Below are 56,687 nucleotides of genomic sequence, written 5' to 3' on the forward strand. Positions count from 1 at the left end.
GCGGCTTCGGCCACTTCCCGCTCATGCGCGGCGGCGTGGGTGGCGAGGCGGGCGATCCGGCTGCGGTACTGGTCACGGCTCTCGTAATCCATGGCGCTGTAGGCGCGCGCGGGATCCCCAGCGAGGATGGCGTCCACCGGATTGAGGCTTTCGAAGAACTCTTTCCAGGGTGTCTCGCCCAGCATCCGGATGGCGTCCAGGGTGCGTGCGAGCCAGGGGCAGGCTTCGCCCTGCACGGCGATTTCAGCCGCACCGGCGACGCGCTGCAGGTAGACCAGTTGCAGCGCCGGCTTGAGCGCCCACAGCTCGCCCATTTCCAGGTCGCATTCCTGCAACAGTGCGGAGGTGAAGGAGATGAGTTCCACCTCGTCAAAGACGCCGCGCTGGACGCTGTCGAATAGTTCGGCCGCCAGCAGGATGCGCGCTTCGCCGTTGACATGCGGCTGCTTGCGCATTCCGATGGCAGCGTCTCCGGCCTCCTGCAGGGCGGTGCGCAGCAGGTGGGCGCCGTCGCGCAGCACGGTTGCGTTGGCGTCGGTGCGCGCCAGTTCCTTTAGGGCGGTCCTGACGCGGCTCAAGATCGTTTCGGGGCGGTGACTGTGTCCGCGCGGGCTGGTTGTCCACAGCGCAACCTCGCGGCGGACCACCTCTTCCCATTCATTTGTCGTCTGGTTCTCAATGAGCATGGCTTCCCCTAGCGGTAACTTGCAGCCTGTAGTTCGAACATGGCGGAGTACCGGCCTCCCTCGGCCAGCAATCGTTCGTGGCACCCGTCTTCCACCACCCGGCCGCCTTCGAGGACCAGAATGCGGTCAGCCATGCGCACGGTGGAGAAGCGGTGCGAGATCAGCAATGCGGTCTTGCCTTGCGTCAACGAGGCAAAGCGTTGGAAGAGATCGTATTCAGAGCGGGCGTCGAGGGCTGCGGCAGGTTCGTCCAGGATCAGGAACTGGGCGTCGCGCATGTAGGCGCGCGCCAGGGCCACCTTCTGCCATTCGCCGCCGGAGAGATCCACTCCGCCTTCAAAGCGGCGGCCCAACTGCTGGTTGAGTCCCTGCGGCAGGCGATCGATAACATCGGCGGCGAGGCTCTTGCGGGCGGCTTCCTTCACGCGCCGTTCCCGCTCCGGGCCCTGCATTTCGATCTGGCCCACGGCGATATTGGCGCGCGCCGTCATCTCGTAGCGAACGAAGTCCTGGAAGATGACTCCTATCTGAGAGTGGAGGCTTTCGAGATCATAGTCGCGAAGGTCGACCCCGTCGAGCAGAATCCTGCCCTCGGTGGGGTCGTAGAGACGCGTCAGCAGTTTGACGAGGGTTGTTTTGCCTTGGCCGTTCTCGCCGACCAGTGCGACGCGTTCGCCCGCGGCGAGATGCAGGTCGAGCCCCTCGACGACGCGGCGCGGGTTGCCGGGATAGCTAAACGAGACGTGTTCCATGCGGAAGCCATCGCGGATGGCGCGCGGCGCGGGCAGCGCGTGCGGTTTGGAGGTGATCTTCGGTGTGACCGAGAAGAAAGCCAGAAGATCGGTGAGGAACAGCGCCTGGTCCGCGATGCTGGCGAAGGTGGAGAAGATCGACTGGATGTTGGAACTGGCGCCGGCGATCGCACCGGCGAGGAAGGTCATGGAGCCGGGGGTGATGGTGCCCGTGGCCGCGCGCCAGACGACGTACACGTAGGCGCCGTAGTAGCCGGAGGTCGTCAGGAGGGAGAGCGCTGCTCCGGCGAAGAGGCGGCGGCGGCCCAGTGACGTGTTCTGTTCGTAGATGCCGTTCGAGAGCTCCTCGAACTGCCGCGTGAAGTGGCCGGCGAGGCCGAAGAGCTTGAGTTCCTTGGCGGATTCGCGGCTGGCGCCGAGCACGCGCAGGTAGTCGATCTGGCGCCGTACCGGGGTCTGGCGAAGGCTCAGCGAATACCCGAGAAAGGCGAAGTGGCTTTCGCCGAGAAATGCCGGCACGATGCAGGCGATGAGCAGCACGAGCAGCCAGGGTGAAAACCAGAAGATGGTGGCGCAGAAACCGGCGGCCATGACGACCTGCTGCAGCAGCGTGCCGGTGGCGTGAACCATGCCGATGCGGTCGGTCGCCTGAACGCGGGCGCGTTCCAGTTTGTCGTAGAAAACAGGATCCTCGTAGCTGAGCAGGTCGAGGCGGGCGGCTTTCTCCATGATCCGTATGCTGAGATGGCGGCTGAACCGGTCGGCCAGCAGGCTGTCGAGGAAGCCGATAGTGCGTCCCGTGAGGCCGCCCAGCAGGGCAAGGCCGAACTCCGCCGCGACCCACGCCCAAAACCATTCGGGCAGCGGTTGATTCTTGGACACCTGTACGATGCCGTCGATGATCACCTTCGAGACCGCCAGCATGGCGATGGGGATCACGGCGCCGAGCAGCCGCAACGCGATATTGCCGCCCACCACCAACCGCCCCGACTGCCAGACGATTCGCAGTACCGGCGGGATGTTTCGCAGCGCGCGCGCGCGCTGCGCCCACTGGCTGGAATGAGTGCTGCCGGGTGGTCCTGATACACGACCGTTGGGATTCAATGAGGTCTCCAGTAATGAATTCGCCAGGACGGTAATTCTTACCGCCGCTCACGCTGGCATTCGCCCGAATCCGCGGAGAAACGTTCTGCAACGCGGTGTCGAGGCGGCACCTGCCATTTGAATGGCAAATACAAGTCCAAAGTGTGCGGTGAATGGGGAAGCGGCCGGGACGGGTGCGCGCTTAGGCGGGAAGGGTTGCGCGGCGCCGCGATGTGCAACATCGGAAACGCCGCGCGGAGAGGTGCTTAACGCGAAGAAAAATGCGCGAGATCAACCTTTCAAATCGGCGAAAGCAGCCTCGATTTCCTGGCGTGCTTCCGGTGAAACGGGGGTGAGCGGCAGGCGCACGGGCCCGCCGTAATAACCGTTCAAATCCATGGCGTGTTTCAGGCCGGGGATGCCGTATTTCGTGGTGACGAGGACGGAGGCCCGGGCAATGCGGCGCTGCCAGTCCATCGCGGCGTCGAACTCGCGCTGGCGGTGCGCTTCCCAAATGGCGATGGTCGAATAGGGAGCGGCATTGGCATAGGCCAGCACGGCGCCCACCGCGCCGACGGCGAAAGAAGGGGCAAGAGTGGGCGCCGAGCCCACAAGGACCTGGAACCCCGGCTTCGTTTCGCGCAGCATCTGCATCACCTTTTCAATGTTACCTGAACTTTCTTTAATGGCGATGATATTCGGATGGTGGCTCAAAGAATTCACTGCGTCGGCGGGGATGTCGACGCCGGTGGCCTGGGGCCAGTTGTAGATCATCAGCGGGATTTTGGCCTGGTCGGCCACGCTGCGGTAGTAAAGGGTCTGCGCGGCGGCGTTGTTGATCAGGTTCTTGTAGTAGTGCGGGGTGCGCACCATCACGGCTTTGTAGCCCATCTCGGCGGCGCGGTTGGTGAGCATCACGGTCTCACGGACGCTTTCTACGCCGGTACCGGCCATGAGGATCTTGTCCGAGGCCGCGTATTTGGCGACGAGTTCGAACATCTGGAGCTTCTCCTCGACCGTGAGGTGGACGCTCTCTCCGGTGGAGCCGCAGACCACATAGCCGGCCAGTCCCGTCTTGTTCCACTTGGTGACATTGTGTTCGACCTTGGCCGTGTAGATGTCGCCGTCGTAATTGAAGGGTGTGGCGATGGGGGGGAAGATGCCGTGGAGTTTCATTGCGTTCTCTCTTCAGGATAGAAAAAGGCCCGGCGCGAGGCCGGGCCTTTTTTCAAACCGCTTATGCGGAGACTACTTGCCGACGTTGATCAGGGTGAACAGCGCCAGGGATTCGATGAAGGCGAGACCGAGGATGAGCAGGATGCGGATGGCGCCGGCGGCCCCGGGGTTGCGGGCAATGCCTTCGACGGAAGCGGAGATCGCTTTGCCCTGCGCCAGGGCGCAGAGGCCGGAAGCGATCGCCATGGCGAAGGCGCCGGGCAGCACGAAGGTGCCGGTGGTTGAGCCCGTCTGGGCGAAGGTCGGGACGGCGATCATCATGAGCACCATCAGGATGAGAATGTTGCGAACGGTCATTGTTTGCTCCTTACGAACTGGCTGCCAGGAGGTGGTTGCCTGCCACGCGTTGGGACGCCGGGGCCTCACACTGACGGCCGATAAAATCGATTAGTGGTCCTCGTGCGCCACCGACTCGCCGACGTAGACCATGCTGAGCATCATGAAGATGAACGCCTGGACGAACGAGACGAAGAAGTGCAGCCCCATGAAGATCACCGGAATCACCCAGGGCACCATGCCAAGGAAGCCCATCGTCACCTGTTCACCGGCCAGCATGTTGGCGAAAAGACGAATGGTGAGCGAGACGGGCCGGATGCAATGGCTGATGATTTCCAGGGGGAACATGAACCAGGCCAGCCACCACAGCGGGCCGCAGAAGTGTTTCAGGTGGCCCAGGACGCCCTGTTCCTTGATGCCCTGGCCGTTGTAGTACAGAAAAGTGGCGATGGCCAGCCCGGCCGGCACGAAGTAGTACATCGTGGGCGACTCAAACGTCGGGACGATGCCCAGCAGGTTCGAGAGCAGCACGAACAGGAAGATCATGGAAAAGAAGGCGACTCGCGGTTTGGCCCCATGGCCGATGATCTCGTGCGCCTGATCGCCCACAAAGGTGTAGACGTTTTCCATCACCAGTTGCAGCTTGCCTGGGCGGTCCACTGAGAGGCTGGCGCGAACTACGACCGCCACCAGCATCAGCAGGCCGATGACCAGCAGCTCCATCGCCATGTAGTTGGACCACGGCTTGAGGGCGTCTTCGGTGTGAAAGCCAACCAGTTGGAAGAGTGCGTTGGCCGGCGCCGCCAAATAATGGTTCAGCAGCGCGGTAAACCAGAGTTCATGCTCGTGCATACAGAAGTTCGATGAGGACTTCGAGAGTCGCCGCCGTCACTGCTAGCGTCAGGCCGCAGGCTACAGCGGGGACAAAAGACCCGTAAGTCTTTACGATAGCATAGGCCGCTCCGCCCAGGATGATCATTCTAAAGGCGTGGACGAACAACGAGGCCTTGTGTACGGTCTCGCCTTCCACCACCCTGGTCACGTCGGTCACCATGCGGTGCAGCAGCCAGAAACTGAGGCTCGAGATGGCCGCTCCGCCCAGGAAGCTCAATGTCCCGGCCAAGCCCTTCACCAGGAAAAAGATAAGCGCGCCGGCGAAGGCCAGAGCCGCCATGAGTTGGACAATGCGGCGGGTGATGCGTGCGTAATCGAGGTCGGCGGTCACTTCTTCTTGTCGAGCCCCTCGATGCGGGTGGCTTGGCGGACGGTCTCATACATGCCCAGGCCGCAGCCGAGAATCAGGCCGGCGGTGTCGAGCATGGAGGTGTTCCAGGCGTGGTTCAGATACTCGCCGGCCTTGTAGCAGATCCACCCTGAGATGGGGGTGATCAGTGCCAGCCCGGAGTAGGCTCCGGCCTTCGCATAGGAACTCATGCCGGACCGGGGTTTTTCTTCGCTCACGGGGCCAGTATAGCGGCAATTCCGGATGGCGGCTCCGGTTGAGTTGGGGGCGGGGACAAAAGAAACCGGGAGAGGGAAGTTGTCCCTCTCCCGGAGTGAGCGTACTCGCGTACGCGGTTGAGAATCGGAGGAGGAGTTCTCAACCTTCTGACGTTTTGATGAAGATTTGGGGCGAATGGTTACGGGGTGGCTGTACCCAAAGTGAAGCCCAGCTCCTGTAAAAGCCGGTTAGCTTTGTAAACTTTTTGCAGGGCTTCGATGATCGCCTCACTGCAGACGTGCACGCTGCGCGACTGTTTGTCTGTGTAAACAAAGCGGTTAGGCAGGCTCTCGATGTTCCCGTCGAAGAGGATGCCGACGATCTCGCCCCGCGTGTTCAATGTGGCGCTGCCGCTGTTGCCGCCGTGTGTGTCGTTTGTAGTAACGAAGTCGAAGTGGGTCTTCAGGTCAAGCGCGGCCTTGGCTTTGACCCAGGCAGCCGGAATGACGAACGGATCCTGCGTGCTTCCTTTTGCGAAGAAGCCTGCAAAATCAGTGGCATACGGGATGGCCTTGCCGGCGTTGTCCTGGTAGCCGCGGACGTCGCCATAGGCCAGCCGCATGGTGAAGGTGGCATCGGGATACTCGCTGCCGCCAAAGGCGGAGAAGCGGGCCTGGGCGATTCGGGCGGAGGCGCGTGTGACCACGCTTTCCACCTGATCTTCGTAGCGCTTGCGGAGCTCGCGGGCGGGCTTATCCAGGATCAGCGCCAGTTGGATCATCCCGTCGCGGGAGCCGCGGACCTCTTCCATACTGGCGGCGAGGCGTTTCCGTTCGGCGACCAGCGGCAGCTTACTACTCTGTACGTAGTATTTGGCCGCTTCGGCCGGGGTTCTGCCCGCCAGGATGGCCTTGACCGTGGCATCCGATTCCCCCAACTCCTTTGCCAGGAAGGAGAAGTAGTTTTCCAGGACGACCTCTTCCATGGCGGGGTAAATGGGCGCGGTGGAGTACATAGCCTGCTCCAGCGAGGGCAAGGCAGCGTCGGTGAATTCGCGCAGGCGCTGGCTGTCGGGCTTGGGTTTCTCCTCGGCATAGCGGACCACGTCGCGGGCGATTGTCAGCAGTTCGGAGCCCCGTGTGGCGCCACGTTCCAGCAGCCAGAACGGCGCGTAGAAGGACCGGTAGTTCTGATAGGTGGTGGCCAGTTCATCCCAGAACTTGGCGAACTCCTCCGCCTTGGCCGGGTCCTTGGCGATTGCCGCCTTTAAAGCCTTCTCTTCCTTGCGCTTCACGTCCATGAGGCTCCTGTCGTTCAGCCCGGTGAGGAAGCCTGTATAAGCCTTGTAGCTGTTCTGATTGCCGAAGAGATTCTCGCCGGCGATACGCTTTTGTTCGGGCCCTTTGGCCATGTAGGTTTCCAGGGCTTCAATGAGGGACTTGAGGCGGCGTTGGATGAGCGGGTAGGAGGCCTGGCCGGAGAATTCCAATTCAGAAACGGTCATGAGGCGGCCGGTGGAGCCGGGATTCCCGGGTACGAAGGTGAGGTCGCCCTCCTTGACGCCCTGTTTGGCCCACTTGAAGTAGTTGTCCACGTGGACGGGTTTGCCATTCTCATAGGCGCGGAAGAAGGTGATGTCGAGGTTATAGCGGGGATAGGTGAAGTTCTCCTGGTCGCCGCCGAAGAAGGCCACTCCGAATTCGGGCGCCATCACGAGCCGGATGTCGGTGTACTTGCGGTACTGATAAAGATGATAAAGGCCGCCGGCGTAAAGGGTTACCACGTCACAGCGGTTGCCGGTGGCAGCGCCGCAGGCCTTCTCGATGGCCGACATGGCCGCCTTCTTCTTTGAATTGGCTTCCGAGGCGGGCGTTTTCGGTGTGATGCCGGCGGTGACCTTGGCGGTGACGTCCTCAATCTTGAGGAGCACGTTCACTTCGAGGTCGGGGCAGCTTCGTTCCTCGGCGGGCGTGCGCGCGACGAAGCCATCCTTGATGTAGTCGTTCTCTTTCGAGCTCAATTTCTGGATGCAATCGGCGCCAACGTGGTGATTTGTGAAGAGCAAACCGTCGGCTGAAACAAAGCTGCCGGTGCCGCCGCTGTTGAAACGGACGGCGCTGAGGCGCAGGTGATCGAGGAACTGGTCAGTGACTTGGAAGTGATACTTACTCTCGACGGCCTGTTTGGGAAAAGCGTTCAGCAGCCACATGCCCTCATCGGCGCGGCAGAGGCCGGCGGCGGACAGCAAGACGGCTGCCGCGACGCTAACTTGAATCTTGAATCTCATTTCTACAATTCCTTCTAACTAGCTATAAATGCGAAACTTATTGGTTTCTAATCGTGTAGTAGTCTTCACAAACACGACCCGTCTATGCGATACTGCAAGTTACCCTGTAGACAAAGCTATGACGCAGTTGGGCGAGGCAACAGCCCGCTATCATAAAATCCTGGAGCAGGACCCGGAGCGCAATGCGGCCTGGATGGCCCAGCTGCGCGAACAGTGGAAAGCCCGCCATCTGATGGTGAGTGGCCGCCCGGTTTCGCCCGTACTGCGTCCTCATTTTCTCAGCCGCCGCCAGTATATCAATTTGGTGAAGACGGCCGAATCGCTAAATGCCTCCATCGACAGGATCCGGAAGATGGCGGTTGTTCAGCCGCATCTGATGTCGCGCATGGAAATGCTGCCGGCGGAGAAGATGCTGGCTTCGGTGGATCCCGGGTATTCCAACTGGTCAGTGGCGTCGCTGATGGACACGCAGGTGAACAACGGTACGGTTCATTTCACCGCGCCGCAGGCCGATATGCCGCACGGCATGGTTTACGGCGATGCGCTGTCCGAGTTGTTCTACGACGCGCCTCCGGTGAAGGAATTCCGGAAGAAGAACAAGATTGCCAAGGTGGGCGGCGCGAAGCCCTTGCTGACGGCTACGCTGAAGGCCTGGAAGGAGTTCGGCGGCAAGACGCTGCCGAATGTGGCGATTCTCGAGTTCCGCCAACCTTTTGCGTCGATCGACTCACACGAATATACGCTGCTGGTGGAGTTGTTCCGCAAGAACGGATTGCAGGCGGAAGTAGTGTTCCCTGAGCAGCTCGAATATCGAAACGAGATCCTGCGCAAGGGCGATTTCACGATCGACCTGGTCTATCGCGGAGTGCGAGCCCACGAGTTCCTGATGAAGTACGACCTCACGCATCCGCTGGTGCGCGCCTACCGCGAGCGAAAGGTGTGCGTGGTGAATAGCTTCCGCACGGAACTGACCAGGAAGAAAGCGCTGCTGGCCCTGCTGACCGATGACACGCTCACGGAGAGTTTTCCTCCGGCTGAGCGGAAGGCGATCAAAGAGTCGATTCCCTGTACCCGCGTAGTGGCCGCCGGCCGCACGACGTGGAAAGGGCAGACCGTCGATCTGCTTGATTTCATTCAGAAGAACCGCGAGTCCCTGGTGCTGCGGCCCAACGAGGATTCCAGCGAACTGCACTCCACCGAAGGGTGGCAGGCTGACAGCGCGACCTGGGAGCGAGCCCTGCGTCAGGCGGTCAGGACCCCGTATGTTGTTCAGGAGCGGGTGGCTCCCGTGCCGATCAGCTTCCCGGTCGACTACTACGGTGACATGGTTTACCGCGACCTGAATGTCGACGTCAGCCCGCACGCTTTCATGGGCAAGATCCAGGGGTGTTCCTCCAAAGTATCGGCGGCGCAAGGCAACTTCTCCACGATCACCGGCTTAGCGCCGACGTTCATCCTCGAAACCAAGTAGCCGCCGGATGTGTGCCGGCGGCAGACTGTCCGGCCCGAAATCTACACAAATCGTACGATCGGACTCATTTGCGGAGTCTGGTCCGCAGGGGCAGAATTGCCGGAATGTGGCGGAAAGCGGCAGTGGCCGCACCCATTTTCTGGAGGTTTTCTCCCGAATCCAGTAGCGTATTGCGCGCGCGGCCCGACTCCGTTTGGTAAGGTGTTGATTTCAATGAGGAGTGAACCAGGTAAGAGTAGACTGGGATCATGGCACTCCGCGTGCAATAGAACGCCGTGGTGGAGTGTCGCTAAACGATCCGCCCAGGGAGCCGGGTTGCGGTGAAGGAGCTAAAGAGCCAGTTTGTCGGCGCGCTGCTGGTCATTCTGACCGTGACGGCCGTCATCTGCGCTGGTGTGAACTACCAGCAGCAGGCTCGCTTCCATTTGCCCGACGACGGCGCGACCTGGATGGACGTGCCCAATACCGCCGATAGCGAGCAGAGCCTGCGGGTAGTGGCGGCTCACGTGGAGCGCGATGAACCGGCGGATCTGGCCGGCATCCGCAAAGGCGACATTGTCCGCATGATTGCCCCGGTGGAGAACACGCCCGGGGTACCTGTCCGGCAAGCCAGCGACGTGGCCCAACTGCTCTTCCAGGCCGGAGTCTGGGGGAAGGCGACCTACACGCTCAACCGCAACGGCGTGGAGATCACGGCCAAGGTGATCGTGGCCGACGCCAACCGCGACCGGGCTCTTTATTTTCAGTATTTTGTCGGTGCCGCTTACCTCGCGATCGGCATCTTCCTGTTCTTCCGCAGAAACCAGGCGCCCAAGGCGCTGCACTTCTACTTCCTGTGCCTGGTCAGCTTCATCCTCCACACGTTCCACTACACCGGCAAACTCAACAGCTTCGACACCGGGATATATATCGCAAACGTCGTGGCGGGGTTGCTGGCGCCCGCGCTGTTCGTCCACTTCTGCCTGACGTTCCCCGAGCCGCGGCGGCACTGGAACAACTGGCAGGCCATCTCGGTCTACCTGCCGGCGCTCTCGCTGATCCTGCTGCACTTAGGTGTGGCGATGGGCGTGGTTCACACGGCCCTGCCGCTGATCGAGATGCGCTGGGTGCTCGACCGCGCCTGGATGCTGCTGTTCTGCGCGTCGTATGCCGCCGGAGCCGTACTGCTGCATTTCAGCTACCGGCGCACCGAGGACACGATTATCCGGCAGCAGTTGAAGTGGCTGCGCAATGGAACGCTGGCCGGAATTGTTCCCTTCGCGGCACTCTATGCAGTGCCGTTCCTGATCGGTTCGGTGCCGTCGCCCACCATGCGGCTGTCCGTGTTGTTCCTGGCCTTCATTCCGCTCACCTGGACCTACGCGATCCTGCGCTACCGGTTGATGGATGTCGACATCATCTTCCAGCAGGGCTACGTGTACATGCTGGCGACGCTATCCGTACTGGGTATCGTCTACCTGCTGGTTTTCGCCCTGCCGAAGCGGGACGAACTCAGCCCCACCTCGGTGGTGCTGCTGGTGCTGGTGGCGGCGTTTGTCTTTGAGCCCTTGCGAGGCTGGTTCCAGCAACAACTCGACCGGTACTTCTTCTATAAGGATCGCTACGACTATCGTCGTACTTTGATTGCGTTCGCACGCGAACTAAGTTCCGAGATGGATCTGGACCGTACGCTGATGAGCGTCGGAGAGCGTCTGCTGAGCACGCTATCTGTGGGCCATGTCGCGTTCTTCCTGTCGAAGGAGAACGAACCTGGATTCCAGCTGCACACCGCCCTGGACCGGGATGGCGGCCGGCGCAGGTTGAAGTCGGAGCGGTTGGACCTGAGCTTCCTGCTGGACTCCCCAGAAGATCCCTACCTCTTTTTCGAGAGCACGCGCCACGCCCTGGACATCGTGACGCACGGCAAGGCCCCGTCGGTCCGGGCGACCATCGCGGAACTGGACCTCACCTACTACCTGCCGTGCAATTTCCGAGGCAAGACGCTCGCCTGGCTGGGCGTAAGCCGTTCGAACAAAGGCGATTTTCTCAGTTCGGACGACATCGACCTGTTGGCGTCCTTGGCCGGCTACATCGCCATGGCGGTGGAGAACGCGCGGCTTTACCGGTCGCTGGCCGCCAAGGCGGAGCAGTACGAGCGGCTGAAGGAGTTCAGCGAGAACATCGTGGAGTCGATCAACGTCGGCATTCTGGCGGCCGATCTCGACGACAGGGTGGAAAGCTGGAACTCCCAGATCGAACGGCTGACGGGGATTCCGCGGATTGCGGCCCTGGGCCGAAAACTCAGCGACCTGTTCCCGGAGGAACTGGGCGCCCACTTCGACGCGCTGCGGGCCAACAACCAGGTGCACCAGTTGTACAAGATTCCGCTGAGGCGGGACACCCTGGCGCTACCCGCGCTGAACGGAAACGGCCACGCGAATGGAAACGGCAACGGGACGTCGAACGGCACCGCGAATGGCAAGTCGAAGGTTGAGCGCACGGAAGTGATCGTCAACCTGGCGATCGCCCCGCTCGTCACGAAGGATGGCGCACGCATCGGCCGCCTGATCATTTTCGACGACGTGACGGAGCGCGAAGACCTGGAGCGCCGCCTGGTGCAGGCTGACAAGTTGAGCTCCATCGGACTGCTGGCGGCCGGCGTGGCGCACGAGGTGAACACTCCGCTGGCCGTGATCTCCACCTATGCGCAAATGCTGGCCAAGCAGGTGCATGGCGACGAGCAGAAGTCTAAGTTGCTGGAAAAGATCGCGAAATCGACGTTCCGTGCCAGCGAGATCGTGAATTCGCTGCTGAACTTCTCGCGCACCTCTTCGTCGGAGTATGAGGCGCTGGACCTGAACAAAGTGATCAGCGAGACGCTCTCGCTGCTGGAGCACCAGTTCGATAAGCACGCCATTGCGATTGAAGTGGACCTGGAGGAGGGCGCTCCTCTGATCCGGGGTAACGCCGGCCGGCTGCAGCAGGTGTTCCTGAACCTATTCCTGAACGCCCGCGACGCGATGTCGAATCTGCCGCCGGGGCAGACGCGCCGCCTGTCGCTGCGGACGCACGGTGAGGAAGCCAGTGTCCGGGTGGAAGTGCGGGACAGCGGCGCAGGCATCCCGCGCGATCACCAGAGCCGGATCTTCGATCCGTTCTTCACGACCAAGGGCATGCAAAAGGGGACGGGTCTCGGCCTGAGCGTGACTTATGGCATTGTGGAAGAGCATGGCGGCATGATCGAAGTGGAGTCGAATCCCGGTGAGGGTGCTCTGTTCCGTCTTGAGTTTCCGGCCGCCAGCAGGAAACCGGTGAATGCCTGATCTTGATTCCGTTACCGCCACGGCCTCCGATGCATCCAGTTCTCGAGGCCGCATCCTGGTTATCGATGATGAAGCCGATATTCGAGAGAGCTTCGAAACCCTTTTAGAACTGGAAGGCTACACGGTCCATACCGCTGAGAATGCGACGGAGGGACTGAAGAAGTTCGAGGCCGGCGTCTACGACCTGATTCTGCTGGACCTGATGATGCCAGACAAGTCTGGTCTCGAAGTGCTGGATGACATCCGGCGGCGGGACAAAGAGACTCCGATCTTCCTGATCACGGCCTACGGCAGCATTGAGGTGGCGGTGGAGGCCCTGAAGTCGGGCGCCAACGACTACTTTTCCAAGCCCTGGGACAACGAGAAGCTGATCATCGAGATCGAGCGCCAGTTGGCGCGAACGCGGCTGGAGCAGGAGAACCGGGAACTGCGCCGGGCCCTGAAGCAGCGCTACTCGTTCCCGAACATCGTCGGCAAGAGCGAGCGGATGCTGCGCGTGCTGGACCTGGTGACGCAGGTTGCTCCGTCGAAGTCGAACATCCTGATCACGGGCGAGACCGGGACCGGCAAGGAGTTGATCGCCAAGGCGATCCACGCCAACTCACCGCGCGCGGACCAGCCATTTGTCGGCGTGAACTCCAGCTCGATGCCGCCCGATCTGATTGAATCCACACTGTTTGGGCACGTCAAGGGCGCATTCACGGGCGCCATAGCCAACCGCAAGGGTTACTTCGAGACGGCCAACCGGGGCACGATCTTCCTGGACGAGATCGGCACGCTCACACTGGACATGCAGGTGAAGCTGCTGCGCGTCCTGCAGGAGCGGGAGCTGATGCCGGTGGGTTCCACGGAGACCATCAAGGTGGATGTCCGGATCCTGGCCGCCACGAATGCCGACTTGGCCAAGATGGTGGAGGATGGCCGCTTCCGGCAGGACCTGTACTACCGGCTGAATGTCATTAACCTGGCCTTGCCGCCGATGCGCGACCGCAAGGAAGACATTCCGATCCTGATTGAGCACTTCTTCCAGGTCTACTGCAAGGACAACGATAAGTTCATGGATGCACAGGGCCGGTCGACGCTGAAGTTCGAGCCGGAAGCCATGCACATCCTGATGGATTACACCTGGCCGGGGAATGTGCGCGAGCTGGAAAATGCAGTGGAGCGGGCCGTGGTGCTGGCAGTCAGCGAGACCGTGCCGGTGAGCGTGCTGCCCGACTATATCCTGCATTCGACGGGTGTACGGATCCCACGCGAGGGCGGGGAAGCGCTGCCGGCGGACGCCTCCCTGTTCGAAATCATGGCCGATTTCGAGGCGCGCAAGATCACTGAAGTTCTGGATGCGGTCAACCACTCGCAGACCGATGCAGCGGCGCGCCTGAAGATCCCTCTTTCCACGCTGAACCAGAAGATCAAGCGCCTGGGTATCCAGGTGAAGCGTAAGCCATCCGGCGCCTAAGACGGCGCCGCGCAGCCGTTTCCCCAGGCCCTGGCACGAAGGAGCCTGGGTATCGAGTACTCCTACTTGTGTCGATGGATCCATGTTGGACGGATTCCACCAAGTAGGAGGGTGTTTTGGCTGCTCTCGAAACCAGGCCGGAGCCGGGCGCGGCAGTTGCATTGGCGACTGCGCTGCGAAAGATACGCAATCGGCGCAGGATGACCTGGGTGCTGGTTGGGCTGCTGGTGGCTTACCTGGGCCTCTGCCTCTCGCAGTTCCCATTTGCTTACGACGAAGGCTACTCCGTGCTGGAGACGGCGAAGACGGTAGCTTTCTATGAGAAGGCTTACTCCTCACCTGCCGCGGGCGTGCTGGCCGGGGAGAACGACATTTACGTCAAAACCGCGACGGAGGCGGCGCGAGCGGCGCAAATTCCGCGGCGCGTCGGCGAGTTTGTCGCGAGATACCATCTGGAAGGCAAGAAAGCCCTGGAGGTGGGTGCCGGCCGCGGATACCTGCAGGACCAGGTGACCGACTACACCGGGCTGGACATCTCGCCGACCGCCGGACGCTACTTCCACAAGCCCTTTGTAATGGGGTCGGCCACGGCGATGCCCTTTGCCGAGAATACGTTTGATGCCGGTTGGAGCATCTGGGTGCTGGAGCACGTGCCGAACCCGGAGCAGGCGCTGCGCGAGATCCGGCGGGTTTCCAAGGACGGTGCGGTCCTTTTTCTTCTGCCTTCCTGGGACGCCCCACCCTGGGCCGCGCAAGGCTACGACGTGCGTCCTTACTCTGACTTCGGGCCCGGCGGCAAAATCTACAAGGCACTTCTGCCCCTGCGGTGGAGCAATCTGTTCTGGCTGTTGACGCGGCCGCCCATTCGCGCCCTGCGAGAGGGGTCCACCGCCGCGACGGGGCAGATCAGCTGGTTGCGCTACACGCGGCTGGTGCCCAACTACAAACACTACTGGGAGGCCGATAGCGACGCCGTCAACCTGCTGGACCGTGGCGAGATGGCGCTTTGGTTCAGTAGCCGCGGCGACGAGTGTCTGAACTGCCGGGGCGGCCCGCTGAGTCCTTTACCGGACAATGGACTGGAACTGGTCATCCGGATCCATAAAAGGTGAGCGAGACCTTTCCCCGGTTTGCCGCGGCGCGATAGACTTGGGTCACGATGTCCGCTGTACCACTCACTCTCGTCGCCGAATTGATCGCCCAGCCCGGCAAGGAAGAAATGGTTCGCCAGGAACTGCTTTCCCTGATCGAACCGACGCGTGCGGAGGCCGGCAATGTTGATTATTTTCTGCATGAATCGATAGAGAGCCCGGGCCATTTCCTCTTCTATGAGAATTGGGTGTCGGAAGAGGCTCTGGCTGAACACGCGCAAACCCCCTATTTGCAGCGTCTTGGCAGTTTGGTGCCGGTAATGCTCACTGGCGCCCCGCGGCTCTTCAAGCTGCGCCGCCTCGCCTGACATCCTCCGAACCGCCACCTAAGGCGTTTCCCTCATAGCGGGCCTTTCCATCTCTGCCGATTAAACGAGAGAAATGGGAACCGTTATGTGTACACGCCTCCGTGGGTTGCTCCCGGCCGCTCTGCTGGCCCTGGTGATGGCTGCGCCGCTCGCGGCACAAACCAGCTCGAATACTGCCTCAATCCGTGTGGATGCCAGTATCAAAGGTGCGACGTTCTGGGCGGATGGGCAGGAGTATACATCTTCCGCGCAGTTCCTGTGGACGATCGGCAGCAAGCACACCCTCGAGATCCGGAATAAGCACCAGATGTTCCCGGATGGCCGCAGCCGCGTGAGTTTCCAGCAGTGGTCCGATGACACGGGATTGCTGTTGACTCCGGACAGCACGACGCAGGTCATCTCCGTCGATTCGTCCAACCGCTCATACCTGGCAACATTCCAGCTGGAATACATGGTGCTGTACTATGTGAACTCCGACCAACCGGTGAATCTGCTGGACCCGAGCGCCATCAACTATCCCCAGATTGGAGTGCCCAATCCATACGGCTTCCTGGCCACGTCGACACAAACCTGTATTCAGACGAGCACGTGGGAGTGGGTGGCGGCGGGGTCCGCCCTGACCCTGAATGCGTATCCCTATCCAGGGAAAGCATTTGTAGGGTTTGAGATCGCGGCCGGGCCAACGGAATCCATCTCCTCGCTGATCGTAGATGGGCCTAAGACCATCAAGGCCAAGTTCACCGATGCGCGGCGCGTTTACATCGACTCCTATCCGGTAAAGGGTCTCAAGGTGGTAGTCGACCGCACGGTGACGTACTCGAGAGGGGACAAGTGCTTCCCCGATTGGACATCCACCTACTCAGCGCTTACGGGAGCGGCTCCCCCCGTGCCGCCGGACTATCCTTATCCCATCAACATTCCGCCGTCCAGTTTCCCGGACGCGCCCGTTGGGCCGTACGCGTACTGCACACAGATTCCGCTCTGCAATGGTGAGTTGGACCTGCAGGCCGGCACGCCGCACATTTTTGCGGCTCCCGCGTCCCAGACGGACAGTATGGGTAATCTCTGGGTCTTCGATCACTGGGACTTCGGCAACGGCCAAACCGGCGGCCTGAACTCGACCGTGACGATCCCCGAGGACTGGAGCACGCAGACCTACACCGCACACTTCGTGAAGGGCATCCGGTCCAGTTTTGTCACCGTGCCCACGGGTCTGAAGCTGAAGATCGATGGCCGGGACAACTGGGCTTCCTACAACTTCGAGTGGGGGTTGGGCCACAAGCACACTGTTTCGGCGCCCGCTGACCAGGTGGACGCCAAGGGCCGCAGATACCGCTTTGTGAGCTGGTCGAACGGCGGCACGCCGGACCAGGAGATCACGATCGAGGATTCCGAAGGGACCGCCTCGTTCCGGATGATCGCGCAGTACGAACTACTGGGCCAGTTGAGCATCCAGAGCGATCCCGCTTCGCTGACTTTCAGCGTGAGCGGCGCCACCTGCACAACGCCGTGTGTTCTGGACCGCCCGGCGGGCACCAGCATTACGGTCACTCCACTGCCCGAAATGCCCTTCTCGCCCGACACTAAGGCACTGCTGACCGGTTGGGCCGACGGCACCGCCGCTGGACCGCGCAACTACATGTTCAGCCAGGAAGCGGCCGTGATGTCGGCGAAGTATACCTATTTGCAACGGCTTACTGCGATCTCTGATCCGGAGGGGGGAGCCACCTGGGTGTATGACCCGCTCCCGTCCGCCGGGAACTATTTCCCGGCCGGCGCCAAGGTGTCGGTAACAGCGGAGGCTGCGCCTGGCTATAAGTTCAAGAGATTCGAAGGCGCGTTGAGCGGCGCACTGAACTACGGCTGGCTGAACATGAACAGCCCGGCTACGGTGGTGGCGCGGCTGGACAAGGTTCCGGCGCTGGCGGACAACGCCGTGAAGAACGCGGCCGGAGACACGCCCACCGACGGTGTGGCGCCCGGTTCACTGATCGCGATCACCGGCTACAACATTGCCGCCGACTATGTGAAGGGTGCGGACAGCCCGCTCTCGCAGACCCTGCAGGGTGTCGTTGTCCAATTGCCCGGCAGCCGCTTCCTGCCCCTGGTTTCGGTGGCCCCGGACCGTATTCTCGGCCAACTGCCCTCTGACTTCACCGAAGGCGAATACACGCTTACTGTGCGCTCACCAGGCCAGAGTGTCTTGACGACCAAGTTCAAGGTGAAGACCTATGCGCCCGGACTGTTCCGGCGCGGCGATGCGACGGATGAGGTGCCGCTGGGGCTGGCGCTGCATGCGGATGGCACGGAAGTGACTCCGGCGAGTCCGGCGAAGGCCGGCGAAACGGTGTCCCTGTTCGGCACTGGTTTCGGTCCGCTGAATCCGGCTCCGCTGGACGGGTTTGCCGTGCCTGCGAATCCGCCCGTGCCATTGAAAGATGCCGCGGAACTGTTGATTGGCGGCGAGGTGAGGCCCTATGTGTGGTGCGGAGCCGCCGCGGGGCGCGTCGGGTACTGGGTGATGCAATTCAAGATTGACTCGACCATGGGCCAGGCGCAAAACGTCGCGGTGCAGGTGCGTGTCAATGGCCAGCCCTCGAACTCAGTTGTGCTTCCGCTGCAGTAGGTTTTCAATTCTCTAGCAACGGATTCGCCTTGACAGACGTCTGAGAGGCAGACCAAACTTGGTCCAGGGAGATTTCCCAATTATGCGTCTCGCCCAATCGCTAGTTATTGCCTCAGTTGCAGCTGTCTCGCTGGCTGGCGGCGTGTTCGCACAAAACGCCATCTCGGCGAAGGCAGGGATGATCAATGTTGCCGAGGGCGACATCTTTCTAGTGGATGCGAAGGGCGTCGAGAGCCAGGTTCAGCCGAAGCCTGCTGAATTCATCGACGTCAAAGAAGGGCAGACGCTGAAGGCGACCGAAGGCCGGGTCGAAGTTCTGCTGACCCCAGGCGCTTTCCTGCGGATGGCGGACAACAGCTCGTTCAAGTTGTTCTCCAACCGGCTCAGTGATGTACGGCTGGACGTGCAGTCCGGCGTTGTCATGATCGAGGCGGCCGAACTGCTGGAAGACAACCATCTGACGGTGCTCACGAAGGATGCGATTGTGACGGTGACGAAGGCGGGCCTGTATCGCTTTGAAGCGGAACCGGCGAGCATCCGGGTGTATATGGGTGAGCTGCTGGTGGAGCAGAACGGCCAGAAGACGACCCTGAAAGGTGGACGGGAACTGGTGGCTGCGGCGGGTGGCTGGACGCCTGGCAAGTTTGACGCCAAGGAGACCGATCCGTTGTTCCGTTGGTCCAAGCGGCGTTCCGGCTACATCGCCATGGCGAACGTTTCGGCGGCCCGGCAGTCGACGCCGAGGAACGGGTTCCTGGGCTCAGGTTCCTGGATGTACAACCCCTACTTCGGCTTCATGACGTTCATTCCGTACACGGACACGCTGCGTAGCCCGTTTGGTTTCAACTACTACACGCCCAGCACGGTGATGGCGGTGTACTACCCGCCGGTGTATGGCGGCGGAGGCGGAAGAGGCGGTTATGGCGCGCAGACCGGTAACGGTTTTGCCGCAAGCATGCCCGGCCGCAGTGCTTCGGGTTCTTCCTATTCGGCCGCGCCGATGGTTAGCTCCCCGGCTGCGGTGGCCTCCAGTTCCGGCATCAGCCGCGGTAGCGGTGGGATGGGTTCAGTCGGCGGCGGTGGTGGTGGCGGCGGAGCTGCCGTTGCCAGCCCGGCTGCCGCAGCAGGCGGCGGCGGCCGTGGCGGTTCCGGCGGCCGTGGCAACTAACTGAGATTCGAGTGACACAGATGGAAGAAGGGCGGCCACAGGGCCGCCCTTCTTCTGTTTGCAGTGGTTTACGAAGCGCTGAATCCGCCGAAAGGCGGAATTAGGGCTTCAGGCTCTCGACGAAGAAGCTGGTCTGCTTCTCCAGCATGTGCTGCCGGGCCTTGCCCATCACGCCATGGCTCTTGCCGGAGTAGATTGCCGTCTCGAAGTCTTTGCCGGCCAGCTGGAGCGCGTTCATCATCTGCAAGGCGTTGCCGAAGAGGACGTTGTCGTCCTCGATGTTGTGCATCAGCAGCAGCTTGCCCTGCAGTTTGGCGGCTGAATGCACCGGGGAACTGGACTTGTAGCCGTCTTCGTTCTCCTGGGGCCGGCCCAGGTACCTTTCCGTATAGATGGTGTCGTAGTTGCGCCAGTCCGTGACGGCCGCCCCGGCCGCGCCTGCCTTGAAGACTTCCGGTGCGTTCAGCAGGGCATAGAGGGTCATGTAGCCGCCGTAGCTCCAGCCGTAGATCCCCACCCTGCTGGTGTCGGCGAAGCCGAGTTTGGCGAGGTAGTTCACACCCTCCTTCTGGTCTTCCAGTTCCTGCTTGCCCAGGCGCCGGTTGATGGGGGCTTCGAACTTGTGGCCGCGGCCGTAGGAGCCGCGGTTGTCCATCTGCCAGATGACGAAGCCTTTGTGGGCCATCACCTGTTCCCAGCTCAACCCGCTATAGGAGTTGCGGACGGTCTGGGCGTGCGGGCCGCCGTAGACCGAGACGAGCACCGGGTACTTCTTTGCCGGGTCAAACCCGGCCGGTTTGATCAAGCGGCCGTAGAATAGCGTCCCGTCCGCACCCTTGAAGGTATGGATTTCGCTTTTGAGGATGTCATACTCCTCTTCCTGCTTGCGGTCGGCCTCGCGCCAGACCTTGACCTCGGAGCCGTCCTCGGCCTTGTTGAGGGTGGCGCGGGAGGGGTTTTCCAGGTTGGAGAACGTATCGAGGTAGTACTGGCAGCCGGTGCCCATGGAAATGCTGTGGGTTCCAGTGCCTTTGGTCAACTGGCGCTTGTCCTTGCCATTGAAGCCGATGACATAGAGCTGGCGCTCGAGCGGGCTGGTTTCCCCGCTGGTGTACCAGATCTTCTTTGTCTTCTCGTCCACGCAGGAGACCGCGGTGACCTCCCAGTCGCCTTTGGTGAGTTGTTTCTCGTGTTTGCCATCGGCGTTGTAGAGATAGAGATGCCGGAAGCCGTCGCGTTCCGATGACAGCAGGATGCGGCCGTCGCTGAGAAACCGGAAGTCGTCACTGATGTTGACCCAGGCCGGATCGGATTCTTCGATGAGGAGCTGCGATTTGCCGTTGCGGGCGTCGGCGGAGAGGATCCCGAGGTGGTTCTGGGTTCGATTCAGGCGGTGCACCACGACGCGGTCGGAGTCGGGCGTCCAGTAGACGCGGGCGAGCAGGTAGTCGCGATTCTCGCCGAAGTCCATCCAACGGGTGAGGCCGCCGGAGATGTCCACCACCCCGATGCGGACGTCGGCATTCGGGCTGCCGGCCTTTGGGTAGCGCTGGGGTTCAGCCACGGCCTCGATTTTGAGGTGGTCGGCCTGGGGGTAGAGGGTTTCGCCGCTGACATCGAACTGCATGTAAGCAATGGACTTGGAGTCGGGCGACCACCAGTGGGCGGTGCCCAGGTCGAGTTCTTCGGGGTAGACCCAGTCGAGAGTGGCGTTCCAGCGGGTGGCGGAGCTGTCGGTGGTCAACTGGGTAACTTTCTTAGTGGCGAGCTCCATCACGTAAAGCTCGTAGCCGCGGCGGAAGCTTACTTTCAGCCCGTCGGGCGACAGCTTGGGATCCCGCTCGGGCGTTTCGGTGGCCGTGAGCTGGTCGAGTTTGCCGGACTCTTCAGTCCAGAGGAACAGGTCGCCATTCACGATGACCAGCATTTTGTGTCCGTCATCGGACCACTGCAGGCGGGACTCGGAGACGCGGCGGTTCTCCCACTCCATTTCCTTAGGGCCAGGAGCCTGACGGGCGGTTTTGCTGAGCTCCGCGGTCGAGAAGAGTTCCTTCTCTGTCTGGGTGGCGATGTCGAAGAGCCCCACCTTGTCTCCGCGGCGGACGGCGAAGCGCTTGCCGTCCGGGGCCCAGAGGGGTGCGCCGCCGAACTGGGCCATCATGCGCATCATGCCTGCCGACAGGCTTTCGAGGGTCACGGGTTTCTTCTGCTGGGCGGGCGTCAGTTGGACGCTGAGGGCGAAGAGAGCCGCGGTTGCCTTCCAGGTCATTCTTTACTACTCCAATCGGTATTCAATAAATCTGGTCTTGCCTTCGCGCTCGATCTGGAGAACCACCTCTTCGCGCGATTTGATGGGGGCCATGAAGGACTTCAGTTCCTGCAATGTGGCGATGGGTTTGCCGTTCAAGGCGTGGATGATATCGCCGGGCAGCAGCCCTTCTTCCTGGATGAGGGCTCCGGGGACGAGGCCGGCGACGAGGATGCCGTAGTTTTTGCGGAGCGGCGGCATCTCCTTGAGGAGGGAATCATCCAGCGGGACTCCGAGGATTCTGAGGCGCCGGACGAGGTTTTCTTCCGAAAGGGCGAGGCGGCCGAAGTTGGGGCTCTTTTCGGTCTGGTCGACAACAATCGGTTGCAGCTTCAGGGTCTGCTCGCCGCGCAGGATTTCGACATTGATGAGCGAGGCTACGGGCTTGCGATAGATGAAGACGTGGAACTGGCGGGCCGTTTCCATGGGACGGCCGTCGACGCTGAGAATGATGTCGCCGGTCTGGAAGCCCGCGATGTCGCCAGTGCTTTTGGGCTCCACATCGGCGATGACGACTCCGCTCTCGCGCTTCAGGCCAAGTCCTTGCGCAATCCCGTAGGTGAGGGTCTGGGCGGTAACGCCGATGTCGCCACGGGTGACCTTGCCGTCCTTGCGGATCTGTTCGACGACGGGATTGGCGATACGGGCGGGTACGGCAAAGCCCAGGCCTTCGTTGCCGCCGGACTGCGACAGGATCATGGTGTTGATGCCGATGAGTTTGCCGTTAAGGTCGACCAGGGCTCCGCCGCTGTTGCCGGGATTGATGGCGGCGTCGGTCTGGATGTAGACCATGCGGTCGTCGGGTTTCATCTGGCGTTGGGTGGAGCTGATGATGCCCATGGTGACGGAGTTCTCGAGGCCCCGCGGGTTGCCCATGGCGAGCACCAGTTGGCCCTGCTGGAGCGCCTCGGAGTCGCCCCATTCGAGGAAGCGCAGGCCGTGGGCGTCCACCTTCACCAGGGCAATGTCGGCTTCGGTATCGCGGCCGAGGACGCGTCCCTCCAGCAGCCGGCTGCGCTCGGGCGAGGAGCGCGCTCCGATAGGTGGGGCGAGCAGGACTTCGACCGTCATGCTTTTGCCGACCACGTGGGCATTGGTGACGATGTAGCCGTCCTCGGAGAGAATCACGCCGGAGCCGGTGCCGGTTTGCCGGACGGCGAGTGATACTTCGCGGCTGACCGGTTCGAAGGATTCGCTGCGGATGAGAACGATGGCCGGATGCAGCTGTCCCGAAAGAGCGACGAGCTGGTCGTTCAGGCCGGTCAGGGGGCCGGCGGGTTTCTGGGCGAAAGCGAGGGTCTGCAACAACAGCAGAGCGGACAGCAGCCTCATTGGAGTTAGCATGGCACAATCAGGATGTGGCGAATGTAGACGGGCGAGTTCTGGCGCTGGATGTGGGGCGGAAGCGGATTGGGCTCGCAGTGAGCGATTCAATGGGGCTGGCACAGGGATTGGACACTCTCCTACGTAAAACGATGCGCGAGGATGTGGCGCGGCTCCGGCAGATCGCCATGGAGCGTAAGGTGTCGCTGTTTCTGGTCGGGCTGCCGCTGAATATGAGGGGCGACGAGGGCGAGATGGCCGAGTTCGTCCGGACGTTTGCGCGGAAGCTGGAAGACGGGACCGGCCTGCCGGTGAAGTTTCAGGATGAGCGGCTGACGTCGGTGGAAGCGGAGTCGAGACTGCAGGAGCGAGGGATGAGCCTGGAGCGGATGCTGAAGGAGAAACGGAAAGGCGCCGTCGACCGGCTGGCTGCGATGATCCTGCTGGAGGACTATCTTCGGGCGGGAGGCGAGGCGGAATAAATGCGCCGCGTGAAGAAGCTGATTTTGTGGCTGATCGTCCTGGATCTGCTGGCCGCGGCCGGGGCGGGTTACTACTTTGCCTGGGTGGAGAAATATCGGGGCTTTGAGCAGCCGGTGTTTGTGGAGATCCCGCGCGGCACATCGACAATGAAGATCGGCGAGTTGCTGGCGGAGGCTGGGGTGGTGCGGCAGCCTCTGCTGTTCGCCCTGGTGCGGGCGGCGCGGCAGAAGGCCCGGCCGCAAGCGGGAGAGTACGAGTTTTCGACAGCTGCTACTCCGGACGAGGTGTTCAGCCGGATCGCGCGCGGCGACATCTTCCAGATAGAGGTTCGAGTGCCGGAGGGGAGCAACGTCTTCGACATCGCCCGGATCGTGGAGCAGGCAGGATTCGGGAGCGCCGGAGAGTTTCTCAAGGTCGCGCTGCCGCAAGAGGGCTTTCTGTTCCCCTCGACTTACCGCTTCAAGCGCAAGACCACGGTGGATGGGGTGTGCCGCGCGATGCGCGCACAGTTCGACAAGGTGTGGGGTGAGTTGAAGGCGCCCGCGGAAGGGAAGCGCGAGACAGTGATCCTGGCTTCCCTGGTGGAGACCGAGGCGGTGCTGCAGGAAGAACGGGCGAAGATCGCAGGAGTCTACCGCAACCGCCTGGAGAAGGGTGTCCGGCTGGAGTGCGACCCTACCGTCGCCTATGCCGCGATGCTGGACGGCCAGTGGCGCGGGACGATCTACAAGAGCGACCTGGCGAATCGCAATAGCTACAATACCTATCAACATGCAGGCCTGCCGCCAGGTCCGGTAGCCAATCCGGGGGTGGCATCGCTCAAGGCAGCGCTGCATCCGGAAGAGACGGACGATCTATATTTCGTGGCCAAGGCGGACCACAGCGGCGGCCACGTGTTCAACAAAGATCTGGCAGGCCACCAGAAGGCTGTGGCCGCGTATCGTCATGGCGAGCACAAGTCCAGCGGGTCACAGGGCCAGGAAAAAGGAGCGGGTGCGAGCGTGGCTGCAAAGCCGAAGCCCCCGGTGCGTTGACGAAGACCTGGCGCGTGCGATGGCCCAGGAGATGCCCGAGGTCTCGACGAAGCTGCTGCGGCAGGCGCTGCTGGAATCGGGGCTCGTGTTGACGCCGATGGTGGAGGGCGTCCGGCAGGATTCCTTCAGGAACCTGGAGCGGACCCTGCTGGCCTTAGGCGCCGAGTATGAGGCGGGGGATCCGGCTCGACGCAAAGAGGTGCGCGGCCTGGTGATCACGGCCCGCCAGCACGCAGACTGGGCGATGCGGAATCCGAACAGCAGCGAAGCTCACAAGGCGGAAAAGACGGAAATGGTGCTGTGGCTGCGCACGTGGCTGGAGAATCCGCCACTGTTCCCGGCTTGGTTGCTGCTGCGGAACCGGGTGCGATTTGAGGACATTGGGCTTGATTGAACGCGCCGGATGCGATGTGATATCCGCATGACCATTTCCCGCCGTTCCCTGCTTGTCAGCCCCCTGGTGGTGGCGCCCGCCCTGTTGGCCGACCGCAACGATGCACTGCTGTACATTGGCGCCTACACGAGCGCGAAGAACAAGGGGATCACGGTCGCCCGCTTCGATAAGTCCACGGGCGCGATTGCGGAGATGAGCACGGCCGCCGAGACTCCGAATCCCACATTTCTTGAGTTGCATTCGAATGGCAAGTGGCTGTACGCGATCAACGAGGTGAACAACTTCGGCGGCAAGAAAGAAGGCTCGGTGGACGCCTATTCCATCGACCGGGCCAGCGGGAAGCTGACGTTGCTGAACCAGGTAAGCAGCAAAGGGGCGGGGCCGTGCCACGTGTCGGTGGACCGCAGCGGCCGGATGGTGATGATCGCCAATTACGGCAGCGGCAGCGTGGCTTCGTATAAGATTCTGGCCGACGGGCAGTTGAGCGAAGCGGTGTCGTTCTTCCAGCATGAAGGGAAGGGGCCGGTGGCGGGCCGGCAGGCCGGTCCGCACGCGCATTCGATCAATGCCTCGCCGGACAATCGCTATGCGGTGGCGTGCGACCTGGGGACGGACGAGATCCGGGTCTACAAGCTCGATCCGGGCAAGGGGTCGATGGAGAAGCACAAGGTGGCGAACTCCGCTCCTGGTGCAGGTCCGCGGCATTTTGCCTGGCACCCGAAGAAGATGTTCGGCTATGCGGTGAACGAACTGAACTCGACGGTGACCGTATATTTGTATGCGCCGGACGGGGTGCTGGAGGAGATCCAAAGCGTCTCGACGCTGCCCGAAGGGTACAGGAACGAGAACTCGCCGGCCGAGGTGCGCGTGCATCCTTCAGGCAAGTTCCTGTATGCGTCGAACCGGGGTGAGGATTCGATTGCGGTGTTTGCGATCGATGCGGCGACGGGCAAGCTGGCGCCGGTAGACCGCACGTTGACGCAAGGCGCGGTGCCGCGCAATTTCTACATTGAGCCTACGGGCCGGTGGATGCTGGCCGCGAATCAGAAGACCGATAACATCATTGTTTTCGGGATCGACCAGAAGACGGGCAAGTTGCAGAATACGGGCAAGGGCATCATCGTCGGGCAGCCGGTGTGCCTGCGGACTCTCGGGTAAGAAGACAGGGCCGGCAGTTTGAAGGCGCGGTGCCAGCGCCACCGTTGTGAACGCTGAGAGCGGGAGGAACAGGATGGCGGCTGGGACGATTCAACAGGCGACCGCGGCTGTGCAGGCGCCGTCTGCAGCCGAGCCGGGGCAGGGCGCACGGCTGGTGAGCCTTGACGCCTATCGGGGCTTCATCATGCTGATGCTGGTGTCAGGGGGCTTCGGCCTGGGCTCACTGCAGGCGTATCCGGGCTGGTCCTGGCTGGCGGAACAGGTGGAGCATGCGGCTTGGGAGGGCTGCACGTTCTGGGACCTGATCCAGCCGGCATTCACGTTCATGGTGGGCATGGCGATGCCTTTCTCGCTGGGACGGCGGATCGCGGCCGGCGCGAGTTCGTTCCAGGTGATGCGGCATGTGGCGTGGCGGGCGTTGATTCTGATCCTCCTCAGCAATATCTATTCGAACTGGGGCGCCAAACCGGGCCAGTTGCGGCTGCAGTTCATCAACGTGCTGTGCCAGATCGCCTTTGGCTACGTGCTGTGCGCGCTGCTCCTGCGACTGCCCTGGCGCGGGCAGGTGGCAGCGGCGGTGGCGATCCTCGCAGGATACTGGGGGCTTTTCGTGGTGTTCCCGGGTCCCCAAGGGCCGTGGTCGCAGACGGGCAATATCGGAGCAGTTCTGGACCTGTGGGCGCTGGGCTACAACTATTCGGGCTACTACACGACGATCAATTTCATTGGGAATGCGTTGACGATTCTGTTCGGCTGCTGGGCGGGGTTGCTCCTGCAGAGTGGCCGGTCGCACGCGAGCCGGCTGAAGGTCCTGGGCGGGTGCGCGGCGGCTTGCCTGGCCTTGGGACTGGCCTTGCAGCCGTTGATCCCGATGGTGAAGCGGCTTTGGACGGGCTCGTTCCTGCTGTTCAGCACTGGCTGGGTGTTGCTCATGCTGATGGCCTTCTATTGGGTTATCGAGGTGAAGCAGGTAAAGCGGTGGACCATGCCATTCCTGGTGCTGGGCATGAACTCGATATTTGTCTATTCGCTCGGGCAGATCGGGATCTCCGGCTGGCTCAATCGCGGCCTGGCGAGCTTTACCGGGAACTTCGGGTTTCTGGGCGAACCGGGTGCGATTCCGCAGAGGGTGTGCGTGCTGGCGGGCCTTTGGTATCTGTGTTACTGGTTGTACCAGAGGCGGATTTTCCTGAAGATCTGAGGGCGCATCCGACGGGCTGATGCGGGTCGCTTTTTTACATGGTTCCGGCCGGAAAGCGAGGGCGTCCAGCGCTCCAAGACATTGAGTGGCAAGGTGTCCGTGCGAGCATAGGAGGGTGAGTTCCCCGTCCACTCCGGCCAAGGGCGCACTTGGCGTCATCTTCCTGATCGTCTTCCTCGACCTGATGGGCGCGGGGATCCTGATCCCGGTGATTCCTTACATCGTCGAGCCCTACCGCGCGGATGCCCTGACTGTCGGCATCCTGGCGATGGCTTTCTCCGCGGCGCAGTTCCTGGCCAGTCCGCTGCTGGGCCTCCTGTCCGACCGTTTTGGACGGCGCCCAATCCTACTGCTGAGTGTGCTGGGCAGCGCGGGCGGCTATTTCCTGTTCGGCTATGGCGGGTCGCTGGCGGTTCTGTTTGCCGCTCGCATTATTGATGGCTTAACCGGCGGGAATATCTCCGCGGCGCAGGCCTATATCGCCGATATTTCCGAGCCAAAAGACAGGGCGAAGAACTTCGGCCTGATTGGGGCGGCCTTTGGGCTGGGCTTCATCCTGGGGCCGGCGCTGGGCGGCGCGCTGAGCAAGATCAGCCTGTCGGCTCCGGCGTACGCGGCAGGTGTCCTCTCGCTGGTGACTTTTGCAGTGGGCTCAGTGCTGCTGAAGGAGTCGTTGCCGGCCGCCAACCGGACCTCGAAAAAGACCCGCTGGCATGACGTGAATCCGTTCTCCCAGATCCGGGCTGCCTTTGCGCGGGTAGGATTCCGCGAACTCATGCTGGCTACCTTTGCGATGAACTTTGGGATGGCCGGGCTGCAGACGAACTTCGCGGTATTCACGCATGCGCGATTCGGGTTGGACGCGAGCCACAATGCGATGCTGTTTGCGTTCCTGGGCGTGATGGCGTCGCTGACGCAAGGCTTGCTGCTGAGGAAGCTGGCTCCATCGCTGGGAGAGGGCCGGCTGGCCGTGGGCGGGTCGCTGCTGTTGGGACTTGGCTTCGTGGTGCTGGCCATTTCCAGCGCGATCTGGATGCTCTATCTGTGCCTGGTGCTGACGGCCCTGGGTTTCGGGCTGGCGGGTCCGTCGCTCTCGGGCCTGGTGTCTCGCCGGGCCACGCCGCGGGAGCAGGGTGTGCTGCTGGGGACGATGCAGTCGCTGGCCAGCTTTACGCGTGTGATCGGCCCTGTGTGGGCGGGCGCCTCGTTTGATCACATCGGGCAGAGCGCTCCGTATTGGACCGGCGCGATCTGCGCGGGGCTCACCATGGTGTGGTCGCTGCACTCCACGCGCGAATCACTTTGATTTGTCCCTGGGGCCCTTGCCGGGCAGCCCGACGGGATTCTCATGCACGCGTTCAGCGTGATCCGCAGTGAGACCCGTGGCGAGCTTGACGCTCTTTTCTCCATACTTGTCGCGGATTCGGTCGACGGCGGCCAAGGCCTGACGGGCGCGCTGGTTCTTCTCGGAATCGAGGAGGCCCAATTGGCCCTCGTGCGCCTCGAAGCCGGAGACGCCGGTGCCGATGAGGCGGATGGGCGTCTTGCCATCCCAGGCTTGGCGGAAGAGATGGCGCGACTCGGCGATGAGCTCGTGATCGAGTTGCGTGGACTGGGGCAGGGTCTTGCTGCGCGTGAGTGTGGTGAAGTCCTTGTAGCGCAGTTTGAGGTGGACGATGTTGGCGTGGAACTCGTGCTCGCGCAGGCGGCGGGCGACCTTCTCCGCGAGGCGGGCGAGGGTGGCTTCGAGTTCCATCGGCTCCGCCGTGTCTGTGTCGAACGTGTGCTCGTGGCTGATGGACTTGGGGTCGTCGTTGTCGCCGATGTCGCCGTCGAACCAGGATCCGGCGTCCATGCCGTGCGATTTGCCGGCCAGGGCGAGGCCCCACTGTCCGAAGCGGCGGCGGAGGAAGGGCTCGTCCAGGCGGGCGAGGTCGCCTACCTTGCGGATGCCATAGTCTTTCAGCTTCTGCTCAGTCACTTTGCCGACGCCCGGTATGCGGCGAACGTCCAGGGGGGCCAGGAAATTGGCCTCCAGCCCGGGCTGAACCCAGAGGATGCCGTTGGGCTTGGCCTGATCGGAGGAGACCTTGGCCACGAGGCGCGAGGTGGCGATGCCGACGGAGCAGTTGAGGCCGGTGACCTGTTTCATGCGCAAGTGGAGACGGTGGGCCGCCTGGAGCGGCGGGCCGAGCAGGCGCTCAGTGCCCGTAAGGTCCATGTAAGCTTCGTCGACGGAGGCCATTTCGACTTTGGGCGAGAACTCGTTGAGGACGCCATGGACCTTGTGGGAGTAGTCGCGGTAGCGGTCCGGATGGCCGTTGAGGAAGATGGCGTGGGGGCACAGTTTGGCCGCGGTGCGCAGGGGCAAGGCGGAATGGACGCCGAACTTGCGGGCTTCGTAGGAGGCTGCCGAGACTACGCCGCGGGCGTCCTTGGGGCCTCCGACGACGACCGCCTTGCCTTTCAGTGAAGGATCGAAGAGTTCTTCCACTGAGACGAAGAAGGCGTCCATGTCGACGTGGAAGATGGTTTTCACTTCTGTTCCAGGATAGACCGAACGCGCGGCGGCTGGCCTTCCGGCGAGTGGGAGGTGCGTGGCACACTGGCAGGTAGAGGGCCTATGTCGATCTTTATCGTGCAACTGGGTACGCCACGCAGGGCAGGGGAAGGGCCGCGGCTGGGCACGGTCAGGCGGCCGCCGCGCGGGGTGGCCAAGGCGGATTTCGCCAGGCTTGACTACTACGATGTGTGGTTTCCGAATCTGGCTCCCAGCGCCGAACTGGTGCAGGAAGCACTGCATGCGAAAGACGAGCCGGCGTGGGCGAGGTTCGTGCGGCAGTTCCGCAAGGAGATGAACGCTCCGGACCGCAGCCGGGAGCTGGATGTACTGGCGACGCTGTCGCACCATACGAACCTGTCGCTCGGTTGCTATTGCGCGGAAGAAGCCCGCTGTCACCGGTCGGTGCTTCGAGCTTTGCTGGTGGAACGGGGCGGCAAGGTCGTCTAGCGGCACCCTACGGCGTGTAGCGTCCGCGCAGCACTCTTGGCAATCCGGCCAGATCGTGGATCAGGGTGATGTCCTGCCATGGGCCCTTTGCGAACGCCTCGCGGACTCCGGCTTCGCCCTGGTAGCCGATCTCAAAGATCAGCCACCCGCCGGGCTTTAGAAGCCGTTCCGCCTGCGGGACGATGCGGTGGTAGATCTCGGTGCCCAGTGCACCGCCGGCGAGGGCCAGGTGGGGTTCAAAGTCGCGCACTTCCGTCTGCAGGCCGGGTATTTCGGCATCCGGAATGTAGGGCGGATTGGAAACGATCAGGTCAAAGCGGGTCTGGATTCCGGCGGCCAAGTCGCATTGTACGAAGTCCACGCGGGCGGCCAGTTCGGCGGCATTGCCGCGGGCGACCTGGAGGGCATCGAAACTCAGATCAGTGGCCACAGCCCGGGCCTTGAGTTCCAAGGCCAGGGTGACCACCAGGGCGCCCGAGCCTGTACCGATATCCAGCAGGGTTTTCGCGCGCGGCGCCACCTGGAGTGCCTGCTCCACTGTGTGCTCGGTCTCGGGGCGGGGCACCAGCACGGCGGGCGAGACGCGGAAGGGCCGTCCGTAGAACTCCTGGAGCCGTGTGATGTACTGCGTGGGCTTGCCCTGCATCCGCTCGTGGAGGTAGCGGCCGTAATGGATCCACTCCACGGTGGAGAGCTCGTGTTCGGGATGTGAGAAGAGATAGATGCGCTCCTTGTGGAGCGCGTGCAGGAGCAGGACTTCGGCGGTCAGCCTGGGCTCGGAGATACCGGCGCCAGCAAGGAGATCACTTCCCTGCTGGACCGCGGTCTTTGCCGTCATCCTTTTTGTTCGAGTTGAGATCGGCCTGGGAAGAATCCGCCTGCTCCTTGAGCTTCTGCGCGTTGAAGTGGTTTACGCAGGCGGTGAGCAGTTCCTCGATCTCGCCTTCCATGACGCGGTCGAGCTGGTGGAGCGTGAGGCCGATGCGGTGATCGGTGACACGGTTCTCCTTGAAGTTGTAGGTGCGGATCTTTTCGGAACGGTCGCCCGTGCCAACCTGGCTGCGGCGGTCGGCTCCGATGGCCTGCTGCTGCTTCTCCATCTCGAGTTCATAAAGGCGCGAGCGGAGAACGCGTTCCGCTTTAGCGCGGTTCTTGATCTGCGACTTTTCGTCCTGGCAGCTCACAACCAACCCCGTGGGCAGGTGGGTGAGGCGGACGGCGGAGTAGGTCGTATTGACCGACTGGCCACCGGGGCCGGAGGAGCAGAACGTATCGACGCGGACGTCCTTGGGTTCCAGTTTGATCTCGACATCATCCGCTTCGGGCATGACGGCCACGGTGATGGTGGAGGTGTGGATGCGGCCCTGCTGTTCAGTGACGGGCACGCGCTGGACGCGGTGGACACCGCTTTCATACTTCAGCTTGGAGAAGACGCGGTCGCCGCCGACCATGGCGATGACTTCCTTGGAGCCGCCGGCTCCGGATTCGCTGGCGGAGATGACTTCCACCTTCCAGCGTTTGGAATCGGCATAGCGCGAGTAGAGCCGGAAGATTTCGGCCGCGAAGAGGCTGGCTTCGTCGCCGCCGGCCCCGGCGCGGATTTCCAGCAGGACGTTCTTCTCGTCGTTGGGATCCTTGGGCAGGAGGAGGATTTCGAGCTCCGCCGCGAGCCTGGCCGTTTCGGGCTCCAGGCGGGTGATCTCTTCCTGGGCCATGGCGCGCAGGTCAGGATCTTCATCCTCGATCATCTGGCGGGCCTGGGTGAGCTCTTCGACTGCCTTCTTGTACTCGCGATAGACGCCGACCGTCTCTTCCAGGTCGCGGTGCATTTTGGCAGTTTTCCGGTACTTCTCCGAATCGTTGATCACGTCCGGATCGGCCATCTGCGAGGACAGTGCGTTGTAGCGCTTTTCGACGTCGTCTAGTTGCTGCGTGAGATCCATTAGGCTATTACCAACTCGCCGCCCTGCTGCTTCTCAATCTCCATCGCACCATCAAGGGCTCGAATGGCTACAGCGGTCTGGTCATCGGCGGGCGGCTGCGTTGTGATGCGCTGCAGCCACAGGCCGGGGGCGGTCATCAGGGCCAGAAGTCCGCTGCGATGCTTCGCGGCGAAGCGGATGAGTTCGTAGCTGAGCCCGGCGATGACGGGCAGCGCCACGATGCGAAGGAGCATTTTCGCCCAGAACGTATCCACCGGGATCACCGCATACACGGCAATCGAAACCATCATCACGACCAGCAGGAAACTGGTGCCGCAACGGGGGTGGAAGGTGACGAAGCGCTGGGCGTTTGCCACGGTAACGGGCTTGCCCGACTCGAAGTTGAACACGACGCGGTGTTCGGCGCCATGGTATTCGAAGACGCGGTGGATATCTTTCCAGCGCGAGATGATCCACAGGAAGCCGAGGAAGATCACCAAACGGATCACGCCGTCCATCAGGTTGAACAGGATGCGGTTGCCGAGGCCCAATTGCGGGTACATGCGCTGCAGTTGGGTGGTGAGCACCAGGGGTACGAATTTGTAGAGGGCGATGAAGAAAGCGAAAGAGAAGAGCAGATTCAGGGTCATGACCCAGCCGGGGATTTCCGTGGGCTTCTTCTCGCCGGCCTGAGGTTCGGCTTTGCCTTCCTTTTCCGCTTCCGCCTGCATGGCGACGTCGGCCGAGAAGCGCAGGGCCTTCACTCCGAGCGACATTGCCTGGCCGAGGGTGCCGACACCGCGAAAGATCGGCAACTTGAAGATAGGGTACTTGTCGGAGACCTTCGCCAGCGGTTGTTCTTCCGTGACGATGATACCGTCGGGGCGGCGCACGGCCACACAGTAGCTGTGGGGAGCGCGCATCATGACGCCCTCCATCACAGCCTGGCCGCCCACCAGGGTCTCTTCGCCGCTCTCGAGAATTGGCAGCATTTGGGTATGTGCGGCCAAGCGAAGATAGCTCTTACAGTTCAAGGTTGTGTACGCCTCTCTTAAATACCAGTATAGCGGTAGCTGGTAAGTAGTCCATGGTCCTCTAACGGTGAGGGCCGGACGAGCGCAGTTGGTTGAGGACGCGGGCCGCGCTGGGGAAGAGGGTGGACGCCTCCTGGAGGGCGTGCACTGTTTCTTCGCCCTGGTTGCCCTGGCGCAGCATGGTGAGGCCGAACACGTAGTTCGCCTTTTTGTTGGCGGGGTCGAGGCGTAGAGCGGAGCGGGCGTATTGCAGTGCCTGGGCCGGCGATTGGGCTGCAAAGTGCCCGAAGGCGGCGTCGGCGAGGAAGTTCGGGTTCGATTCGTCAAGGGTCGCGGCGTGGCTCAGCAGGTTGCTCGCCAGTGCGAAGTCCTTTGCCTGCAACGCGTAGACGCCACGCAGGTGCAGGGCGTCGGCGAATTGTCCGTCGCTGGCGAGCGCTTTGTCCAACAACTCAGCGGACTCTTCGGAATGTCCAGCCTTGGCCGCTTTCACTGCTTTCTGCCAAAGCTTCAGCGCCTTCCCCGGCACCTGGTGAGAGAGCCGGTAGTAGCTGACTGGCCCCGTGCTTTTCGGGTTCACGCCGGTGAGGCTGGAGATGTCGAAGCGGACGGCGGTCATGGACGGGACGTTGACGATCTGTTTCGAGAAGACGTCGCCCTGCAGATTGGTGAGGCGCACCTCGTAGCTGCCGGCCGGCAGGGACCGGAATTCGAATGAGCCATCGCTGCTCACGAAGGTTGTGGTTTGTGAAAGAGGGGAAGTTAACTCGACCGCCGTGACCTGTAGGCGATCGGGTATTCCATTCTGTGAGATCAGGTTTCCAGTCAGTTCATACAGCATTTCCCGAGACTGAGCGTGAAGAGACACTGCCAGCAGGAGAGATAGCAAGAGTCGAGACACTAAGAGCGAATCCTCCAGAAGATGTGTGTATTGGGACACAGCACCTCCGCGTGGTATGCGGAGGTAGCTGTTCAGCCGACTTGGCTGGGGGATTTTACGGCAGCGGGATCAGGCCGCGGCGAGCGCTTTCCGGGCGCGGGCGTGGGTGTCAAGCAACCAGCGGAGTTGAGTGGGTTCAAACGGGGCGGCACAGTAGTCGGCGGCACCAGCTTCGAGTGCATCCAGCCATCCATCGACCTCTGGCAGACGGCTGACGACAACTACCGGGGTGTGCTTGAAGCGTTGCAGCACGGGCTTCAGCACTTCGGGCGAGGGCGAACAAAAGACGATGTCGGGCCGGGCGCGATCCCGGTCCAGATCCTGATTCTGGTTAAAAATCAAGCAGTTGCAGCGAGTGAGGGCGTCAGAAAGGGAGGTGGAGAGAACCTTCTCCAGTCCAAAGAATGTAGCTTTGTAGTTGTTGTGTGTGATGTTTGAGTCAAGCATTGAATCCCTCCAGCAAGACATTGTCCTCGCACAGGGAAGTACTCGACCTCAGCAGGGAGAAACGGAGCGCGTAACAACGTGAACGTTCCGTTCTGAAGCCAGGATACGCCCAATGTGGGGTGCGGGTCCAATTGAAAAAAGTTATGGTTGCGATCTCAGTCCAGTTTCCTGGGTGGGGGCTTGGTAAAATGAAATTTCCCGGAGGCAGAATGGCTATCATCGCGCGGCGTAAATCCGTAGTTGTGAACATAGGCGGAGTGAAGGTTGGCGGCAGCAATCCGGTTGTGGTCCAGTCGATGACCAACACGGACACGGCGGACGTGACCGGTACGGTGAACCAGGTGATGGCTCTGGCCAATGCGGGGTCTGAACTGGTACGCGTTACGGTGAACACGGAAGAGGCGGCGAAGGCCGTCCCTCGAATCGTCGACACGCTGAACCTGTTCGGCATGAAGGTCCCCATCATTGGAGACTTCCACTACAACGGCCACATACTTCTAAAGAAGTATCCGGAGTGTGCGAAAGCTCTCTCCAAATACAGGATTAACCCGGGTAACGTTAATATCGGCCGAAAGACCGATGACAATTACCGCACGATGATCGAATGTGCGATGGAGTACGGCAAGCCGGTCCGGATCGGGGTCAATTGGGGCTCGCTGGATGGCACGCTGCTCACCCGCATGATGGACGAGAACGCCAAAAGCGCGACTCCGCTGAACGCGGCGGACGTGACGAAGCGGGCGATTGTGGTGAGCGCGATCGAGTCGGCGGCCATGGCGGAGTCCTACGGGTTGCCGCACGACAAAATCATACTTAGCGCGAAAGTTTCCGCCGTCCAGGATCTGATCGACGTCTACCGGATGTTGGCCGCCGAATGCGATCTGCCGCTGCACCTGGGTCTCACCGAAGCCGGGATGGGCGCCAAGGGGATTGTTGCGACCACGGCGGCGCTGTCGATCCTGCTGCAGGAGGGAATCGGGGACACGATCCGGGCGTCCCTCACTCCGCTGCCGAACGGAGACCGGACCGAGGAAGTCCTGGTTTCCCAGCAGATTCTGCAGTCGCTGGGCATCCGCAGCTTCACCCCGCAGGTGACGGCCTGCCCCGGCTGCGGGCGCACGACGAGCACGTTCTTCCAGGAACTGGCCGACCAGATTCAGACCTACCTGCGCGAACAGATGCCCCTTTGGAAAGAGAAGTATACCGGTGTCGAGGAGATGAAGGTGGCGGTGATGGGCTGCATCGTGAACGGCCCCGGCGAGTCAAAGCACGCCAACATCGGCATTTCTTTGCCGGGCACGGCGGAGGATCCGAAGGCTCCGGTGTATGTCGACGGCAAGCTGGTGACGACGCTGAAGGGCGACGGGATTGTGGACGACTTCACAGGGATGGTGAATCAGTACGTCGAGCGTACCTATGGCGCCAACCAGCCGGCGGCCGTCAACTGAGCAGTCGACCGTTGATTGCGGTATCCTGAAAGTTGCGTGAAAACGCAAAGTTCAAGCCGGAAGGAGGTGAGTAGGAAATGGCGGAAGTTTACATCCAGGATGGTGAAACTCTGGAAAGCGCGTTGCGGCGGTTCAAGCGCAAGGTGCAGCAGGAAGACATCATCAAAGAGATCAAGAAACACTCCTACTACATGAAGCCCGGCGAGAAGAAGCGCGTGAAGGCGGCATTGGCGCGCAAGCGCAACCGTAAGAAGCGCAACAAGGACATGGACTAACGGTCCAGTCGCGGCTTTAGAAACAGAAAAGGGGCGTCCCACGCGGGACGCCCCTTTTCGCTTGTGTGCGTGAGTTACTTGTTCGACTCGCGAATCATCTTCTTCATGTCGCTCTCGACTTCCTTGAAGCCGGCCGGAACGCCGAAGTTAGTCGCGTCGACGGCTCCGGCGGAGAACGAGGTCCATTCCGTCGTGATCTCCATCAGCGCCTGCGAGCCCGCGGCCTGCGGCTGCGCCGCCGGTTTGGGCTGGTCCGAGGCCGGAGGGGGATCCGCCTGCTTCTTCTTCTTGCCGAAGCCACCCAGCATGCCGCCCGCGGCGGCGCCGGCAAGGCCACCGAAGCGTCCGCCGGTGGCGCGACCCGCGGCCGCGCCGGCCGCGTCGGTCTGAGCGGATTGAGCCACTTCTCCAGCCGTGGGCGGCGGCGGGCCTTCCTGCTGAGGAGGCATTCCGCCGGGGCCCCCAATGCCCTGCATCTTCATGACCTGATAGACAGCGATGCCGTCCAGCTTGGAAGCTTCCTTCGCCAGTTGCGCCATGCCCTGGCCCATGCCGGGCTGCATCGACATCTGTGAGTACTTCATCGAATCCAGGTTATAGGCGAGTTTCTGCGCCATCAGCGTGTGGAACCGCTTCACTTCCTGGTAGCCGGGGATGTCCTTTGCCATCCACATGTCAGAGTCGAAGTTCACGTCGGCGGTTTGGCCGGACTTCTTATCTTTCGTCTGCATCGTCAGTTTCAGGAGTGTCTCCTGGGCGTTCAGCCCGCTGACGACCTTCACCTGGCCGGTCTTCTGGACATCCATCTTGAAGCTCATTTCGGCGTCAGGAGCCTGCTGGCCCCGCCCGGCCATCCGTTTCTGCATGGCCTCCATCGCCTGGCCGAACTCGGCGAATGTCATGACCGAGTATGTCTTCTTGTCCAGATTGACATCCGTCATGGCCTCTTTGTCCAGATCGATGATGTGGATGTTGTGGGGGGACACCGTCGCCATGCGGTTGCCCTTCAGGTAGATGGTACTCGTCGTGGGTTCCAGGGCCTTGCCTCCGCCAGGAACCATTCTCATCATCCGGGTCAAGCTTCCGCCGGTGATCTGGGTCTTCTGCTCGTAGGTGAAATCCGCCCAGAGTGGACACAGCAGCAAACTACCGGACAGAACAAGGCTTGCGCCTGCAAATCGCATTCAATTCCTCCTCTGCACAGCGTAGAAGAATCCCCGCTGCTATACAATAGCGTTCACTGGAGCTTCACTTTGCCATCCGAACTAGTTGTCCGGCCCACCCTCAAGCGAGCTAAGTTCTCAGCCGCCGTTTGCGTTCTGTTCCTCATCCTCGTGATCTGGTTTTGGCGAAAGATGGTGCCCGATGCCGCACCCTGGATAGTGATAGTAGGCGTGCTTCCGTTTCTTGCGCCACTGTTCAGTTGGCTGGACTCCACGCGCACTGAACTGACCCTGGAAGGCGGTGTAGTGCGATACCGTCATGGGCTGATGAACCAGACGACCCGGGCGCTGGATTTGAAGAAGCTGCAGGATGTCCGCGTGGAACGCTCGCTGACGCAGCGTTTGTGGGGCGTGGGCACGCTCGTGCTGGAAACGGCCAACGAGTCGGGCCGCATCACTGTGAATGATATTGACGACGCGCAGCGCGTGGCCGATCGCATCATGACTGCCTGCCGAACAGAAGGAAACACGACACAGAATGTCTGAAAGTCTGAAGGGTAAGATCGCCCTGGTAACGGGCGCCTCCCGCGGCCTGGGCCGCGCCATGGCTATCGCGCTGGCGGGTGCGGGTGTCCGCGTCGCGCTGGTAGGCCGCGATGCGGCCAAGCTGGAAGAGACAGCGGCGGCCTGCGGTGAGGGTGCCTTGATTTTCCCGTGCGACGTCACGAAAGAGGACGAGATCGCGCAATTGGAGAAGGGCGTCTCCGAATCGTTGGGCAAGGTGCAGATCCTGATCAACAACGCCGGCGTGAATCTACGCAAGCCGGTGACGGAGTTCACCCTGCAGGAATGGAACTGGGTGATGGATACGAACCTCACCAGCGCCTTCCTGTGTGCGCGCGCCTTCGTGCCGCACATGAAGGGCACCGGCTACGGGCGCATCATCAACATGACTTCCATCATGAGTCATGTCTCGCTGCCGGGACGCTGCGCCTATTCCGCTTCGAAGACAGGACTGCTGGGCCTGACGCGGGCGCTGGCGATGGAGTTGGCCGGTGAAGGCGTCACGGTGAACGGCATCAGTCCGGGGCCGTTCGCGACGGAGATGAACACGCCACTGATGAGCAATCCCGAGGCGAACGCGCAGTTCCTGTCGAAGATTCCGGTGGGCCAATGGGGCGAGCCGGCCGATATCGGAACCCTGGCGGTCTATCTGTGCTCTCCGGAAGCGCGGTTCATCACCGGGACGGACATCGTTATCGATGGAGGCTGGCTGGCGCAATGAAGCGGCGCGTATTCCTGGCGGCCGGCGCGGCTGGACTGGCCGCCGCATGCAGGCGCAGCGGGAAACGCCGGATTGCCGTGATCCCCAAAGGGACGTCCCATCTTTTCTGGGTTTCAGTCCAGGCGGGGGCACTGGCCGCAGGGAAGCAGTTCAACGTCGAGATCCTGTGGAACGGGCCGGCGACCGAGACCGATTTCAATCGCCAGATCCAGATCATCGATGCGATGATCGCCCAGCGAGTGGACGGCATCGCCGTGGCGGTGAGCGAGCGGCAAGCGCTGGCGGGACCGATCGACCGCGCCGTGGCCGCGGGCATCCCGGTGACCGTCTTCGATTCCGGCGTCGACACGCAGAGCTACATGTCCTATGTCGGAACGGACAATGTGCTGGCTGGGCGGATGGCGGCCCGAAAACTGGCCGAGATCCTGGGCGGCAAGGGCAAAGTAGCCGTGGTTCTGCACATGCCGGGCAGCTTGTCCACGATGGATCGTGAGACGGGCTTCAAGGATGAAGTCGAGAGGAAGTTTCCGGGGCTCAAGATTGTGGCCGAGCAGTTCGGCATGTCGGACCGGGCCAAGTCACGGGCGGCGGCCGAGAACATCCTGGCGGCCCACCCGGATCTAGACGCCTTCTTCACGTCGACGGAGCCCAGCGCGACTGGTACGATTCTGGCGTTGAAGAGCCGGGATCTGCAGAAGAAGGTGAAACTGGTGACGGTGGATTCCAGTGATAACCTCGTGGAGGAGATGCGGGCCGGGGTATTGAGCGCCATGATTGCGCAGGATCCCTTCGGGATGGCATTTCAAACGGTGAAGACCCTGGTGGATAAGCTGGACGGCAAACAACCGCCCAAGCGCATCGACCTGGAACCGATTGTGATCACAGCGCCGGATCTGGATAAGCCGGAAGTGCAACAATTGCTGAAACCGGACATCCGGAAATACCTGTAGAGAAGGCGCATGAATCAGGACACCCGCTTCTTTGGCCACCCGGCCGGCTTGTCGACGCTGTTTTTCACTGAGCTATGGGAGCGGTTTGGCTACTATGGCATGCGTGCGCTGCTGGTCTTGTTCATGACCGCAGCCGCCTCGGCCGGCGGCATGGGCATGAGCACGACAACGGCGTTCGCCATCTACGGTCTATACACTGCAAGCGTGTACGGATTCAGCCTGCCTGGAGGCTGGCTGGCCGACCGCATTCTGGGCCAGCGCCGCGCCGTGATGTACGGCGGGCTGATTATCTCGGCCGGGTATTTCATGCTTGCAGTGCCGAATGAGTCCGTCTTCTTCCTGGGCCTGCCCTTGATCGTGCTTGGTACCGGCCTGCTGAAACCGAATATCTCGACGATTGTCGGACAGATCTACCGGCCGGGCGACCCACGCACGGACGCCGGATTTTCGATCTTCTACATGGGGATCAATATCGGCGCTACGGTGTCGCCATTGATCTGCGGATATGTGGGTGAACGGATCAACTGGCATTACGGCTTCGGCCTGGCCGGTGTCGGCATGCTCTGCGGAGTACTGACTTTCTGGATGGGCCGGCACCGTCTGGGTGAGGCAGGCATACATCCCGTGGCTCCGCCGACGCCGGAGATCGGACAGCAGTGGCGCCGGCAATTTCAGTATTCCGTGGCCGGGCTGGTGGTCGCGGCCGCCGTGCTCGCATTTCTGCACTTGAGCGGCACGATGCCCCTGGATGCGGAACGGCTGGTGAATGCGGCCGGAGTTCTACTGGCCATCATCACGCTTGGGCTGTTCGGTTGGATGTTCTTCGGCGGAGACTGGACCCCTGCGGAGCGCAAGCGGCTGATGGTGATCATCGTCTTGTTCTGCGGCTCGTCACTCTATTGGGCGGCCTTTGAACAGGCGGGTTCGTCGTTCAATGTCTTCGCGAAGCAGAATACGGAAAGAGTGCTCTTCGGGTTTGACTTCCCGGCGAGTTGGTTTCAGTCGTTGAACGCGGGTTTCATCATCTGTTTTGCGGCGGCGTTCGCGTGGCTCTGGCTGAAGATGGGTGACCGGCAGCCCTCCTCTGTCATGAAGTTCGCACTTTCGCTATTCTTCGCCACAGGCACTTTTGTCGTGATGATGCTGGCCGCCCAGCGGGCCGGCGCCGGCGGACGGGTCAGCCCCATGTGGTTGGTGGTGACCTATTTGCTGCAGACCCTGGGCGAGCTTCTGCTCAGTCCGGTGGGCCTGGGTGCGATGACCCGGTTGGCGCCCAAACGGGTAGCCGGCCTGATGATGGGTGTCTGGTTTCTCTCGATCTCGATGGGCAACTATCTGGCCGGCAAGACGGCCTCAATTTACGGCAGCCTGCCGCCCTTCGACCTGTTCCGTACCCTCGGCATCATCATGCTGGTGGCGGCCGTGATCCTCGCATTCATCGCCCGCCCTGTTTCGAAGCTGATCGACGACGTAAAATAAAACGATGGCCGACAAAAAGCCGAAGGCGGCGGAGAAGCTGCCGTCCGCCGACGCGCAACCGTTCGAACAATCCATCAGTGAACTCGAAGCGGTGGTGCGCCAACTGGAGAGCGCGGAACTGCCTTTGGAGCAGGCCCTGGAACTCTTTGAAAAGGGGATGCTTCTCAGTGATTCCTGCCGTAAGCAACTGACGGCGGCCGAGACGCGGGTAGAGATCCTCATGAAGAAGGGCGAGGACTTTGAGGCCGTGCCTTTCGATCCGGAAGAAGAATGACGCTTGCTGAACTGAGTCTGAAGGAATATCTGGTCGAGCAGACGAAGCTGATCGACCAGGAGTTGGACCGGCTGGTGCCGGCCGAAGATGTGGCCCCCTCGACCATCCACAAGGCGATGCGATACTCGCTGTTCGCCGGCGGGAAGAGGATCCGGCCGATCCTGTGCCTGGAAGCCGCGAGGAGCATCGCGGGCCACGATGTGGAGGGGGCGGTGACCGTGGCGTGTCCCCTGGAACTGATCCACACCTATTCACTGATCCACGACGACCTGCCAGCCCTGGACAATGACGACTTACGCCGCGGCCGGCCCACTTCCCACAAGGTATTTGGGGAGGCGATGGCGATTCTGGCCGGGGATTCGCTGCTGACGTTTGCGTTTGAGGTCCTGGGGCGGCTTGGCAATGCGCGCCTGGTGGCCGAACTGGCTTCGGCTTCCGGTACCGTGCGGGGCATGATCGCCGGCCAGGTGCACGACATTGAAGGCGAGAATCAGGCACCCACGGCGGAACTGCTGGACCAGATTCATCGGGCGAAGACCGGGGCGCTGCTGCGCTGCTCGCTGCGGCTGGGCGCCATCCATGCGGGCGCGACGGAGGATCAACTGGCGTCGATCTCGGCTTATGGAGAGCATATCGGACTCGCCTTCCAGATCGTCGACGACATACTGGACGTGACCCAGACGAGCGAGGAACTGGGGAAGACGGCCGGCAAGGATGCCGAGCAGCACAAGATCACCTTTCCAGCCGTATACGGCCTGGACGCTTCCCAGCACATGGCGGAGGAGCAGCGGGGCTTGGCGCACGCCGCGCTGGAGCAGTTCGGCGGCAGCGCCCGGCGGCTGCACGAACTGGCCGATCTCATCGTCGACCGCAACTCATGAAGCAGCCCAGGCAGCGCATCGACCAGTTGTTATGCGATCGCGGCCTGGTCGAATCCAAGGACAGGGCGCACGCCATGCTGCTGGCCGGCGCAGTGATGGTGAACGGGCAGCGCGTGGACAAGGCCGGAGCGCTGGTCTCCACCGGCGCAGTGATCGAGCTGATTGCGCGGATGCCCTGGGTAAGCCGAGGCGCCTACAAACTGCTGGGTGCATTGGATCACTGGAAGATCGATGTGACGGGCCGTGTGTGCCTGGATGTCGGGTCCTCCACCGGCGGATTCACCGACGTATTGCTGAATCGAGGCGCGGCCCGGGTACACTGCATCGACGTCGGGACCGGCCAGTTGGATTGGAAGCTGCGCAACGACCCGCGGGTGGTGGTCCACGAGGGAGTGAACGCCCGGTTCCTGGAGCCCTCGGTCACAGGCGAACTCGCGGAATTGGCGGTCTGCGACGTCAGCTTCATATCGGTTACACTCATCCTTCCGGCCCTGAAGCCGATGCTCACCGCGCCGCGTGAGTTCGTTATCCTAGTCAAACCACAGTTCGAGGTGGGCCGTGACCAGGTAGGACGGGGTGGGATCGTGCGCGATCCGGCCCTGCACCAGGCCTCAGTGGAGCGGGTCCGTTCCGCTGCCGCGATGCTGGACTTTGAGACGGAAGTAATTGAAAGTCCCGTACTGGGCGCTGAGGGAAATAAGGAGTTCCTGCTGCATGGAACCGATTCGCACGGTCGGCATCATCTCGAAGCCTGAGGTCAAACAGGCCGAGCAGCTTGTGCCCGCCCTGCTGGCGTGGCTCGACTCGCACGGCGTTGGCTATCGGGTGGATCTGGCGACCCAGCAGTATTCCTCGAAAGATCTGCCGACAGTTTCGCGTGAAGAGGTTCCGGATGGCTGCCAACTGGTGATCGTCCTGGGCGGCGACGGCACGCTGCTTTCGGCGGCGCGGGCGATCGCAGGACGGGAAATCCCCCTCTTTGCCGTGAACCTGGGCGGGCTCGGTTTCCTCACTGCCATCTCGACCGAGGAGCTTTTCCCCGAACTGGAGCGCGCGCTCCGCAATGAACACCGGATTGCCAAGCGCCGCATGCTGTCCTGCGAAGTGCAGCGCCACGGCGACGTGGTCGCGCATTACGAAGCCCTGAACGACGTCGTGATCACCAAGGTGAACATCGCCCGCATGATCGACCTGGTGTGCAATGTGGATGCCCACTTTGTCTGCCGCTACAAGGCCGACGGGCTGATTCTGTCGACCCCCACCGGTTCCACCGCCTACTCGCTCAGCGCCGGCGGTCCCATCGTTTTCCCCTCAGTGGGCGCGTTGTGCATTACGCCCATCTGCCCTCACACGCTGACCAACCGGCCCGTCCTGGTGTCGGATGCGAGCGTAATCCAGATATTGAACCTGGCTTCCGACGACGTGGCTTACCTCACGATCGACGGCCAAGTAGGAGAGCCGCTTAAAGAACAGGACCGAGTGATCTGCCGTAGCAGCCAACATGCCCTGTCGCTGATCAGGCCGCCGCGGATGCTATTTTTTGATGTACTGCGACAGAAACTCAAGTGGGGTGAACGTTGAAAAAGCTCTCTCTGACCAGCTGGATCTTTATCGCCATGGCGCTGGGCATCGCCGTGGGACACTTCTTTCCGGATGTCGGGAAACAGCTCACGCCTGTTTCCAACATCTTCATCCGCATGATCAAGTCGATCATTGCGCCGCTGCTGTTCGCCACCCTAGTGGTGGGCATTGCCGGGTCTGGTTCCGCCAAGGCGATGGGCCGCATCGGAGCCAAGGCGATTATCTACTTCGAGATTGTGACCACCATGGCGCTGGTGGTGGGGCTGATGTTCGTGAACCTGCTGAAGCCGGGTGTGGGCGTGGCGCTGCAGGCCGGCGCGCCGGATCCGAATCTGCCCACGACGCACCTGACGTTCGCCTCGATTCTGGAGCACACCTTCCCGAACTCCATCTTCGATTCGATGGCCAAGGGGGAAGTGCTGCAGATGGTGGTGTTCTGCTTCCTGTTCGGCACCGCATGCACGGCCCTGGGGGCACGGGCGGAGCCGGTTGTGAAGTTCCTGCAGTCGCTGGCCGAGATCATGTTCGAGTACACGAAGTACGTGATGTACCTGGCGCCCTTCGGCGTGGGCGCGGCCATGGCGGCGACCATCGGCAACAAGGGCATCAATGTCCTGGGCAACCTGGGCAAGCTGGTGCTGACGCTCTACGGGGCGCTGGCCTTCTTCGTGATCGTTGTCCTGGGCCTGGTGATCGTGATCACACGCATCCCGGCGCGGCGGTTCTGGCATTGGGTGAAGGAGCCGTACATCCTGGCTTTCTCGACGGCATCGAGCGAAGCTGCCCTGCCCATGGCTCTGGAGAACATGCAGCGCTTCGGAGTGCCGAAGCACATCGTGGCGTTTGTGCTGCCCACAGGGTATAGCTTCAACCTGGATGGCTCGACACTTTACCTGTCGCTGGCCTCTGTGTTTGTGGCCCAGGCGGCGGGTGTCGACATGCCTCTGTCGCAGCAGATCATGATGATGCTGACGCTGATGCTGACTTCGAAGGGTGTGGCTGCCGTGCCGCGCGCCTCCCTGATTGTGCTGGCCGGCACGCTGGCCACGTTCAAGCTGCCGGTGGAGGGCATCGCGATCATCCTCGGCGTCGATACGCTGATGGACATGGCACGCACCTCGGTAAACCTGCTGGGCAATTGCCTGGCGAGCGCCGTGGTGGCGCGCTGGGAAGGCTACGACCTGTCGCAGCCGCCCGCTGAACTGGAAGTGGAACCGGCTGTTCACTAGGCCGGTAGGGAGGCTGGAGCCATGATGCTCGGAGCGGTGACGTACAACGTCCTGAAGGATTGGGATCTCGAAACCGTCATTACGCGGTTGGAGGAGGCCGGCTTCGAAGCTGTCGAACTCCGCACCACGCACAAGCATGGTGTGGAGCCCACCCTGACAGTGGATGAGCGGGCCAAGGTGCGGGCCCGCTTCGAGCGCAGCAAGGTGAGGCTGCTGAGCTTCGGCACGACCTGCGAATTCCACTCCGCCGACGAGGCGGTCCGCCGAAAGAATGTAGCGGACGGCAAGGCCTTCGTCGACCTGGCCCACGACACCGGAGCCTGGGGCGTGAAGGTGCGGCCCAACGGCTTTCCCAAGGAAGTGACCCGCGAGCAGACCATCCAGAACATCGGCGGCTGCCTGCGCGAGTTGGGCGAGTATGGGGCAGGAAAGGGCGTGGAGATCTGGCTGGAAGTGCATGGGTCCCAAACGCAGGTTCCGCCGGTGTGCGCGGCGATCATGCGCGCCACGAAGCACGACAGCGTGGGGCTGTGTTGGAACTCGAATCCAACGGATGTGATCGACGGCAGCGTGAAGCAGTCCTTTGAGCTGCTGAAACCCTGGATCAAGAGCTGCCACATCAATGACCTGGTCAACGAGCAGTACCCCTGGCGCGAGTTGTTCACGCTGCTGCGGCAGGCTAAGTTCGAGCGCTACACCCTGATGGAAGTAGCCGAAAGTAAAGAGCCCGAGCGGTTCCTCCGCTATTACCGGGCGTTGTGGAAGGAGTTGAATCGCGGATGAGGATTTGGGCGCGTTTGTGGTGGGTGACAGTTCTACTGGCTTCCACCCTGCTGGCTGAGCCGCCTTCGCCGGAGACCTTCTTCGGGCACAAGATGGGCGCGGACCGTACCGTTCTCGACTGGTCGAAGGTGGTGGATTACTTCCAGGCCCTGGAAAAGGGCAGCGACCGCGTCAGGTTCCGGGAGTACGGGCGAAGCACGGAAGGCCGCCCCATGGTGATGGCCGTTATCAGCGCTCCTGAGACCCTGAAACGCCTCGACCGCTACCGGGAAATCCAGAACAAGCTGTCGGATCCCCGCGCTACTTCGGCTGAGGAAATGCGCAAGCTCGCGGGCGAAGGTAAGGTGGTGGTGCTCATCACCTGCAGCGTCCATGCCACTGAGATCGCCTCCACTCACGCCGCTGTCGAGTTCGCCCACCGGATGGCCACCTCCGACGACGCCAGGATCCAGGGAATCCTGAATAACGTCATCCTGTTGCTGGCGCCCTCGATCAACCCGGACGGCCTGGACATCGTCACCAACTGGTACCGGAAGACGCTGAATACGCCGTTCGAAGGCACGAGCCCGCCGGAGCTCTACCAGAAGTATGTCGGCCATGACAACAACCGCGACTGGTACATCTTTTCGCAGTCCGAGACGCGCGCGGTGGTGAGCCAGCTTCACAACGTCTGGCATCCGCAGATTGTTTACGACGTGCACCAGATGGGACCCACCGGGGCCAGGATGTTCGTTCCGCCGTGGCTGGATCCAATTGAGCCCAATATCGATCCGCTCATCGCACAGCAGTGCAACATGGTGGGGATGGTCATGGCGGCCGACCTGACCGCCGCGGGGCGCAAAGGTGTGGCTGTGAACGCGGTCTACGATTTCTGGACTCCGGCACGGCACTACCAGAGCTACCACGGCGGGCTGCGGATCCTGAGCGAATCGGCGAGTGTGAGAATCGCATCGCCCGTCAACATCAAGGCGGAGCAGATCTCCAATCTAGCCCTGGGGTTCAATCCGCGGGAGAAGTCGTGGAACTACCTGGAGCCCTGGATGGGCGGGGACTGGAAGCTGCGCGACATCATCGACGACCAGTTGATCGCCATGGAGAGCCTGCTGAATACAGCCGCGCTCAGGCGCGAGGATTTCCTGAAGAACTTCTACGCGATCAACCAGCGGGCGGCGCAGCGGCGGGCTCCGTATTCGTTTGTGCTGCCGCCTACACAGGCGGATCCGGGTGCGGCCAGGAAGCTGCTTGAGACCTTGGAGTTCGGCGGAGTGGAGATAGAGAAGGCGGCCGAGGCGTTCCAGGTGGGTTCGAAGTCCTATCCGGCGGGGACGTTTGTGGTGAAGATGCAGCAGCCTTGGTCTGGGTTTGCGAAGGCGCTGCTGGAGCGCCAGAAGTATCCGGATCTGCGGGTATACCCGGGAGGCCCTCCACGGCGTCCCTACGACGTCACGGCGCAGACTTTGCCGCTGTTGATGGGTGTGCAGGTGGACACCATAGACGATCAGTTCCAGGCCAACCTGGCGGCTGTGAAGGATTTCCGATTCCCTGCGCAGGGGCTGAGCGGAAGCGATAGCGATTCCTGGAAGAAAGTGAACCAGGCGTGGAAGGCGGGTACTCCGGTGTGGCGCAATATGCAGACCGGGGAGTTCTCCCTGGGTGCCCGGCGCGCCGGGTTTACTCCCCTGAAGCGGCCAAAGGTCGGGCTCTACAAGTCGTATGTGCCGTCCATGGACGAAGGCTGGACGCGCTGGCTGGTGGAGCAATTCGGCTGGGAGTACTCGAGTGTCAGCAATTCAGAGATAAAGGGCGGCAAGCTGAACGACAGGTACGACGTCATCCTGTTTGCCGACCAGTCGCCGGGCTCGATCCAGAGCGGCTACCGGCAGGGCTCGATGCCGGAAGAGTACACCGGCGGGCTGGGTGCCGAAGGCGCCGAGTCATTGAAGCAGTTCGTGGAGGCGGGCGGCCGGCTGGTGTTCCTGAACGACTCCACAGAGTACGCCGTGGAGCAGTTGGGCGTCAAAGCGAAGAATGCCTTGAAGGGCGTCTCGAACCGCGATTTCTATTGTCCCGGTTCGTTGCTGAATGTGAAGCTGGAGCCCGGTTCGCCGCTGGGTTTGGGCCTCCCCCCGGAGTTCACGATTTGGAACGAGCAGAGCCCGGTGTGGGAGCCAGAGGAGGCTTCCGCAAAGGCTGTTGTGAAGTATGCTTCCGCTCCGGTGTTGGCCTCGGGCTGGCTGCTGGGGGAGAAGTATCTGGCCGGGAAGCCCGCGTTGCTGGACGTGGCGCAGGGCAAGGGCCACATCTTCCTGTTTGGCATGCGGCCTCAATACCGGGCGCAGAGCTGGCTCACCCTGAAGCTGCTGTTCAACGCGATGGCTTACTGAAGACGGAGAACGCGTTGAGGAACGTATTGGCGTGGGCTTCGGCCGTGCGCTCCAAGGGGTTCGAGTAGCCACCGCCCAGGGTGATCACGAAGGGGATGCCGGCCGCGTGGACGGCCCGCATCACTATCCCGTCGCGTGCCGAGAGGCCGGCGAGGGAGAGGTTCAGACGGCCCAGCGTGTCGGTGTCCAGGGCGTCGACACCCGACTGGTAGAAAATGATCTCCGGACGGAATTCCAGCACCCTCGGCAGGACCTCATCAAGGGTTCTGAGGTACTCTTCATCTCCGGTGCCATCCGGCAGTGCAAGGTCGATCCGGCTGCGCTGCTTGCGGAACGGGAAGTTCTTTTCGCCGTGAATCGAGAGCGTGAACACATCCTCGTCGCCTTCGAAGATGAGGGCGGTGCCGTCTCCTTGATGGACGTCGAGATCGACGATGGCGGCGCGGCGGAGGCGGCCTTCCTTGCGCAGAGACTGGATCGCCACGGCCATGTCGTTGAAGACGCAGTAGCCCGAGCCCTCTGCGCGGAACGCATGGTGGGTGCCCCCGGCCAGGTTGCCGCCCCAGCCGCGTTCCAGGGCGTCGTTGGATGCACTAAGCGTGCCTCCAACGCTGGCGAGGGAGCGCAGAACGAGGGCAGGGGACCAGGGGAAACCGATACGCCGGATGGCGGCAGGGGGCAGGGAACCGTCGACGATCTGCTGAACGTAGGCTGCATCGTGGGCGAGCGCCACGACTTCGGCCGTGGCCGGCTCAGCGCACTGGAAGGTGAAGACCCCGGTACGCTCGAGCCGGTCCCGGACCATACGGTACTTGGGCATCGGGAACTTGTGTCCCCGCGGCAGTTCAATGGCGTAATGATCGCAATAGAAGAGCCGAGGCAAGCAGCTATTTCTTCGTCAAGTCTCGAACCCAGATGTCCTTGAACTGCATGTGGCCATCGCCGCCGGAGTGCAACTGGAGAGCAATGGTGCCCTGGATAAACGGGGCGCGCGGATCAGTGAAGTCGACCATCTGGACGCCGTTCAAACGCGACGTGTAGTGGTTGCCTTCCACTGTGACCAGCATTTCATTCCAGTCGGTCTGGCGAACGACGGTTTCGTTCTGGGGGGAGGGCCAAACGATCCAGGCGCGGCCAAAGCCGTACACGCCGGCTGTGTGTTGACCGATGCGGCAGTCGATCTCAAACTGGGCGCCCTGGCTGACATCGGCGGTGCCAGGTTTGAACTTGGTGTGGAAATAGACGCCGGAATTGCCGGAGCCCACGCACTTGAAGCGCAGGGAAAGCTGGAAGTCCTTGTAGTCGCGGAGCGTCTCGAGGTAGCCGTAGCTCTTGTTCACGGCTTTACCGGTCAGGATGCCGTCCTCCGAGGTCCACTGCTGCCCGCCTACACTATTCCAGTTGGCGACATCTTTGCCGTTGTAAAGCTGAATCCAGTCCTCGCCAGGGGGCTTTGTACCGGCGGGTAGCTGCGCGAACACAGTGGTCGCGGAGAAGGCTAACAGGAGAAGCGCACTCTTCATAGAAGACAGGATAGCGTTGATGCCACCGTGCCGGGAATCGGTTTTATGAAAGTGCTGCCTCAATCGCGTTGGCAATGGTGTGGGCGCGGTGCGAGACGCGCTCCAGCGTGGGGCCTTCGACCATTACGCGGGCCAGGGGCTCAGTTCCGGAAAAGCGAACGAGCACCCGGCCGGCATCGCCGAACTCCGCCTCGGTGGATTGGATCTCGGCCTGTACGGAAGGTAGCTCCTCCAGCGGGCGCTTGTGCTTGAAGCGCACATTGACGAGCTTCTGCGGGTAAACCGTGAAGCCTTCGGCGAGTTCGTCGAGCCCGCGCTGTTGCTGGGCCGCAATCTCGAAGATGCGCAGCGCTGTGAGCAAACCGTCTCCCGTAGTGGCGTAGTCGCGGAAGATCACGTGGCCGCTCTGTTCTCCACCCAGGTTGAGGCCGCTGCGCAGCATCTCTTCGATCACATAACGGTCGCCGACCGCGGTACGCACCAGTTTTAGGCCATCTTTCTCGAGAGCGCGTTCCAGGCCCAGGTTGGACATGACCGTAGCCACTACGGCCGCCGGACGCATCTGCCGGGCGGCGATGAGCAGGGCATGGTCGCCATCAATGACCCGGCCGGTGCCGGAGACCAGCATGCAGCGGTCCGCATCGCCGTCGAAGGCTGCTCCGAAGTGTGCGCCTTCCGACAGAACGCGATCGCGCAGGGCATCTACATGCAGCGCGCCGCAGTCCTTGTTGATGTTTTTCCCGTCGGGTGTGCAGCCGGTGGCGACCACGTCGGCGCCCAACATCCGGAACAATTCGGGACCGATGTAGCTCGCCGCTCCATTGGCGCAGTCGAGCACGATCCTGTAGCCCTTCAGGGACGCGTGGAAGGTGGAGGCGAGGTAATCGAGATAGTGCCGGTCGTAAGCGGGGTCGACGGTCTGGACCAGTCGCTTTGGTTCAGGATTCTGGGCGAGGATCGCGAAGATGCGCTCTTCCATCTGGCGCTCTTCCTGGTCGGGCAGCTTGAAGCCGGAGTGATCGAAGGCCTTCAGCCCGTTGTCCTCATATGGGTTGTGCGAGGCGGAGATCATGACACCGGCCACGAAATCCTCGGTCCGGGTGAGGTAGGCAACGCCGGGGGTCGTAGTCAGGCCTGCGAAGCAGACCTGGGCTCCGGCATGGGCCAGGCCGCCGGCCAATGTTTCGGCCAGCCACGGACCCGATTCTCTTGTATCCATACCGATGACCACGCGAGGAGTCGCGTGGTGGGCCACCCACTCGCCCAAGGCGGCTCCGAATGCGAACACGGTGGGTTCATCAAGCGGCGGTTTGCCGGCTACGCCGCGGATTCCGTCCGTGCCAAACAGTTTTCTGGACATTTCTTATCCCTTGCTCCGATTATTTTGGTGCCAGCGTGACGTGGATGGTGACGGCGGGCGAGGTGGTGAAGTTCACCTGTGCGTCGCCGGAGTATGCGGTGCTGGCGGCGTTGCCCTTGGCGTCCAGCATGCGCAGATCCACCGCGTCTGTGAGTACTTCCTGGATGTGCCGGACCCTGCTTTGGGGGCCGATCACGGTTAGTTTCGCCGGACTCACCTCGGCGGATTTCACCTGCATCCCCTCGGGGATGTTCTCAAATTGAGGTTTGACGGGGACGTCGCGCGAACTGCGCGTCTCCATTCGGATTTGCAGTTGTGCCGGCACCGCCCGCTCCAGGGTCACGCCCGCCGGAAGGTTGACGTTGCGGCGGTCGAGCGTAAACGTCCGCTGGCCCGGAGTGCGCACCTCGCTCAGGTCCACGATCAAAGGCATTGCAGACGGCGAGAGCCGCGAGAGCAGGGGGGACGGGCCACGCAGGACCAGATGGACCTGCTCCATGATGTCGGAGCTGATTTCCAGATTCTTCGGAATGTTCCGGTACTGGACAGGCACGGTGATCGACGTAGTGAGCTCCCGTGCGCCTGTGACTACGAGCCAAATCACAAATGCAGCACCCAGTGACGCGAGCTTCCAGCCCAGGTTTCTCGTAATCGGCTTCATCAATGTCTGGTGACCTCGCGGGAGGAGCCTGCTGCCGTGGTCGCCACGAAACGCGGGGAGGCGCCCGTGGCCCGGCCCAGGCGCTGGGCCACGCGTTCAATGGGGATGTCCATCTCGAGGTCGCCGAGGGCGGCAATGGAAACCGTGCCGCGCTCCTCGCTGACGACGATGGCCAGGCAGTCGGCCTCTTCGGTCACGCCGATAGCCGCGCGATGGCGAGTGCCCAGCTTGCGTGAAAGTTCAGGGTTCATCGTGAGCGGCAGGAAGCAGGCTCCAGCCGCCAGGCGGCCACCCTGCACGATCACAGCACCGTCGTGCATCGCCCCGCCGGGCTGGAAGATGGCGAGAAGCAAGTCCCTCGTGACGCGGGCGTCGACAGGCACACCGCTTTCAATAAACGTCCGCAGGCCGATGTCGCGTTCGACCACGATGAGTGCCCCGATTTTGTGGGCCGCGAGGTGCGCAATGGCCAGCAGGATCTCATCCGTGACCTCGCGAGTCTCCAGCCTCGACCCGAAGCCGACCCAACGGCGCTCACCGATGCGGGCGAGCAGCCGGCGAATCTCACTCTGAAACATGACGATCACCGCGAAGGCGGTATAGGGGGCAAGGGTTTCAAGAATTGAGCGGAGAACCGTCAAACCCGCAAAAACTGAAACGACGTAGATGAGGAGGACGACGCCTATCCCCGATAGGATGTGCGCGGCGCGGCGGCCGCGAATCAGCATCACGGCCTGGTATAGCAGCAACGCAACCAGCAGGATGTCCAACGCAGCCGCCGGCGTGAGCCGTGGCATCGTGTCCATGAACTGGTCGAGCATGGCCCGCAAAATAGTGGTCCTCCGTGAAACCGCGCCTGCAGTCAGCGCTTACTCTTCAGTCTACCTGATCGCTTTCCAGATCGATTTTACAAACCTCGGCTCGATCTCGGCCGTCCTATCGTCAAGAATGGTCCACGGACTGGCAACTGTAGTGATCTTTATGTTCGCCGTTGCTTGCCTGCGGGCGCAGCAGGATCCATCCCCTCGTCCGTTGATCCGGTCCGTCGTGGAGCAGTATGCGCGCAATACCGGCAGCCTGCAGGACTTCCGGTTTGTGCGCCGCGTGGCGCGAGCAGAACTGGACCCCAGCGGCAACCAGAAAGCCTGGACGGCCTCCACCAGCAAGGCCGATTTTGAGGAAGGTGTCCGCGCCACCTGGTTGATTGCCCGCGACGACCGTCCCCTGACGGCGAATGAACAGCGGAAGGAGGAGTGGGAGGCACGCCGCGCGGCCCGCGAATGGCGTGGGAAAACTCTTGCTCAGCGCAAGGAGATCGAAGAGAAACGCAGCCGGAAGGCGCGCACCGAGCGCGAGTTTCTGCTGGAGCTGCCGGAAGCCCTGGAGTTCCGCAGCCGGCCGGTGGAGATTCGCAACGGCAGGGCAACTCTCGTCTTTGATTTCGAGCCGCGGCCCGGCTACGCACCCAAGTCGCGAGAGGCGCACGTTTTCGAAGGTACCCGCGGCACCATGTGGGTAGACCGGGAAGACAGGCAGTTGGTAAGCCTGCACGCGGAGACGTTTCGCGAAGTGACCATGGGCCTGTTTCTGGCCAGCGTGGACCGGGGGTCCCGGATCGACCTGAATCAGGTCCGGCTCGAGTCCGGCGCCTGGGTGCCGCTGAACCAGACGGTCCGTTACGCGGCCCGGATTCTCTTCAGGAATCTGAAACGCCAGGTGGAGACCCAGTATCGCGACTTCGAACCTTACTCCGGTCCGGTCTGGCGCGGCGACTAGCCGGTTTTAGGCGGACTTCAACTCCGTCCAGAGGCGATCTCTCATCCGCTGGGCCTGCGAGGCCAAAGGCGCAAACCATTCGCCCCTGGCCAGCGTTTCCGCATCGGGATAGAGAGTATTCAGGCCGCTGATCGCACTGGGAATCCGCGCCCTCGCCGCGGCGTTGGCTGTCGCCGTCCGGGAGTAGGTCACAATGCCGGCCGCGACGTCCGCGCGCAGCAGATAGTCCAGAAACTGGTGTGCGAGGTCGGCGCGGCTGGACTCACGCAGAAGGGCAGCGCAGTCGGCGTACAAAGCATAGCCCTCGGCGGGGTAGACATACCGGAGGTGCGGCGCCGCATCGATGGCCTGCTGAGCCGTGGTGGCCCAAATCTGGCAAGCCGCGACGTCACCTGCCACGATCTGGTCCCGCACCTCGGCGTTCAGATAGGCGCGGAGCAATGGTTTCTGGTGGAGCGCTTCCTGCAGGGCGGAACGCAGGTCCTCGTCCGAGCTGGAGTTCAACGATCGTCCCAGCTTCTTCAGGGCCGCCCCGAAGACCTCAGCCGGATCGTCGAGCATCGTCATTCGCCCCTGAAACCGGGTAGTCCAGAGCTCCGCCCACTTCTGCGGAGCCGGCCCTGAGTGCGTGTTGAAGAGGATGCCGCTGGAGCCCCACATGTACGGCATGCTCCAGCGTAGGTCCGGGTCCCATTCCGGTTTTTGAAAGATCTTGTCCAGGTTTTCCAGATGCTTGAGCCGGGAATGATCCAGCGGAGCCAGCAGCGCCATCTCCCGCATGGGGCCGATGAAGTAGTTGGAGGGAAAGACTAGATCCCAGCCGGAGTTGCCGGTCATGACCCGTGCCAGCATCTCCTCGTTGCTCTCGTAAATGGCGTAGCGGACCTGGATGCCCGTCTCGGCTTCAAACGCAGGAAGTGTCTTCTCGCCGACGTAGTTCGACCAGTTGAAGACGTTGAGCCGCAGTCGGTTGCCGCGGCTGCAGCCCGCCGCTCCCGCCAGGCCAAGGAAGAACAGGGTCCTGCGGCGGGAAATCATGACTCTTTCAGCCGCTCCGAGGCGAGAATCATCGCGCCCAGCGCCAGTACGATGATGGTGGAGATTGCGTTCACAACCGGGTTGGCTCCGCGCCGCGCGATGGCGTAAAGGACCATGGGCAGCGTCTCGGAATCCACTCCGGCCACCATCGATGTGATGACGTAGTCGTCGAAGGAAATCGTGAAGGCCAGCAGCGCCGCGGAGACTATGGCCGGCATCAGATTGGGTAGGGTGACATGGCAGAACGCCTGCCACTCTGTCGCGCCCAGGTCAACGGCCGCTTCTTCCAGTGAGTTGTCGAAGGTGCGCAGCCGTGCCAGGACGACAATCACCACGAAGGAGATACAGAACGAAACGTGGGCCAGGATCACCGTATGTAGCCCCAGGTGGATGTTGAGGAAACGGAAGATCCATTGAAAGAGGGCCAGCAGCGAGATGCCCGCCACGATCTCGGGCGTCACCAGGGACAGCGACAGGCTCATCGTGATGATGGGGGCGTCCTTCTTCCACAAGGCATGCGCGCAGAGGGTTCCGATGACAGCCGCCGCCGCCGTTGCTACCGCGGCGATGAGCAGGCTGTTGGCTGTCGCTTCGATGAGTTGCTGGTCCTCAAACGCTGCGCGGTACCAGCGGAGAGAGAAGCCCTCCCACAGGGTGAACCGCGAGCTGTTGACGCTGAACACCGCCAGCACCAGTAGAGGCAAATGCAGGAACGCGTAGATCGCCGTAGCCGCCAAGGGGAGCATTCGTTTCAAAGCAGGGGCTCTCCCTTTCGCCGCACCTGAATCCACAGCAGCAGCATCACCAGCGCCATCAGGGCCAGCGAAATGGCGGAGCCGAAAGGCCAATCCCGCGAGTTGGAAAACTGGTTCTGGATCAGCGTGCCAATCAGGATGGTGCGGCCGCCGCCCAGCAGGTCCGGCGTGAGGTAGGCCCCCAGGCAGGGGATGAAAACCAGGATCGCACCGGCGCGAATGCCTGGTGCCGAAAGCGGCAGCATCACGCGGAGCATCCCCTGAGATGGACGGGCTCCCAGGTCGGCCGCGGCTTCGAGCAGCGATGGGTCCAGTCTCTCCAGGGTCGAGAACAAAGGCAGGACCATGAACGGCAGGTATCCATAAACCAGCCCCAGAATCACCGCCCACCAGTTGTACAGCAGGGGCAATGGTTCATGGATCACGCCCATCGCCTGCAGTGTTGTGTTGATGAGGCCGGTGTCGCGAAGCAGGAACATCCAGGCGTATGTGCGGACCAGGAAACTCGTCCAGAAGGGCAGCATCACCAGCGAGAGATACAGGTTCTTCCGCGTACCGGATCTCGAAATGAACAGGGCCAGGGGGAAGCCTAGAATGACGCAGATCAAGGTGGAGACTCCGGCCACCAGGAAAGAGCGCCCCACAATCCCCAGGTAGAGCGGGTCCAGCACTCGCAGCCAGTTTTCGCCGGTAAAGGGTGGCATGGTGCCGCCGTAAGCGCCTCGCGTCATGCAGGCATAGACCAGCAGGATGCAGAGGGGCACCGCGAACAGCAGCAGCAGGATGCCGGCTGTCGGAAGCAGGAACAGCAGCCGCAGGCGTTTCATGACGGCTCGCAGCGAATCTCGTCGTGCCTGCCCCAGAAGACATGCACCGCCTGCCCACGCTCGTACGGGCAGTCTTCCCGCGAAACCTCGGCTACGATGGTCTGTCCCTCGTTGGTCCTGGTTTCGATGTGCAGGCAATTGCCGAGGAACATGAGTTCCTGCACCGTGGCACTGACACTGCGGATGCCTTCCTCCCGAGGCTGCTCGGTGGCCAACCGTGTGGATTCGGGCCGGACTCCAACTCCATTCACCCAGTTCACAGCGCCCAGGAAGCCAGCCGCGAACCGCGTGCGCGGCGTGAGATACAGCTCCCGCGGCGTGCCCAACTGCTCCAGCTTTCCTTTGTACAGCAGGGCGATGCGGTCAGAGACGGAAAGGGCCTCCTCCTGGTCATGTGTAATGAAGATGAACGTGATGCCCACCCGGCGCTGGAGTGCCTTCAGCTCGGTCCTTACCTGCTTGCGGAGATTGGGGTCCAGGGCGGAAAGCGGTTCGTCCAGCAACAGGACATCCGG

Annotated in this window: 54 protein-coding genes (2 of these 54 cut by a window edge); 28 read left to right on the top strand and 26 right to left on the bottom strand. The window is 62.0% G+C overall.

Going from position 1 to position 56,687, the window contains the following annotated elements; genetic code table 11:
* From IRI77_RS34425 to IRI77_RS34460, 8 genes are all read right to left on the bottom strand, one after another.
* Positions 1-686, bottom strand: partial view of a glucoamylase family protein gene (locus tag IRI77_RS34425; RefSeq protein ID WP_194449450.1) — the beginning only. Its footprint begins 3,457 nt before the window's first position; 686 of the gene's 4,143 nt are visible here — the first part of the coding sequence; the start codon lies at positions 684-686; the stop codon falls past the left edge of the window.
* Between the two features lie 8 nt (positions 687-694).
* Complete coding sequence (locus tag IRI77_RS34430) at positions 695-2,542, bottom strand: ABC transporter ATP-binding protein (protein WP_228486473.1); 1,848 nt, start codon at positions 2,540-2,542, stop codon at positions 695-697.
* A 270-nt stretch (positions 2,543-2,812) separates the two neighbouring features.
* The gene (locus IRI77_RS34435) at positions 2,813-3,697 is read right to left on the bottom strand and encodes a dihydrodipicolinate synthase family protein (protein ID WP_194449451.1); all 885 of its coding nucleotides are present in this window, start codon (positions 3,695-3,697) and stop codon (positions 2,813-2,815) included.
* Positions 3,698-3,769: 72 nt separating this feature from the next.
* Positions 3,770-4,054 (bottom strand): ATP synthase F0 subunit C, encoded by a 285-nt coding sequence (locus tag IRI77_RS34440; protein WP_194449452.1) that lies wholly within the window; start codon positions 4,052-4,054, stop codon positions 3,770-3,772.
* A gap of 90 nt (positions 4,055-4,144) precedes the next feature.
* The gene (atpB, locus tag IRI77_RS34445) at positions 4,145-4,885 is read right to left on the bottom strand and encodes a F0F1 ATP synthase subunit A (RefSeq protein ID WP_228486474.1); all 741 of its coding nucleotides are present in this window, start codon (positions 4,883-4,885) and stop codon (positions 4,145-4,147) included.
* Positions 4,872-5,258: an ATP synthase subunit I gene (locus tag IRI77_RS34450; protein WP_194449453.1), complete on the bottom strand. Its 387-nt coding sequence runs from the start codon at positions 5,256-5,258 to the stop codon at positions 4,872-4,874. The genes atpB and IRI77_RS34450 overlap by 14 nt, the downstream gene beginning before the upstream one ends.
* Positions 5,255-5,467 (bottom strand): hypothetical protein, encoded by a 213-nt coding sequence (locus IRI77_RS34455; RefSeq protein ID WP_194449454.1) that lies wholly within the window; start codon positions 5,465-5,467, stop codon positions 5,255-5,257. Before IRI77_RS34455 ends, IRI77_RS34450 begins: the two co-directional genes overlap by 4 nt.
* 206 nt (positions 5,468-5,673) lie before the next feature.
* Positions 5,674-7,761 carry a S46 family peptidase gene (locus tag IRI77_RS34460; RefSeq protein WP_194449455.1) on the bottom strand — a complete coding sequence of 696 codons (2,088 nt, stop codon included), beginning with the start codon at positions 7,759-7,761 and terminating at the stop codon, positions 5,674-5,676.
* A 118-nt stretch (positions 7,762-7,879) separates the two neighbouring features.
* Here IRI77_RS34460 and IRI77_RS34465 point away from each other — a divergent pair, with 118 nt between their 5' ends.
* The 7 genes from IRI77_RS34465 to IRI77_RS34495 all read left to right on the top strand — a co-directional run bounded on the left by IRI77_RS34465 (position 7,880) and on the right by IRI77_RS34495 (position 19,246).
* Positions 7,880-9,232, top strand: coding sequence for a hypothetical protein (locus tag IRI77_RS34465; RefSeq protein WP_194449456.1), 1,353 nt, complete (start codon positions 7,880-7,882; stop codon positions 9,230-9,232).
* A gap of 320 nt (positions 9,233-9,552) precedes the next feature.
* Positions 9,553-12,534, top strand: coding sequence for an ATP-binding protein (locus IRI77_RS34470; RefSeq protein ID WP_194449457.1), 2,982 nt, complete (start codon positions 9,553-9,555; stop codon positions 12,532-12,534).
* Positions 12,527-13,993 (top strand): sigma-54-dependent transcriptional regulator, encoded by a 1,467-nt coding sequence (locus tag IRI77_RS34475; RefSeq protein ID WP_194449458.1) that lies wholly within the window; start codon positions 12,527-12,529, stop codon positions 13,991-13,993. The genes IRI77_RS34470 and IRI77_RS34475 overlap by 8 nt, the downstream gene beginning before the upstream one ends.
* Before the next feature lie 116 nt (positions 13,994-14,109).
* On the top strand, positions 14,110-15,105 hold the full coding sequence (locus IRI77_RS34480; protein ID WP_194449459.1) for a class I SAM-dependent methyltransferase: 996 nt from the start codon (positions 14,110-14,112) through the stop codon (positions 15,103-15,105).
* Positions 15,106-15,152: 47 nt separating this feature from the next.
* On the top strand, positions 15,153-15,452 hold the full coding sequence (locus IRI77_RS34485; protein WP_228486475.1) for a putative quinol monooxygenase: 300 nt from the start codon (positions 15,153-15,155) through the stop codon (positions 15,450-15,452).
* Positions 15,453-15,537: 85 nt separating this feature from the next.
* A complete protein-coding gene (locus IRI77_RS34490) occupies positions 15,538-18,078 on the top strand; it encodes an InlB B-repeat-containing protein (RefSeq protein ID WP_194449461.1) in 2,541 nt (846 codons plus the stop codon).
* Positions 18,079-18,160: 82 nt separating this feature from the next.
* Positions 18,161-19,246 (top strand): hypothetical protein, encoded by a 1,086-nt coding sequence (locus IRI77_RS34495; protein ID WP_194449462.1) that lies wholly within the window; start codon positions 18,161-18,163, stop codon positions 19,244-19,246.
* A 100-nt stretch (positions 19,247-19,346) separates the two neighbouring features.
* On the opposite strand, the gene IRI77_RS34500 is transcribed toward IRI77_RS34495, so the two are convergent.
* Entirely contained in the window at positions 19,347-21,515 is a 2,169-nt protein-coding gene (locus IRI77_RS34500) for a S9 family peptidase (RefSeq protein WP_194449463.1), read from the bottom strand.
* A 6-nt stretch (positions 21,516-21,521) separates the two neighbouring features.
* Positions 21,522-22,886 carry a trypsin-like peptidase domain-containing protein gene (locus IRI77_RS34505; protein WP_194449464.1) on the bottom strand — a complete coding sequence of 455 codons (1,365 nt, stop codon included), beginning with the start codon at positions 22,884-22,886 and terminating at the stop codon, positions 21,522-21,524.
* On the opposite strand from IRI77_RS34505, the gene ruvX reads away from it, so the two are divergent.
* From ruvX to IRI77_RS34535, 6 genes are all read left to right on the top strand, one after another.
* Entirely contained in the window at positions 22,886-23,359 is a 474-nt protein-coding gene (gene ruvX / locus IRI77_RS34510) for a Holliday junction resolvase RuvX (protein ID WP_228486476.1), read from the top strand. The genes IRI77_RS34505 and ruvX overlap by 1 nt on opposite strands.
* A 9-nt stretch (positions 23,360-23,368) precedes the next feature.
* Complete coding sequence (gene mltG / locus IRI77_RS34515; protein ID WP_228486477.1) at positions 23,369-24,394, top strand: endolytic transglycosylase MltG; 1,026 nt, start codon at positions 23,369-23,371, stop codon at positions 24,392-24,394.
* Between the two features lie 19 nt (positions 24,395-24,413).
* On the top strand, positions 24,414-24,788 hold the full coding sequence (locus IRI77_RS34520) for a hypothetical protein (protein ID WP_194449466.1): 375 nt from the start codon (positions 24,414-24,416) through the stop codon (positions 24,786-24,788).
* A gap of 27 nt (positions 24,789-24,815) precedes the next feature.
* Positions 24,816-25,946: a lactonase family protein gene (locus IRI77_RS34525; protein ID WP_194449467.1), complete on the top strand. Its 1,131-nt coding sequence runs from the start codon at positions 24,816-24,818 to the stop codon at positions 25,944-25,946.
* A 73-nt stretch (positions 25,947-26,019) separates the two neighbouring features.
* The gene (locus tag IRI77_RS34530) at positions 26,020-27,147 is read left to right on the top strand and encodes an acyltransferase family protein (RefSeq protein WP_194449468.1); all 1,128 of its coding nucleotides are present in this window, start codon (positions 26,020-26,022) and stop codon (positions 27,145-27,147) included.
* A gap of 115 nt (positions 27,148-27,262) precedes the next feature.
* Entirely contained in the window at positions 27,263-28,453 is a 1,191-nt protein-coding gene (locus tag IRI77_RS34535; protein ID WP_194449469.1) for an MFS transporter, read from the top strand.
* On the opposite strand, the gene dinB is transcribed toward IRI77_RS34535, so the two are convergent.
* A complete protein-coding gene (dinB, locus tag IRI77_RS34540; RefSeq protein ID WP_194449470.1) occupies positions 28,445-29,686 on the bottom strand; it encodes a DNA polymerase IV in 1,242 nt (413 codons plus the stop codon). The two genes, IRI77_RS34535 and dinB, sit on opposite strands and share 9 nt — an antisense overlap.
* An 84-nt stretch (positions 29,687-29,770) precedes the next feature.
* Here dinB and IRI77_RS34545 point away from each other — a divergent pair, with 84 nt between their 5' ends.
* Positions 29,771-30,157 carry a DUF488 domain-containing protein gene (locus IRI77_RS34545; RefSeq protein WP_194449471.1) on the top strand — a complete coding sequence of 129 codons (387 nt, stop codon included), beginning with the start codon at positions 29,771-29,773 and terminating at the stop codon, positions 30,155-30,157.
* Between the two features lie 7 nt (positions 30,158-30,164).
* Here the strand turns inward: IRI77_RS34545 and prmC are convergent, their stop codons facing one another.
* The 5 genes from prmC to IRI77_RS34570 form a co-directional block, all read right to left on the bottom strand.
* Positions 30,165-30,995, bottom strand: a complete 831-nt coding sequence (prmC, locus tag IRI77_RS34550; protein ID WP_194449472.1) for a peptide chain release factor N(5)-glutamine methyltransferase — start codon at positions 30,993-30,995, stop codon at positions 30,165-30,167.
* Entirely contained in the window at positions 30,961-32,100 is a 1,140-nt protein-coding gene (prfA, locus tag IRI77_RS34555) for a peptide chain release factor 1 (protein WP_194449473.1), read from the bottom strand. Before prfA ends, prmC begins: the two co-directional genes overlap by 35 nt.
* Positions 32,100-33,071 carry a DUF1385 domain-containing protein gene (locus tag IRI77_RS34560; RefSeq protein ID WP_194449474.1) on the bottom strand — a complete coding sequence of 324 codons (972 nt, stop codon included), beginning with the start codon at positions 33,069-33,071 and terminating at the stop codon, positions 32,100-32,102. Before IRI77_RS34560 ends, prfA begins: the two co-directional genes overlap by 1 nt.
* Positions 33,072-33,174: 103 nt before the next feature.
* Positions 33,175-33,846, bottom strand: coding sequence for a tetratricopeptide repeat protein (locus IRI77_RS34565; protein WP_194449475.1), 672 nt, complete (start codon positions 33,844-33,846; stop codon positions 33,175-33,177).
* A gap of 276 nt (positions 33,847-34,122) precedes the next feature.
* Complete coding sequence (locus IRI77_RS34570) at positions 34,123-34,500, bottom strand: hypothetical protein (RefSeq protein WP_194449476.1); 378 nt, start codon at positions 34,498-34,500, stop codon at positions 34,123-34,125.
* Positions 34,501-34,709: 209 nt separating this feature from the next.
* Here IRI77_RS34570 and ispG point away from each other — a divergent pair, with 209 nt between their 5' ends.
* Both ispG and rpsU read left to right on the top strand, forming a co-directional pair.
* Positions 34,710-35,948: a flavodoxin-dependent (E)-4-hydroxy-3-methylbut-2-enyl-diphosphate synthase gene (gene ispG, locus IRI77_RS34575; protein ID WP_194449477.1), complete on the top strand. Its 1,239-nt coding sequence runs from the start codon at positions 34,710-34,712 to the stop codon at positions 35,946-35,948.
* Positions 35,949-36,025: 77 nt separating this feature from the next.
* Positions 36,026-36,223: a 30S ribosomal protein S21 gene (gene rpsU / locus IRI77_RS34580; RefSeq protein WP_194449478.1), complete on the top strand. Its 198-nt coding sequence runs from the start codon at positions 36,026-36,028 to the stop codon at positions 36,221-36,223.
* A gap of 74 nt (positions 36,224-36,297) precedes the next feature.
* On the opposite strand, the gene IRI77_RS34585 is transcribed toward rpsU, so the two are convergent.
* Complete coding sequence (locus IRI77_RS34585) at positions 36,298-37,407, bottom strand: hypothetical protein (protein ID WP_194449479.1); 1,110 nt, start codon at positions 37,405-37,407, stop codon at positions 36,298-36,300.
* A gap of 210 nt (positions 37,408-37,617) precedes the next feature.
* On the opposite strand from IRI77_RS34585, the gene IRI77_RS34590 reads away from it, so the two are divergent.
* The 11 genes from IRI77_RS34590 to IRI77_RS34640 are packed head-to-tail and all read left to right on the top strand — an operon-like array spanning position 37,618 to position 48,232.
* Entirely contained in the window at positions 37,618-37,932 is a 315-nt protein-coding gene (locus IRI77_RS34590; RefSeq protein ID WP_194449480.1) for a PH domain-containing protein, read from the top strand.
* A complete protein-coding gene (locus tag IRI77_RS34595) occupies positions 37,925-38,671 on the top strand; it encodes an SDR family NAD(P)-dependent oxidoreductase (RefSeq protein WP_194449481.1) in 747 nt (248 codons plus the stop codon). Before IRI77_RS34590 ends, IRI77_RS34595 begins: the two co-directional genes overlap by 8 nt.
* Positions 38,668-39,621 carry a substrate-binding domain-containing protein gene (locus IRI77_RS34600; protein WP_194449482.1) on the top strand — a complete coding sequence of 318 codons (954 nt, stop codon included), beginning with the start codon at positions 38,668-38,670 and terminating at the stop codon, positions 39,619-39,621. Before IRI77_RS34595 ends, IRI77_RS34600 begins: the two co-directional genes overlap by 4 nt.
* 9 nt (positions 39,622-39,630) lie before the next feature.
* A complete protein-coding gene (locus IRI77_RS34605) occupies positions 39,631-41,100 on the top strand; it encodes a peptide MFS transporter (RefSeq protein WP_194449483.1) in 1,470 nt (489 codons plus the stop codon).
* Positions 41,101-41,104: 4 nt separating this feature from the next.
* Positions 41,105-41,374, top strand: coding sequence for an exodeoxyribonuclease VII small subunit (xseB, locus tag IRI77_RS34610; RefSeq protein ID WP_194449484.1), 270 nt, complete (start codon positions 41,105-41,107; stop codon positions 41,372-41,374).
* The gene (locus tag IRI77_RS34615; protein ID WP_194449485.1) at positions 41,371-42,255 is read left to right on the top strand and encodes a polyprenyl synthetase family protein; all 885 of its coding nucleotides are present in this window, start codon (positions 41,371-41,373) and stop codon (positions 42,253-42,255) included. The genes xseB and IRI77_RS34615 overlap by 4 nt, the downstream gene beginning before the upstream one ends.
* Positions 42,252-43,010, top strand: a complete 759-nt coding sequence (locus IRI77_RS34620; protein ID WP_194449486.1) for a TlyA family RNA methyltransferase — start codon at positions 42,252-42,254, stop codon at positions 43,008-43,010. Before IRI77_RS34615 ends, IRI77_RS34620 begins: the two co-directional genes overlap by 4 nt.
* Positions 42,970-43,836 (top strand): NAD(+)/NADH kinase, encoded by an 867-nt coding sequence (locus IRI77_RS34625; protein ID WP_194449487.1) that lies wholly within the window; start codon positions 42,970-42,972, stop codon positions 43,834-43,836. Before IRI77_RS34620 ends, IRI77_RS34625 begins: the two co-directional genes overlap by 41 nt.
* Positions 43,833-45,065 carry a dicarboxylate/amino acid:cation symporter gene (locus IRI77_RS34630; RefSeq protein WP_194449488.1) on the top strand — a complete coding sequence of 411 codons (1,233 nt, stop codon included), beginning with the start codon at positions 43,833-43,835 and terminating at the stop codon, positions 45,063-45,065. Before IRI77_RS34625 ends, IRI77_RS34630 begins: the two co-directional genes overlap by 4 nt.
* Positions 45,066-45,086: 21 nt before the next feature.
* Positions 45,087-45,848 carry a sugar phosphate isomerase/epimerase family protein gene (locus IRI77_RS34635; RefSeq protein WP_194449489.1) on the top strand — a complete coding sequence of 254 codons (762 nt, stop codon included), beginning with the start codon at positions 45,087-45,089 and terminating at the stop codon, positions 45,846-45,848.
* Entirely contained in the window at positions 45,845-48,232 is a 2,388-nt protein-coding gene (locus IRI77_RS34640) for a M14 family metallopeptidase (protein WP_194449490.1), read from the top strand. The genes IRI77_RS34635 and IRI77_RS34640 overlap by 4 nt, the downstream gene beginning before the upstream one ends.
* Here IRI77_RS34640 and IRI77_RS34645 read toward each other — a convergent pair.
* The 5 genes from IRI77_RS34645 to cdaA all read right to left on the bottom strand — a co-directional run bounded on the left by IRI77_RS34645 (position 48,213) and on the right by cdaA (position 52,597).
* A complete protein-coding gene (locus tag IRI77_RS34645; protein WP_194449491.1) occupies positions 48,213-49,052 on the bottom strand; it encodes a histone deacetylase family protein in 840 nt (279 codons plus the stop codon). The two genes, IRI77_RS34640 and IRI77_RS34645, sit on opposite strands and share 20 nt — an antisense overlap.
* Before the next feature lie 67 nt (positions 49,053-49,119).
* Positions 49,120-49,755 (bottom strand): 3-keto-disaccharide hydrolase, encoded by a 636-nt coding sequence (locus tag IRI77_RS34650; RefSeq protein WP_194449492.1) that lies wholly within the window; start codon positions 49,753-49,755, stop codon positions 49,120-49,122.
* A gap of 43 nt (positions 49,756-49,798) precedes the next feature.
* Entirely contained in the window at positions 49,799-51,115 is a 1,317-nt protein-coding gene (glmM, locus tag IRI77_RS34655) for a phosphoglucosamine mutase (RefSeq protein ID WP_194449493.1), read from the bottom strand.
* Between the two features lie 19 nt (positions 51,116-51,134).
* Positions 51,135-51,776, bottom strand: coding sequence for a CdaR family protein (locus IRI77_RS34660; RefSeq protein WP_194449494.1), 642 nt, complete (start codon positions 51,774-51,776; stop codon positions 51,135-51,137).
* Entirely contained in the window at positions 51,776-52,597 is an 822-nt protein-coding gene (gene cdaA, locus IRI77_RS34665) for a diadenylate cyclase CdaA (protein ID WP_194449495.1), read from the bottom strand. Before cdaA ends, IRI77_RS34660 begins: the two co-directional genes overlap by 1 nt.
* Between cdaA and IRI77_RS34670 the strand changes: the two genes are divergently transcribed.
* On the top strand, positions 52,596-53,552 hold the full coding sequence (locus IRI77_RS34670; RefSeq protein ID WP_194449496.1) for a hypothetical protein: 957 nt from the start codon (positions 52,596-52,598) through the stop codon (positions 53,550-53,552). The two genes, cdaA and IRI77_RS34670, sit on opposite strands and share 2 nt — an antisense overlap.
* A 6-nt stretch (positions 53,553-53,558) precedes the next feature.
* Here IRI77_RS34670 and IRI77_RS34675 read toward each other — a convergent pair whose 3' ends face one another.
* The 4 genes in view from IRI77_RS34675 to IRI77_RS34690 are tightly spaced (at most 5 nt apart) and all read right to left on the bottom strand, a layout consistent with a single transcriptional unit that may run on beyond the window.
* Positions 53,559-54,590 carry an ABC transporter substrate-binding protein gene (locus IRI77_RS34675; protein WP_194449497.1) on the bottom strand — a complete coding sequence of 344 codons (1,032 nt, stop codon included), beginning with the start codon at positions 54,588-54,590 and terminating at the stop codon, positions 53,559-53,561.
* A complete protein-coding gene (locus IRI77_RS34680) occupies positions 54,587-55,336 on the bottom strand; it encodes an ABC transporter permease (protein WP_228486864.1) in 750 nt (249 codons plus the stop codon). The genes IRI77_RS34675 and IRI77_RS34680 overlap by 4 nt, the downstream gene beginning before the upstream one ends.
* A gap of 5 nt (positions 55,337-55,341) precedes the next feature.
* Positions 55,342-56,172, bottom strand: a complete 831-nt coding sequence (locus tag IRI77_RS34685) for an ABC transporter permease (protein ID WP_194449499.1) — start codon at positions 56,170-56,172, stop codon at positions 55,342-55,344.
* Positions 56,169-56,687, bottom strand: the 3' portion of a protein-coding gene (locus IRI77_RS34690; RefSeq protein WP_194449500.1) for an ABC transporter ATP-binding protein. 450 nt of this gene lie beyond the right edge of the window; the window shows 519 of its 969 coding nt (coding positions 451-969); its start codon lies beyond the right edge, outside the window; its stop codon occupies positions 56,169-56,171. The genes IRI77_RS34685 and IRI77_RS34690 overlap by 4 nt, the downstream gene beginning before the upstream one ends.

The organism is Paludibaculum fermentans (genome assembly GCF_015277775.1).
In the GTDB taxonomy this organism is placed as follows: Bacteria; Acidobacteriota; Terriglobia; order Bryobacterales; family Bryobacteraceae; genus Paludibaculum; species Paludibaculum fermentans.

Coding starts and splice junctions, on each gene's coding strand:
- IRI77_RS34525 (WP_194449467.1), top strand. CDS start 24,816: ATGACCATTTCCCGCCGTTCCCTGCTTGTCAGCCCCCTGGTGGTGGCG.
- IRI77_RS34475 (WP_194449458.1), top strand. CDS start 12,527: ATGCCTGATCTTGATTCCGTTACCGCCACGGCCTCCGATGCATCCAGT.
- IRI77_RS34530 (WP_194449468.1), top strand. CDS start 26,020: ATGGCGGCTGGGACGATTCAACAGGCGACCGCGGCTGTGCAGGCGCCG.
- IRI77_RS34645 (WP_194449491.1), bottom strand. CDS start 49,052: ATGCCCAAGTACCGTATGGTCCGGGACCGGCTCGAGCGTACCGGGGTC.
- IRI77_RS34545 (WP_194449471.1), top strand. CDS start 29,771: ATGTCGATCTTTATCGTGCAACTGGGTACGCCACGCAGGGCAGGGGAA.
- atpB (WP_228486474.1), bottom strand. CDS start 4,885: ATGCACGAGCATGAACTCTGGTTTACCGCGCTGCTGAACCATTATTTG.
- IRI77_RS34620 (WP_194449486.1), top strand. CDS start 42,252: ATGAAGCAGCCCAGGCAGCGCATCGACCAGTTGTTATGCGATCGCGGC.
- IRI77_RS34490 (WP_194449461.1), top strand. CDS start 15,538: ATGTGTACACGCCTCCGTGGGTTGCTCCCGGCCGCTCTGCTGGCCCTG.
- IRI77_RS34460 (WP_194449455.1), bottom strand. CDS start 7,761: ATGAGATTCAAGATTCAAGTTAGCGTCGCGGCAGCCGTCTTGCTGTCC.
- IRI77_RS34505 (WP_194449464.1), bottom strand. CDS start 22,886: ATGAGGCTGCTGTCCGCTCTGCTGTTGTTGCAGACCCTCGCTTTCGCC.
- cdaA (WP_194449495.1), bottom strand. CDS start 52,597: ATGCTCGACCAGTTCATGGACACGATGCCACGGCTCACGCCGGCGGCT.
- IRI77_RS34685 (WP_194449499.1), bottom strand. CDS start 56,172: ATGAAACGCCTGCGGCTGCTGTTCCTGCTTCCGACAGCCGGCATCCTG.
- IRI77_RS34485 (WP_228486475.1), top strand. CDS start 15,153: ATGTCCGCTGTACCACTCACTCTCGTCGCCGAATTGATCGCCCAGCCC.
- IRI77_RS34495 (WP_194449462.1), top strand. CDS start 18,161: ATGCGTCTCGCCCAATCGCTAGTTATTGCCTCAGTTGCAGCTGTCTCG.
- IRI77_RS34520 (WP_194449466.1), top strand. CDS start 24,414: ATGGCCCAGGAGATGCCCGAGGTCTCGACGAAGCTGCTGCGGCAGGCG.
- glmM (WP_194449493.1), bottom strand. CDS start 51,115: ATGTCCAGAAAACTGTTTGGCACGGACGGAATCCGCGGCGTAGCCGGC.
- prfA (WP_194449473.1), bottom strand. CDS start 32,100: ATGGATCTCACGCAGCAACTAGACGACGTCGAAAAGCGCTACAACGCA.
- IRI77_RS34605 (WP_194449483.1), top strand. CDS start 39,631: ATGAATCAGGACACCCGCTTCTTTGGCCACCCGGCCGGCTTGTCGACG.
- IRI77_RS34625 (WP_194449487.1), top strand. CDS start 42,970: ATGGAACCGATTCGCACGGTCGGCATCATCTCGAAGCCTGAGGTCAAA.
- IRI77_RS34615 (WP_194449485.1), top strand. CDS start 41,371: ATGACGCTTGCTGAACTGAGTCTGAAGGAATATCTGGTCGAGCAGACG.
- xseB (WP_194449484.1), top strand. CDS start 41,105: ATGGCCGACAAAAAGCCGAAGGCGGCGGAGAAGCTGCCGTCCGCCGAC.
- IRI77_RS34560 (WP_194449474.1), bottom strand. CDS start 33,071: ATGCTGCCAATTCTCGAGAGCGGCGAAGAGACCCTGGTGGGCGGCCAG.
- IRI77_RS34465 (WP_194449456.1), top strand. CDS start 7,880: ATGACGCAGTTGGGCGAGGCAACAGCCCGCTATCATAAAATCCTGGAG.
- IRI77_RS34675 (WP_194449497.1), bottom strand. CDS start 54,590: ATGATTTCCCGCCGCAGGACCCTGTTCTTCCTTGGCCTGGCGGGAGCG.
- IRI77_RS34595 (WP_194449481.1), top strand. CDS start 37,925: ATGTCTGAAAGTCTGAAGGGTAAGATCGCCCTGGTAACGGGCGCCTCC.
- IRI77_RS34500 (WP_194449463.1), bottom strand. CDS start 21,515: ATGACCTGGAAGGCAACCGCGGCTCTCTTCGCCCTCAGCGTCCAACTG.
- prmC (WP_194449472.1), bottom strand. CDS start 30,995: ATGACGGCAAAGACCGCGGTCCAGCAGGGAAGTGATCTCCTTGCTGGC.
- IRI77_RS34640 (WP_194449490.1), top strand. CDS start 45,845: ATGAGGATTTGGGCGCGTTTGTGGTGGGTGACAGTTCTACTGGCTTCC.
- IRI77_RS34455 (WP_194449454.1), bottom strand. CDS start 5,467: ATGAGTTCCTATGCGAAGGCCGGAGCCTACTCCGGGCTGGCACTGATC.
- rpsU (WP_194449478.1), top strand. CDS start 36,026: ATGGCGGAAGTTTACATCCAGGATGGTGAAACTCTGGAAAGCGCGTTG.
- ispG (WP_194449477.1), top strand. CDS start 34,710: ATGGCTATCATCGCGCGGCGTAAATCCGTAGTTGTGAACATAGGCGGA.
- IRI77_RS34635 (WP_194449489.1), top strand. CDS start 45,087: ATGATGCTCGGAGCGGTGACGTACAACGTCCTGAAGGATTGGGATCTC.
- IRI77_RS34585 (WP_194449479.1), bottom strand. CDS start 37,407: ATGCGATTTGCAGGCGCAAGCCTTGTTCTGTCCGGTAGTTTGCTGCTG.
- IRI77_RS34570 (WP_194449476.1), bottom strand. CDS start 34,500: ATGCTTGACTCAAACATCACACACAACAACTACAAAGCTACATTCTTT.
- IRI77_RS34440 (WP_194449452.1), bottom strand. CDS start 4,054: ATGACCGTTCGCAACATTCTCATCCTGATGGTGCTCATGATGATCGCC.
- IRI77_RS34435 (WP_194449451.1), bottom strand. CDS start 3,697: ATGAAACTCCACGGCATCTTCCCCCCCATCGCCACACCCTTCAATTAC.
- IRI77_RS34600 (WP_194449482.1), top strand. CDS start 38,668: ATGAAGCGGCGCGTATTCCTGGCGGCCGGCGCGGCTGGACTGGCCGCC.
- IRI77_RS34670 (WP_194449496.1), top strand. CDS start 52,596: ATGGCCCGCAAAATAGTGGTCCTCCGTGAAACCGCGCCTGCAGTCAGC.
- IRI77_RS34650 (WP_194449492.1), bottom strand. CDS start 49,755: ATGAAGAGTGCGCTTCTCCTGTTAGCCTTCTCCGCGACCACTGTGTTC.
- IRI77_RS34660 (WP_194449494.1), bottom strand. CDS start 51,776: ATGAAGCCGATTACGAGAAACCTGGGCTGGAAGCTCGCGTCACTGGGT.
- IRI77_RS34680 (WP_228486864.1), bottom strand. CDS start 55,336: ATGCTCCCCTTGGCGGCTACGGCGATCTACGCGTTCCTGCATTTGCCT.